The following is a 52,026-nucleotide window of genomic DNA, read 5'->3' on the forward strand; positions in this document are numbered from 1 at the left end:
TGACCGGAGAGGCGTTCGGCATCGTCATGTCAGGCATCGGCGTCATCGCGCTGGCCGGCGTGGTGGTGAACAACAACATCGTGCTGATCGACACCTACGACCGGCTGCGCGAAGAGGGCTGGGACAAGATGGACGCCGTGCTGCAGACTTGCCGCGAACGTGCCCGCCCGGTGGTGCTGACGGCGGTGTCGGCGATCCTCGGCGTGCTGCCGATCGCTTTCGGCCTCGGTCTCGAAATCTTCCATCACGAGACGACGATCAACGCGCCGTCGACGCAATGGTGGATTTCACTGTCCTCGGCGATCGTCTTCGGCCTGTCCTTCGCCACCTTGCTGACTCTGGTGGTGACACCGTCGATGCTGATGGTGTTCACGCGTAGCAAGAACAGCCGCTTCTATGCATTCTTCCGTCGAGTGTTGCGGCGCGGGACGCCAGCCGATGCGACTATGGAGACCTCCGCAGGGCCGGGCTTGCTCGAGGAGCCGGCGATCGACTTCCCGAAGGCCGCCGAATAGGTCGCTCCCTTCAGCCCAGGTAGAAAAGGCTGCCGGGAACAACCCAGCGGCCTTTTGCATTGTCCTGTCATGGAATGCCTCAAAGCGGGGAGTTTCTCATGACGCTCAGCACCATTATCATCATCATTCTGATCCTCATTCTGATCGGCGCGGTGCCGACATGGCCTCATTCGCGTTCCTGGGGTTATGGTCCCTCCGGCATCGTCGGCGTCATCCTGATCGTGCTGCTGGTGTTGCTGCTGATGGGCAGGATTTGACCCGGAGTTTGGTGTGCACGAATGCTACAGCGCTGCGCGGCCTTTTGGACTCACAGCGCTGTAGCAATTGATTTTGCGCATGGTCCTTTCCGAGCCTTCGGTTCGAAACGCACGTTTTCAGGCAGCTTTCGAAACGCCATCAATCGTGGCCCCACCGATATCACCGAGGGCTTCTGCCACCGCCCTATCCAGCGGCGTATGCGGGATCGTGCCGAGGATGCCTTCCAGTCTTGCCGAGACCAACTGGTGTGGCTCGAAGCGGAGATAGGACATCGAGACGAGCTCGCGCCACATCGCCACGAACGGACTGCCGGCGCGCAACACCCACCACGGCATCGACGCCAGTTTCAACGTGCGCCCGAGCGCCTGCTCCGCGGCGGCCTTGATCTCCAGATCGGTAACGGCGTGGCCGGGAAAGTTCAGCGCCTCGTAGGTGCCGAGCTTGTCGAGATTCTCAGTCAGTCCGACGAAAGCCTTGGCCATATCAGGCAGATAGGCCCACTCATGCAGGAGATCGGCCGGCCCGGGGGCGGTATAGACGCCCTTGTCCATCTTGGCGGCCACCATCAGATCGAACCACGATCCGGTGCCGGTGCCGCCGAAGAAATCGCCGGCTCGCAGCAGAATGGTGCGCACTCGGCCTGCTTCGGCCTCGCGGCGAAAGAGGTCTTCCATGGCGACGCGGATGCGGCCCTTTTCCGTCGTCGGGTGGAATGGCGTGTCTTCGGTGATGACCGCCGGCATCGGCGAGCCGTAGTTGTAAACGCTGCCGGGAGCGAGGTGCAATGCGTGGTTCGCCCGGCACGCGGCCATGACGTTCTCGGCCATCGGCAGGCACTTGCCCCAGTCGGTATAGATCGGGTTGAGGCCGTTGAAGATGATGTCGACGCCTTCGGTGGCGCGGATAAGCGCTTCGCGATCGAGCCCGTCGCCGGCGACGGCCGCCGAGCCGATGAGTTCTGCCGTTATCTTGCCGCTGCGGGTGATGGCGCGGACATCATAGCCGGCGTCGATGAAGGCCTTGGCAACCACGCGGCCGAGCCGGCCATTGGTCCCCAGAATTGCGATCTTGGTCATGTTTCGTTTCCGTGTTTGCGTTACGGTCACAATATGATACGCCCGCAAACGAATGGAAATTGACTGAATCTGGCGACATGATATTCAGTTTTGAATGGAAATCGACTGGAATCTGATCAAGAGTTTCGTCACCGTGGCGGAAACCGGCAGCCTGTCCGCTGCCGCGCGCAAGCTGGCTGCAAGCCAGCCGACGCTCGGCCGCCATATCGCCGAGCTGGAGCAGGCGCTCGGCGTCACCCTGTTCCGGCGCGGGCGGCGCGGCTACGCGCTGACGGAAGCCGGCAGCACGCTCTACGAACGCGGCCGGGCGGTGAGCGAGCAGGCAAGCGCCTTTTCGCTATTGGCGCTGGGATCGGTCGAGGCGATCGAGGGCACGGTGCGCATTGCCGCCAGCGAGGTGGTGGCGGCCTATGTCCTGCCAGAGATGACGGCGCGGCTGGGTGCCGAGAAGCCCGGCATCGAGGTCGAGATCGTCGCGTCGAACCAGGTCGAGAATCTTTTGCGCCGCGATGCCGACATCGCTATCCGCATGGTCAAGCCGGCCCAGAACGAGGTGGTGGCGCGCAAGGTGGCAGACATTCCGCTCCGCGCCTGCGCGGCAAAATCCTATCTCGACCGGCGTGGCCGTCCGCGCGAACCCGGCGATCTTGCCGGCCACGACCTGATCGGCTTCGACCGCAGCGATGAGATCATTCGCGGCTTTGCCCAATTCGGTGTCCTGCTCACCCGCAATGCCTTCCGCTTCAGGACCGACAACCAAATCGTGCTGTGGGAGGCGGTGCGGGCGGGAAACGGCATCGGCTTTGGCCAGGAGCCGCTGGCCGACCGCGATCCGCTGGTGGAGACAGTGCTGCCGGGCCTCGGGCTGCCGACGCTGCCGGTATGGCTGGCCATGCACCGCGACGTACGCACCAGCGTGCGCATCCGCCGTGTCGCGGATTTCCTCTATGAGGAGTTGAAGCGCTATTCGGCCGGGGCCGCGTCAGGCGCGAATTCGGCGCGGTGAGCGAGCCCGGCCATCAAGAATACGACGACCAGCAGTCCCGACAAAGCGACGAAGATCGGACCGAAGCTTGAATGCTCGGCGATGAAGCCGATTGCCGACGGCGCCACCAGAATGCCGGAATAGCCCATTGTGGTGACGACGCTCATGCCGGTGCCGGACGACATGCCTTCCTGGTTGCCGCCGGCCGAAAACAGGATCGGCACCATATTGGCGATGCCGAAGCCGCAAAAGGCAAAAGCTGAGATGGCGAGCCAGGGCGAGGGCGCCAGACCCGCCACCAGCATGCCGGCAGCGGCGACAAGCGCCGAAACGCGCAGTGTCGTCACGGCGCCGAAACGGTTGCGGACCCCGTCGCCAACGAAGCGCATGACGGCCATGACGCCGGAGAAAGCGGCGTAGGCCAAACCAGCTACGGCAAGGTCGGTGCCGAGTTCCTGTTGCAGGTAAAGCGCTGCCCAGTCGAGCACCGCACCCTCGGAGATCATCGTCATCAGCGCCATCAGCCCGACCAGATAGACCAGCGGATTTCCAGGCAGCGCAAATTTGCGATGCCCGATTACCCCCGAGGACGCTTGGGGCGGCTTGTCCTCGGCAATCAGGTAGCGGACTGCCACTGCAATCACGGCGAAAGCGAGCGCCGTCACCACCGTCGCATGGGCGAGATGACCGTAATTCTGGATGGCGAGGCCACCGAGAGCGCCGCCGGCGAAACCGCCAAGGCTCCAGAAGCCGTGCGAGGACGACATGATGGCCCGGGACAAGCGCCGTTCCACCGTGACCGCATTGGCGTTCATGGCGACATCCATGCCGCCGATCGAACCGCCAAAGATGAACATGGCGATGGCCGCCAGCGGCACGTTTGGAGCCAGCGCCACAACCAGCAGGCCGAAGCTGCCGATGAGGCCGAACCAACGCAGCACGGTGCGCGACCCATGCCTGGAGATCAGGTCGCCGCACCAGGTCATCGCTGTGACCGCGCCGGCGCCGAACAGCAGGATCAGCAGGCCAAGCGTGAACTTGCTGATATCCAGCCGGGTCAGCACCACAGGGATCTGCGGCGCCCATGCGCCGGTCAGAAAGCCATTGGCCAGGAAGATGGCCGCCACGGCCCATCGTCCACGAATGGCGGCCTGCATGCGGTTTAGCGTGTCCATCGTGTAGAATCCGATGCGAAAAATAGCTTCGCGCGGCAAATTAGATCGATTCAATCCTCAGTCAAGCGCTCGTTCTTGAAAAGTGCTTGGGCCAAACGGCTCGCTTGCACCCAGGTTGATGAAGCCGATCTGGTCGGGCTTTGTTCGACCACGATCTTATCCGAAAACCGGTTTCCACTTTTCGGGATCGTGGTCTTAGTGATCCCTGGGGCGTCTTGCCTCGAACTCGGCCTTCTTGGCATTGGAGGCGTCGGTCTGGTTGAGCGCCTGCCATTCGGCATGGGGCATGCCGTAGATGATCTCGCGCGACTGGTCCTTGCTGAGATCGACACCCTCGGCCTCGGCGGCGTCGCGATACCAGTTGGACAGGCAGTTGCGGCAGAAGCCGGCGAGATTCATCAGGTCGATGTTCTGCACGTCCGTGCGCTCACGCAGATGCGCGACCAGTCGGCGGAAGGCGGCGGCTTCGAAATCGCGTTTCTGCTCGTCGCTGAGTTCGGTCATGTGTTCTTGGCCTCCTTGGGCCTCCTAAGAGCGGCCCGGTGCGCGAGCCGAATCGTTTGACCTGATGTATATCGGGACGGCGGTTGATCGCGTCAACGATCGGCGCCAGCCGTTCGGCCCAGGCGACCGCATCCTGCCGATCGGCGATCAGGTCCTGACGGATTTCGATTAGCGCATGGGCGAAGCCGTTGATGATGGCGTGCTTGAACATGGTGTCGCCGCGCAGCGCGCCGTCATAGGGCTCGTTGTCGCCGACGATAAGGCTTTTGTCCCTCGCAAGCATGTCGATCAGCGGTCGCGCCACCCGGTCGTCGCGATCCCACAAGATGCCAACATGCCAAGGGCGCACGAACCCCTGCATGGACGGGGTGAAGGAATGCACCGAAAGGATAAAGGGGGCGCTTGCGCAAGCCTGCGCGGCCGAGGCGATCATGGCGCCGACCGCATCGTGGTAGGGTCGATAGAAGCGGTCGAGCCGCTTTTCACGTTCTTTCAGAGCAAGTGGATAATTTCCCGAAATGACGGTGCCGTCATAGAGTTGGCGGATCAGCGTCGGATCGTCCTCGCCGCGATTGGGATCGATCAGAAGCCGCGAAAAATTGGCGAGTACCGCCGGCACGCCGAGCAACGCGGCCAGTTCGCGCGTCACCGTCTCGACACCGATGTCGTAGGCGATATGGCGGTCGAATTCCGCCGCCGGCAGGCCGAGGCTGCCATACTCTTCCGGCAGGTCGCGATGGGCGTGATCGGCCAGGAGCACGATGCCTCGCTTGCGATCGCCTTCGACGACGTCGAAAGGCGCGAAAACTGTGGATCGGGTCATCGGCGGGAAATGGTCTGTTCGCTGGCTTCGGGGGAGGATGGTATCGTCATTGCACGAAGGGGAGGATTACGCAATGCCGTCGTTTGGCCACGGTTTCTGCGGAAATCTGGCAGAAGGCGACAGACCGTGCGCCGGAGCCTTTCTAAATCGATTGGAATTGAGCGGAAGGGCGCGTTGACATGCGCCCGGACTTTTCCGAAAAGGGGCGTTGAGAGATGCAAATGTGGTTCTTGAGAGGTTTCAGGATGGGTTCCGCCGGCAGGCCGCGTGTGCGTTATGCCTTCGCCATGCCGCTCCTGACCTTTGCCGTTGGCCTCGCCGCGATGGTTGCTGCCTCGCCGGCGTGCGCCGATTTCCGTGTCTGCAACGCCACGCAGAACCTGGTCGGCGTCGGCATCGGCTATCGCGCCAAGGCCGGCTGGATCACCGAAGGCTGGTGGCACATCGAGGGTTCGAGCTGCAAGACGCTGATCGAGGGCCCGCTGTCATCAAGATTTTACTATCTTTATGCAGAAGACGCCGAGCGCGGCGGGCGCTGGGATGGTCCGATCAACATGTGCGTGGCCGAAAAAGAGTTCAAGATCGCCGGCGTTAGCGATTGCGTCGCCCGGGGCTTCCAGCGCGCCGGATTCCAGGAATATGACACGGGCGAGCAGGCAAGCTGGATGGTCCAGCTGACCGATGACCCCGCAACGGGGGGCGTTCCAGCCGCTCCGGGAACAAACAGTCAATGAGACGCAGCCGCAAGGTCAAGATACTCGCCACCATCGGTCCGGCCTCCTCCTCCGAGGACATGCTGAAGAAGCTTTTCGAAGCCGGCGCCGACGTGTTTCGCATCAATATGAGCCACACCGATCATGAATTGATGCGCACACTTGTCGGTCGCATTCGCACCGTCGAGAAAGCGGTCGGCCGGCCGATCGGCATTCTCGCCGACCTGCAGGGACCCAAGCTTCGGGTCGGCAAGTTTGCCAACGGCAAGGAGACGCTGACACTCGGCCAGACCTTCACGCTCGACGACAATCCCGAGCCCGGCAACTCGACCAGGGTTTATCTGCCCCATCCGGAAATCCTGAGATCGGTCGAGGCCGGTCACCGTCTTTTGATCGACGACGGCAAGCTCGAGCTGAAGGCGGTGGAGAGCGACGGACAGGCGATCGTCTGCACCGTCGTCGCCGGCACCAGCATCTCCGACAAGAAGGGCGTCAGCCTGCCCGACACCGACCTGCCGGTCGGCGCGCTGACCGAAAAGGACCGCAGCGATCTGGATGCTGTGCTGGCCACCGGCGTCGACTGGGTGGCGCTGTCGTTCGTGCAGCGGCCGGAGGATCTGGCGGAAGCGCGCAAGATCGCGCGCGGCCGGGCGCTGATCATGGCCAAGATCGAAAAGCCGCAAGCCGTCGCCAGGCTGGCCGAGATCATCGAACTTTCGGACGCACTGATGGTTGCCCGCGGCGATCTCGGCGTCGAAATGCCGCTCGAAGCCGTGCCCGGCATCCAGAAGCAGATCACCCGCGCCGCGCGCCGCGCCGGCAAGCCGGTGGTGATCGCCACGCAGATGCTGGAATCGATGATCACCGCGCCGGTGCCGACCCGCGCCGAGGTGTCGGACGTCTCGATCGCCGTGTTCGAAGGCGCCGACGCCATCATGCTCTCGGCCGAATCCGCGGCCGGCGCCTACCCGGTCGAGGCGGTGGCGATGATGAACCGCATCGCCAGCAAGGTCGAAACCGACCCGACCTATGCCGGCATCATCAATGCGCAGCGCTCGGAGCCGGAAGCGACCGGCGCCGACGCCATTTCGCTTGCCGCCCGCGAAATCGCCGAGACGCTGAAACTGTCGGCGATCATCAGCTATACGGCGTCCGGCACGACCGGCCTGCGCGCCGCGCGCGAGCGGCCGCAGGTACCGATCGTCGCCCTGTCGCCGATCGTCAACACGGCGCGGCGGCTATCGCTTTTGTGGGGCACGCATTGCGTCGTCTCGCCCGACGCCATCGACCTAGACGACATGGTCGACCGCGCCTGCCGCATCGCTTTGGACGAGGGGTTCGGCAAGCCCGGCGACCGGGTCATCATCACGGCCGGCGTGCCGTTGAGGACGCCCGGCTCCACCAACATGCTGCGCATCGCCTATATCGGATCGGACGTGCAGGCCCGCCGCTAGGCTTGGCCGTCGCTTCGAATGATTTCGGTTGCTCTAAATTGGCGCGAGTTCGGCGTCCGGCGCTTTGATGTCGGCGCATTTGCCGGCGCCGTAGGTGTCGCCGGCGATCCTGACTTCCACGGCCTTCGCCATTGCCTGAAGGTCCACGTCCCTGCCGGCGACCTTTTCGATCGCGCCGACAACGAGATCGGGTGCTATCCAGTCTGGCTTGTGGCCGAGATTGCGGACCCAGACCAGTTCGGCCCCGGCGATATCGCGGACGAGGCCGACCGAATGGATCGTTGCATAGACCACCTTGTCGCGGTCGCCCGAGATGACCACAGTCGGCGCCTTGATATCGCGGTAGTGCGGTGCGGCATCGAGCGTGTAGCGATAAAGCCCGGCGACATCGGTGGCGTTGGCACGAAAGGCGTTCGGCCGAAGCACCAGCGGGATCGCGACCTCGGCGACATAGAAGTTCGGCACCTTGTTGGGGGCAAAGACGCAGGCGGTGGCGGCATTCATCTGCAGCGTTCCCGACGGATAGGTCAGCGTTTCGGAAAAAAGCCGGCCGACGATCGGAATGGTCGTCAAATTGTAGTACCAGGCGGTCGCGCCGCCCGGCCAGGGATGGGTGGCAGGCGCCATGAACACCAGGCCGAGCGTCTTGTCGGGATGCTCGCGGCCGAAGGCGGTGGTCACCGAGCCGCCGAAGGAATGGCCGGCGATGATGGCTTTCCTGATGCCGAGATGGTCCATCAGCGCTGCGATGGTGCTGGCCTGTGCCGATGGGGTCTCGTTGTTGCCGGGGCCGCGCGCCGACCAGCCTGCCCCCGGGCGGTCGAAGAACAGCATCTCGGCACGGCCTTCCAGCAAGGGCCTCAACGGCAGCATCTGATCCCTGAGATTGGCGCTGGCGCCGTGGATAAAGACAATCGGCGGCAGTTCGGCGTTTTCCCGCGCCGGAACGTGAACGTAGTGGATGCGGGCACCGTTTATATCCGCGAAGTCGCCGATCGGCGGATTGCGGCGCTCGATCAGCCATGAACCGGCGCGGGTGACACCTGCAAGGGTGAACACAAGCGCCAGGAGGAAGGCGAGCGCGGCGTAGATCGGGTTCATGGGGAGAGATACGGACCGGAGCGAAATTAGTTCACAGTCCAGCTAAAAAGACTTTCACTCAAGTGGAATTGTCCGCCAACCGGGAATTCAGATCCCTTCGCCGGCAAGTTCTTCCGAAAGCGTACCGACCTGATCCTGGGCGCTGCGCATCATCGGATAGATGCTGAGCACGCGCTGCCAGGCTTCCAGCGCCGACTGCTTGTGGCCGGTTACCGCCATGATCTGCGCCAGGCCGGACAGCGCGCCGAAATGGCGCGGCTCGAGCTGCAGCGTGCGGTCGATGTCCGCCATCGATTTCCCAAAGTTATTCATCATGAAATGCACGGTGGCGCGCCGGTTCCAGCCTTCGGCATAGGCCGGTTGCAACGTCACCACCTGGTCGAGGAAGTCGAGCGCCACGTCGAACTTCTTGTCTTCGGCCGCTTTTTGCGACCATTGCATCATCAGGTCGATCGAGGCACTGCCGGATTGCGACCACTCGTGCGAGATGCGCGCCGCGATGCGCTCGGCGGCTTTTTCATTGCGCTCACGCTTCAGGTCGACAAACAGCTGGTCGAGCCTTTCCTCCCTGGTCGTGGCAACCGGAGGGGTGACCGGGTCTTCCGCTTGAGCCGGAAGCGGGGCGAGACCGAAAAGAAAAAGCGCCGCGAAGAATGCAAAATGTATCCGCATGATCGGAATCTAACCCCGGACAGCGGATCGTCAAACTGAATTTAGCGTGAAAGGGCCGGCAGGCCGGTATTAGAGCGCCACGCGTCCTTTTGGACGCGTAAAGGACGTTCCAGCATTTTGAATTCCTGGCATCGTGCTTTCCGAAAATCGATTCCGATTTTTGGATCGATGCGGTACATCATGCAGGCGCGGAGGCAGGCGCCCCCAACGCGAAAAGACTCAGCCCTGGCGCGCCTTGTAGCGCGGAGCGGTCTTGTTGATGATGTACACGCGGCCCTTGCGGCGAACCAGCTGGTTGTCGCGGTGACGCGCCTTGAGCGCCTTGAGCGAATTCTTGATCTTCATGGTCTTGCCCGTCGGTCTGGGCCCGCTTGGGCCGAATTATTAAGGCGCGCTCGGAAAGCGCGCCTCTCAACTTGTGCGTGGCTCATAAACGAGGAGCCTTGCCCGTGTCAACCAAGCATGTGGCGGAGTTTGAGTTTCTGCCCTATCGACGGCATTGGAGCGGCGCCGTCCAATAGCCTCAACGGTGGCGGCTCATTCGCGTAAAATGGCCCATCTTGCGGCCGGGGCGTGCCTCGGCCTTGCCATAGAGATGCAGCATCAGATCGGGCTCGGCGAGCAGGGCCGGGACGCGCAGGATATCGTCGCCGATCAGGTTTTCCATGACGCAGTCAAAATGGCGGCCGGGGTTTCCCAACGGCAGGCCGGCGACGGCGCGAATGTGCTGCTCGAACTGCGAGACGAGGCAGGCGGCTTCCGTCCAGTGGCCGGAATTGTGAACACGCGGCGCGATCTCATTGGCCAGCAGCGCGCCGTCGGCAAGGACAAAGAACTCGATGCCGATGACGCCGACATAGTCGAGCGCGGCGAGTATTTCTGCTGCCGCCGCCTGCGCTGCAGCGGCGGTTTCGGACCCTATCCTGGCCGGCAGGGTCGAGCTGTGCAGGATGCCGCTGCGGTGGATGTTTTCTGCCGGATCGTAGGCGGCGAGCGAACCGTCCATGCCGCGCGCCGCGATCACCGAGATCTCGCGTTCGAAGGCGACGAAGGATTCGAGGATCAGCGGCACGTTGCCCATCGCCTCGCAGGTGCCGGCAAAGCCGCCTGTTTCCATGTTGCGGAATACGCGCTGGCCCTTGCCGTCATAGCCCATGCGTCGCGTCTTCAATATGCCGCTGCCGTCGAACTTTTTCAGTGCCGCCGTCAATTCGTCGTCATTGTCGACGGGGCAGAAATCCGCGGTGGGAATACCGATGCCGTTGAGGAATTTCTTCTCCACCACCCGGTCCTGCGCTACTTCCAGCGCGCGCGCCGGCGGGTAGACGGGGACCGTGACGGCAAGCGCGCTGGCGGCCATGACCGGAACGTTCTCGAACTCGTAGGTGACGACGGCGCTGACTGCAGCCAGTTCGGCGAGCGCGGCCGTGTCGTCATAAGCGGCAGTGATCTGCCGGTTGGCGACCTGTGCCGCCGGACAATCCGGCTGCGGCTCCAGCACGACCGTGCGGTAGCCGAGGCGCGCCGCGGCCATCGCCAGCATGCGGCCGAGCTGGCCGCCGCCGATGATGCCGATGGTCGATCCGGCGGCCAGGCTCATGGCGTGTCCGTGGGCTCGGCGGCGACCTTGGCGGTCTGGGCGGCGCGCCAGGCATCGAGCCGGGCGGCGAGCTTTTCGTCGGTCAGCGCCAGCACGGCCGCAGCCAGAAGGGCGGCATTGGTGGCGCCCGCCTTGCCGATGGCCAGCGTGCCGACCGGAATGCCGGCCGGCATCTGCACGATGGAGAGCAGCGAATCCTGCCCGGAAAGCGCCTTCGATTCCACCGGCACGCCAAAAACCGGGAGCGGCGTCATCGCCGCCGTCATGCCGGGCAGGTGTGCCGCACCGCCGGCGCCGGCGATGATCACCCGAAAGCCGGCCGCCTTGGCACCCTTGGCGAAGTCATAGAGCCGGTCGGGGGTGCGATGAGCCGAGACGATCAGCCGCTTGTGCGAAATGCCCAGTGCCTCCAGCGTTTCGGCGGCGTGGCGCATCGTCGCCCAGTCGGACTGGCTGCCCATGATGATGGCGACGTCGGCGCGTTGATCGTCCAAGCTTCTGCTCCTGGCGGCAAAGGCGCGCCTTAGCGGAATTCGGGATCGACGGCAAGGATGCTTGCCTCTGCGCAAGCGTTCTGGCGCGAGGCGCCATCATTGCCTAATCCGGCCAGCGCAAGGCGCCGGCGCTATCTTTGCGGGCCGACTTCATCGCATCCGCCGGACGCTCGGCGGCGCTCAACACGGCCCGCAGGCGCTCGGCGACGATTTCCGCCTCGCCAGGATGGAGATTGCACGGATCGAGGAAGAAGTGACCGCGCTCGACCTCGTGGTTGCGCACGATAATGGGAGGCGAACCGGCCGCCAGCGCCGACGCAAGGCCGGCGGCGGTGAATCTGCTTTCGGGCGCAACAAACACCTGCAGGCGGTCGAGCGGATTGCCGGTCGGATCGGGAATGACATGCGGGGCGATGCCGGTCAGGCCCTGCAATGCGTCCTTCCACAGATCGAGCGCCGCTTCTTCCCGCTTGCGGATGCCGGCATGATCGCGCCGCTCCCAGGCCTCCAGTGCGGCCATTGTGCCGGCGATGCTTTCCTTGCCGACCTTCATCGCCCGCGCAACGCCACGGCTCTGCAGATAGGCGGCGCGCACCAGATCCTTGCGCCCGGTGACGATGCCGCTTGTCGGTCCCGAGAGGAATTTGTGCCCGCTATAGACGACGATGTCGGCGCCGCGCGCGAGAAAGCCGCGCAAATCGTATTCGGAGGCGGCGTCAACGATCACCGGGACGCCCTTGGCGTGGCAGATCTCGCAGAACTCCTCGAGCGAGAGCATGCCGTATTGCACCGTGTGATGGGCAACGACATAGAGGCCTGCTGCGGTGCGGTCGCGGATCGCCTCGCGCACATGATAATCCTGAGTCACGCTGACCGTACCGGCCGGTACGGTCCTTGCCCCGGCGAGCCGGATCGACTGGTCGATCGGCGCGCCGTAATTGACGATGTGGCCGAGTTGGACGATGACCTCGGACTTGAGGCCCTCGGTGTCGTCCGGCAGCCGCTCGATCGCCAGAAGGTTGGTGCCGGTCATCATGCCGGCAATGGCCATGGTGATGCCGCTGGCGCAGCACGCGGTGATGAAGCCGGCCTCGCCGCCGGTGAGGCGCGCGACGACCGTGCTTGCAGCGCGCTGCAGATCGTCCATCTCCACCCACTGCGAGGCGATCTCCGACATGGCGGCGATCGCTTCCGGGACGATGATCGAGGCGCCGAGCGCCGTCATCGTGCCGGAGACATTGATGATCGGGCGAAGGCCGAGCCGTTCGCGGATTGTCGTGTTGGAGCCGTTTGCGGAATAGGTTTTCATCTCTGGAGGTCCCATTGGTAGACTTCAGGCGGCGATCTCGACGACCGCCTCGATTTCCACGGTGATGTTGCCCGGCAGGGAGCCGACACCGATCGCCGAACGGGCGTGCCCGCCGATACTATCAAAGACAGCGGCGAAAAGATCGGAACAGCCATTCACCACCTTCGGATGGTCGCTGAAGGTCGGGATCGCGTTGACGAAGCCAAGCAGCTTGACGACGCGCACAATGCGGCCGAGGTCGCCTGCCGCAGCGTGCATGACGGCGAGCAGGTTCAGGCCGGTGAGACGGGCATGCTTATAGGCCTCTTCAACCGTGACGTCCTCGCCGACCTTGCCGGTGCAAAGCGTGCCGTCGGCGCGCAACGGCCCTTGGCCGGAGAGGAAGATCAGCCGTCCGCTTTCGGCGTGCGTGACGAAGTTGGCGATCGGCGTCGGCGGCTCGGGCAGCGTCAGGCCCAATTCGGCGAGCCGGATGTAAGGCGTCATGAAAAGGCTCCTTGCGACAGCTTTCGCCGTCCGATGTCAGAAATGCGAGGCACGAAACCGCGCCAGGAAACTGCGGAGACGCTCATTGTCGATCTCCGCGCCCAGTATCTCGGCGGGCGGGCCTGCGGCGCTGACGCCGCCATCTGCCATGAAGATGATGCGGCTCGAGGCATCGCGGGCAAAGGCCATCTCGTGCGTGACCATCACCATCGTCATGCCGTCCTCGGCCAGGCTGCGCACGACCTCGAGCACCTCGCCGACGAGTTCCGGGTCGAGCGCGGAGGTTATTTCGTCGAGAAGCAGGATCTTCGGCTCCATCGCCACCGCGCGGGCAATGCCGACTCGCTGCTGCTGGCCGCCGGAAAGCTCGGCCGGCAGGCTGTCGGCCTTGTGGGCAAGGCCGACCCGGCCGAGCCAGTGCTCGGCAATGGCGCGGGCCTCGGTACTGCTCTTGCCGCGCACCTTGCGCAGGCCAAGCATGATGTTGCCGGCCGCCGTCAGATGCGGAAACAGATTGAAACTCTGGAACACCATCCCGGTTTCGGCCCGCATCTTCGCCAGGTCGCGCTCGCTGCGGCGCTGGCGTGTTCCCGTGTCGCGGAAGCCGACCTCCTTGCCGTCGATGCGGATGGAGCCGCTGTCGTAGCTCTCCAGGAAGTTGACGCAGCGCAGCAGCGTGGTCTTGCCGCTGCCGGAAGGCCCGATGACAGTCACCACCTCGCCGCGCGTCACCTGCAGGCTGACGGCGCGCAGGACCGCGACGGATCCGAAGGATTTGGAAACCTCGGAGACATCGAGAAGCGCCGGATTGGCGGGCGTGGCGATGGGCATCTTGCTATTCCCGGATGAAGGAGAAACGCCGCTCCAACCGTCGGCTGGCCAGGGAGAGCGCGTAATTGACGGCGAAATAGATGACCGCACCGAGGATGTAGAGCGGCATCGCTTCATAGGTGCGGCCGATGACCTGGTTGATGGCATGCATCAGGTCGGTGATGCCGAGCAGCGAGACCAGCGCGCTGCCCTTCACCGCATCGGTGACGCCATTGATCCATGGCGGCAGGAAACGCCTGAACGCTTGCGGGAAGATGACGTAGGCCAGTCGCTGGCGAAAGGTCAGCCCGATCGCCATCGCCGCTTCGGACTGCCCCTTCGGTATGGAACCGACCGCACCGCGCAGATACTCGATGACCTGCGCCGTCTTGAACAGGGTGAGCGCCAGCACGGCTGCCCAGAAGGATTCCAGATGGAGGCCGACGGCAGGCAGGCCGTAATAGACGAAGAAGATGAGCACCAGGATCGGAATGCCGCGAATGGTATCGCTGAAAATGCGCACCGCCCAGCGCAGCGGAGCCGGGCCATAGACAAGGCCGACGCCCATCATCACGCCGGCGACGAGCGACAACACCACGACCAGCAGTGACACCAATAGCGTCACGGCAAAACCCTGGGCCAGGAAGGGCAAGGCATAGGCGATCTGGCCAAGCATCCTAGTGCGCCGCCCTGAACCGGCGCTCGACAAGCCGAAGTGCAAAAAGAAGCGCGTAGCCCGTCAAGAGATACATCGCCGTCACCACAAGGTAGACCTCGACGATGCGGAAGGTGTTGAAGTTGATCCACTGGGCGCCGTAGGTGAGTTCGGGCACCGAAATGACCGACGCAACGGACGTGTCCTTGAACAGCGACAGGAACGTGTTGGAAAGCGCGGGCAGCGTTATGCGCAGCATCGTCGGCAGGCGCACATGGACCAGCCTTTGCCATGGCGTCAGGCCGATCGCCTTGCCGGCGTCGAGCTGTCCGCGCGGAACCGCTTCGAGCCCCGAGCGGAACACCTCGACCAGATAAGCGCCGCTATAGAGCGACAGCGTGGCGATGAACGAGGTCTGCGCGCTGTAGGCGATGTCGACCACCGTCGGCAGGCCGTAGAAGACGAGATAGACGAGCAGGATCAGCGGCACGTTGCGGATGAACTCGACATAGGCGGCGATGACGGTCCGCACCGCACGCCCGGCCGACACGTACCAGATCGCCAGAAGCAGTCCGATGAGGATGCCGATCGCGATGGAGATCACGGCCAGCTCGAGGCTGAGCAGCAGCCCGCCCCAAAGCTTGTCGAAATGCCGCCAGATCAGGTTGAAGTTCAGGGTATAGCCCATGTGTCCCTGTCATTATCGAGGGCTGTCGATGATAAGCCGCGGAAGGGCGCAAGCCCTTCCGCCTGCTTGCATCAGATGACCGGGAAGCCGGGATGGCGCGCCGGCGGCTCCTGTCCAAAATAGTCCTTGAATGCAGCGTCGTAGAGCGCCGTCTCATGGCCGAACATGGCGGTGGTGAAGGTCGTGTTGACGAAGGTCAGCCAGTCGAGGTCGCCTTGCCGAAGTGCGGCGCCGTAAAGCATCGAGAACCAGCTCTTGCCGGCATCGAAGTATTTGTCCGGATTACGCGAGGCGAGCCAGCGAACCGTCGACAGATCGACGGCGGCGGCGTCGACGCGTTTCGATTCCAGTGCCTGCAGCACGTTGGCCTGCGTGTCTATCTGCATCACCTGCGACTCCGGCAGGACGATGTGCACATTTGCCTCGGCATCGACATTCTGCAGGATGGAAACCCGCGTCGCCGAACCGCCGGCAAGCAGCTTGTCGAAGGTCTTGTTTTCGGCGTTTGGAAGGGTCAGCAAGGCGATGCCTTCGACGTAATAGGGCCGGGAGAAGTGGATCAGCTGCGAGCGCTGGGCGGTCATGGTCATGAACTGGATCGAAATGTCGACCTTGTTGGTGGTCACGTTCGGAATGCGCTGGGCCGGATCCTGCATGACGAACTCGACCTTGGTCGTATCGTCGAAAAGTCCCTTGGCAAGAATGCGCCCCATGGTGATGTCCATGCCGACCAGTTCGCCGGCGTCGTTTTCAAAGTGCCAGGGCGCGTTGGTGCTGCCGGTACCGACGATCACCTTGCCGCGATCGAGAACGGTGCGCATCAGGCTGTCCGGTGCCGCCTGCGCCGCCGCCTTCTGAACATCGACTGTTGTCGCTGCGCCCACCACTCCGGCCGTTGCAAGCCCAGCCAGTTTCAGAAAATCACGTCTTTTGGATGTGTCGTTCACGGCGACCTCCTTTTCGTGTTGTGTTCCCCTTTGCCGATACATGCATCGGTAATCTGCTCGATTGTCTCTTACAAAAGACACATGTATCCTGTACGAGACAGATACTAACATCAGGAATCAGCAATGCAAGATGGCAATGCCTTGGCAGTTCGGCCGGACGCTGGTCCGGACGACGACAGGATTGCGGGCTCCCGCGAGAAGGGTCTCAACCGCGTGCTCCATATCCTGGAGTTTCTTCATGCGAACCAGCGAGCGATCGGGATTGGCGATCTCGCCAAGGGAGTGAATGCGCCGCGCTCGACGATCTACACGCTCGTGCGCTCGCTCGTGGATGCGGGCCTGCTGGAAATGGCCGGCGACGGCAATCGCGTCTATTTCGGGAAGAAGCTTTATCTCTACGGAATGGACTATGTGCGCGGCAACGACCTGCTCAGGCGAGGGCGTCAGGAAGTCGACAATCTTTCGCGCGAGACAGGCGAGACCTCCGAATTGTGCATGCTGCAAAACGGCCGCTACACGATTGTCCATTCAAGCCCGGGCACCAGGCCGTTCCGGATCAGTTCGGCCACGGGTCTGCAGATACCGCTTCCCTGGACCGCTTCCGGGCGGTTGCTTCTCGCCGGTTTCGAACGGGCGGTGATCGAAGACATGGTGTCCGAAGACGATCTCGTCCTGCCGGATGGCCGCAGATTGCTGCTGGACGACTTCATAGAAGATATCGCTACGGCCGGGGCTGCCGGCTACTGTGTGACCTCCGGTCTTGTCGACGCCTATACAAAGTGCCTTGCCGCGCCGGTCTTTTCAGCTGCCGGCAAGGTCGAGGCGACGATATGCCTGGTGGTTCCCATCGACACTTCCGAGGAAAAGACCGGCGATCTCATCGCCCTGCTGCGCGAACGCGCCGCGAGGCTTTCGATCACGGGATGAGCAGGATTTGTCGCGACCGTAAGTGGGATTCGCTCACGCGATGATGTCGGGGATGATCCGGTCTTCCAGCGCCATCAGCCGGTCTTTCAGGAAGAGCTTTTTCTTCTTCATGCGCTGGATCTGCAGAGGGTCGCAGCCCATGGCGATCATCGCGTTGATCGCCGCGTCGAAATCGGCGTGTTCTTGCTTTAGCCGAGAATATTCGAGGCGGATATCGGCCTGTTCCTGTTCGGACATTATTTACCGTCTGCACGTCTGCGGCGCCCAAAAATGGGCCTGATTGGGCGAGGCCGGAGGTATCTTGCACCGGCGCGCAGCCAATACCACATTTCGTATTGTCGTGGAATGCTACTACGCAGCATTCGACATCGGTGCCCGATAGTGGCACACTGTCATTATGCCGTCACAGAAGCGAAATTGCGGTGGGACGCGCCTTGACGGCTGCAATCGAGGAAACCATGAAAGGGAGAACCAATCATGTCTCTTGCATCCCATCTTGATGAGCTGCAGCGGAAACACGGCGACATCGAACGCGAAATCGATGATGCGATGAACCATCCATCGGTCGACGACCTCGAAATCGTGAATCTCAAGCGGCGCAAGCTGGCGCTCAAGGACGAGATTGAGAAATTGAAGGCGAAACCGAAACCCACCACGCACTGACGCTCATCTACGGCGCTGCGCGTCCTTTGGACGCGCAAAGGGCGCGTCGTGCTTCTGATTTCAGCGCATGGTCCTTTCCGAAAATCCTTTCGGTTTCGGGGTCATGCAGGGAACAGTGCGCGCTTTTCCCGACCATCTTCTCCGGTGGCAACCAATGCCGCCGGAGCGTTTCCCTGTTTGTCCGGCGGTTCGATTTGACAGGTTTGCCTGCCTGTCGCCATTGACAAGCCATCTTTGCTCCTCCACCTCATGCCGGGACCTTCTATAGCGCCGCGCCTCCTTTCGGACGCGCAATGGACGCTGTATTTTGATTTTTGCGCAGATTGTTTCCGGAAACCGATTCCGGAATTCGGCGCTAACAAAGGGCAGCCGGCCATGACCGGATATTTTTCTTCACCCTTCTCGCGCCGCACGTCTGTCGGTGTCGACGTCGGCGGCGTGATGGTCGGCGGGGGCGCCCCTGTCGTCGTTCAGTCGATGACCAACACCGACACCGCCGATGTCGACCAGACAGTCGCTCAAGTTGCCGCGCTGCATCGCGCCGGCTCCGAGATCGTGCGCATCACCGTCGACCGCGACGAGAGTGCCGCCGCCGTGCCCGCCATCCGCGAGCGGCTCGAACGGCTCGGCATCAATGTGCCGCTGGTCGGCGATTTCCACTATATCGGCCACAAGCTGCTCGCCGACCACCCGGCTTGCGCCGAGGCGCTGGCCAAATACCGCATCAATCCCGGCAATGTCGGCTTCAAGGACAAGAAGGACCGGCAGTTCGCGGCGATCGTCGAGATGGCGATCCGGTACGACAAGCCGGTGCGCATCGGCGTCAACTGGGGGTCGCTCGACCAAGAGCTTTTGACCAGGCTGATGGACGACAACCAGCGCCAGGGCTTTCCGCTGACCGCGCAGGAGGTAACGCGCGAGGCGATCGTGCAGTCGGCGATCCTGTCGGCCGAAATGGCCGAGGAGATCGGCCTTGGCCGCGAGAAGATCATCCTGTCGGCCAAGGTCAGCGGAGTGCAGGATCTGATCGCGGTCTACACCGAGCTTGCCACCCGCTCCAACCACGCGCTGCATCTCGGCCTCACAGAGGCCGGCATGGGTTCGAAAGGCATCGTCGCCTCATCCGCGGCGATGGGCATTCTTCTCCAGCAAGGCATTGGCGACACGATCCGCATCTCGCTGACGCCGGAGCCGAACGGCGACCGCACCCGCGAGGTGCAAGTGTCGCAGGAACTCCTGCAGACCATGGGGTTTCGGCAGTTCGTACCGATCGTCGCCGCCTGCCCCGGCTGCGGCCGCACCACCTCTACCGTGTTCCAGGAACTCGCGCAGGACATCCAGGCGGATCTGCGCAAGAACATGCCGGTGTGGCGTGAAAAATACCCCGGCGTCGAAAACCTCAAAGTCGCGGTGATGGGCTGCATCGTCAACGGTCCGGGTGAATCCAAACATGCCGATATCGGCATTTCGCTGCCCGGCACCGGCGAGACGCCGACGGCGCCGGTGTTCGTCGACGGCAGGAAGGCGGCGACGCTGCGCGGCCCTTCGATCGCCGCCGACTTCGAGAAAATGGTCGCCGACTATATCGAGCAGCGGTTTGGGCAACCTGGCAAGGCTGCGGCGGAGTAGGTCGATGCGGCGCTTCCCCTGGGTGACGCCGATTTTGCTTGGTGGATTGGTTTTGCTTGGTGGGCTGGGCTGGGCGACGGCCGTCCACGCCGATCCGCCGCGTCCCGCCAAGCAGCGGCTGCTCGACCGTGTTTGCAATCTGATCGAGGCGCATGCCGATCGAAACGGCCTGCCCAAGGACTTCTTTGCACGGCTGATCTGGAAGGAAAGCCGCTTCGATCCCAATGCGGTCAGTCCGGTCGGCGCCGAAGGCATTGCCCAGTTCATGCCGGGCACCGCCAAGATACGCGGCCTCGCCAATTCATTCGATATCGAGCAGGCCATTCCGGCCTCGGCAAGATATCTCGCCGAGATGAAAACCGGCTTTGGCAATCTGGGCCTGGCCGCCGCCGCCTACAATGCCGGCGAAAGCCGGGTGTCGCGCTGGCTGAGTTCCGGTGGCTTCCTGCCGATGGAAACCGAAAACTACGTCCTGGATATCATGGGCGAGCCGGCCGACAGGTTCACCGACACCGCCTATGCCGGCAGCATCCAGCCGCTCGACAAGAAAGCAAGCTTTGCGGTCGCCTGCCGCAAGCTGCCGATCATCAAGTCCCAAACCGTGGCGATGGCGTCGATCAACATCAAGCCGTGGGGCGTGCAGGTGGCCGGCAATTTCCGCCGCGCCGCGGCGCTCAATCAATGGACTGGTGTAAAGCGCCGGTTTCCGGCCTTGCTTAAGGGCCATGATCCGGTCGTCAGCCGGGTGCGCTCGCCGATCGGCAGGCGCGGCATCTATGCTGTCCGGATCGGCGCCGACTCCAAAGCCAAGGCCGACAACATCTGCCGGAAACTGCAAAGCGTCGGCGGTGCATGCATTGTGGTGCGGAATCGGTGATGGGTGCCGACTGATTTTCCCGACAAACCATCGAAGCTGCGCTTTTATTCCACGAATTCTGCTGGTCCACGGCTTCAGCTATAGGCTTACCATGACCGACCGTCTCTACAACGATCCCGGCCTCGTCCAGTTCTATGATATGGGAGAACGAAGGCGGCGTGGACTTCGAACGATTTCCGCCACAATCCCGCTACCGGTGTCGTCACTTACTCCACCCGTTACGAAATGCCCGGCAGCGGACGCGTGCTCAGCGCCGAATCGAAAATCGCCGTGCCGACAAAGGAAAGCCTTGCGCAGATGCTGGACCAGACCGGGCTGGTCGTCGAAGAATGGCTCGGCAACTGGCGTGGCGAGCCATACGCTCCAACATCGCCAGAAATCATTCCGATCGGCCGGCTGCGCTAGCCCGGACGTTGCTTCGCCTTGAGCGTTTTCCCATTCCTTGACGTGACCGATTGAGCGTACGGATAAGCCAAAGACACCACCGCCCAATTGCGGCGCTGCGCTGACGACGTGCCCACCGATGCACGTCGTGAGCATCTCGCAGGTTTACGTGTTCTGAACTCATGGCACCTCCTTGCCAGCATTTTGCATGCTGAAGAGGAAAACATATTATGGTTCGCATCTGCTGATAATCGGTGATAGTTTCCGTTCATCTGTGACGAATTGGAATAGATATCATCGACCGGCAAGAGACGATGGGTGTGTACCTGGCAGTTGTCGAGGAAGGCGACTTCTCGGCAGCGGCACGCCGGCTGCGGATGACACCTTCGGCCGTCAGCAAAATCATCGGTCGGCTTGAGTCCCGCCTTGGCGTGCGCTTGCTGCAGCGCTCGACGCGGCGCATCAGCTTGACGGCGGAAGGCAGCACCTATGCCGAAAGCGCTCGCCGCATCCTGAACGACATCAAAGAGGCTGAAATCGCGGTTCAACCCGGAGCAGAACCGCGCGGCCGGCTGCGCGTCAGTCTTCCGAGCGCCTTCGGCCATCGCTTGATCGTGCCGATGTTGCCAGCCTTCATCGATCGCTACCCGGCCGTCGAGCTCGAGCTGATGTTCACAGATGCCATTGTCGACCTGTTGGCTGAGGAAACCGACGTCGCCGTGCGCGTTGCCGCACACAGCGATTCCAGGCTGGTGGTGCGGCGGCTGGCGCCCAATCGCCGTGTCATTTGCGCATCACCTCGATATCTCGAAAGACATGGCATGCCGACAACGCCAGACGACCTTCAAGGTCATGTCTGTCTTGGCGTCACAGCACGCGGCGGTCTCAATATCTGGGAGTTCGATGGCCCGGACGGTCTGCAAAGCATGCGTATCCGCAGCCCGATAGAGGCCAACAGCACCGAAGCGCTACGCCGGCTTGCGCTCGCCGGTATAGGCATCATCCGCATGTCGGAGATATTGGTCGGGCCGGATATCAAGGCAGGCAGACTGACCGCGCTGCTCACCGGATACAATCATCCTGACGGAGCGCCAATCTGCGCTGTCTATCCGCCTGGCCGAATTCTGTCGCCGCGCGTGCGCGTGTTCGTGGATTTCCTGGCCGAACAGTTCGCCAACCCTCCTTGGCTACACGGCGCGCCATAGGACGGGAGTACAGCTTGGAACAGCGTCAGCTGTTGCGGGCCGCCACGAATTCCGCTGCCTGCTTCAGAAGCACGGCGTCTTCGCCATAGGGACAAAGCAAGACGTGGGCCTGGTCGACGAGGCCTTGAAGCTGGTCCCGCGCCCAGTTGGCGCCGTGCAGCGCCACCAGCGTCGCCTTGCCGGCGGCTGCGTCCTTGCCGGTCGCCTTGCCCATCTGGCGCGCATCCGCAGTCAGATCGAGCAGGTCGTCGGCAAGTTGAAAGGCAAGCCCGATCGCCGAGCCGAATTCCGCCAGTCTTTCACGGTCGGCCGCCGGCGCGCCGGCAACAATTGCGCCCGCCTCGCAGGCGAAGCGGATCAGCGCGCCGGTCTTCATCGCCTGAAGCCGGATTATGCCGGCTTCCTCCGGCCGTATACGCTCGGCTTCGAGATCGAGCATCTGGCCGCCGACCATGCCACCGGCTCCGGCGGCGCGGGCCAGCGCCAGCACCAGCGCCGCCCGCCGTTCGGCCGGCAGCATCGTCGCTTCGTCGGCAATGATATCGAAGGCGAGCGCCAGCAAGGCGTCGCCGGCGAGGATGGCGGTCGCCTCGTCGAAGGCCTTGTGAACGGTCGGCTGGCCTCGGCGCAGATCGTCGTCGTCCATGGCCGGCAGATCGTCATGGATCAGCGAATAGCAATGCACGCATTCGAGCGCCGCCGCCACGCGCAGCGCCGCCTCGCCGTCGGCGGAAAACAGCGCAGCGCTTTCCATGACCAGGAAAGGGCGCAGGCGCTTGCCGCCATTCAGCACGCCGTGGCGCATCGCCTCCATCAAACGCTGCGGCCGCGCGATCTCGCCTGAAAGCGGGCGGTCATCGAGCAGCCGCCTGAGCAGCGCCTCGATCGGCCCTGTGCGTGCGAGAAGCGCTGCCTCGAACGGTATTTGATCGTCTTTCGCCATGCCGGGGACCGGTAGCCGACACTCAGACGTTGCGCAAGAAGCCAAGCGCCATTATGCCGGGGGCAGGGAGCAGCATGGATTGAGCGGCTTGGCGGAACCGATCGTCGATCACGAAACCGAAGGGCTGGACATGGTGAGGCCGAAACGCGGCAATCGCATCGGTCTCAAACGTTGGCCTCGGCACTGGGTCCGGCGCGGTATCTCCGTCGCCGTGGTGCTGGCGCTGATGCCGGTGGTGTTGACCTTTCTGTATCTGCCGCCGTTCGTGCATCCGGTATCGACACTGATGCTGAAGGATCTGGCGACGTTTTCCGGCTATGACCGGCGCTGGGTCTCGATCGACGATGTGGCGCCGGCGTTGGCGCATTCGGTCATCATGTCGGAGGACGGGCAGTTCTGTTTCCATCGCGGGATCGACCTCGGCGAGTTGAGGGGCGTCGTCGACGACGCGCTGGCCGGCGAGATGACGCGCGGCGCCTCGACCATCACCATGCAGAGCGTCAAGAACCTCTATCTGTGGTCGCGGCCGCTGGGCTCGGTCCGAAAAGTCGTCGAGCTGCCGCTGGCTGTCTATGTCGACATGGTGATGTCGAAACGGCGCATCATGGAAATCTATCTCAATATCGCCGAATGGGGACCGGGCATCTATGGCATCGAGGCTGCCGCCCAGCACCATTTCGGGGTTTCGGCAAAACGATTGTCGCGTCGCCAGGCGGCGCTGCTTGCCGTCACCCTGCCGAACCCGATCGCCCGCAACCCGGCGAAGCCCGGGCCGGGGTTGAGACGGCTGGCCTCGCTGATCGAGCGGCGCGCGGGTCGGTCCGGCGCCTATGTCGGCTGTCTGCGATAGCTTAAAAAAATTCGCGACGGCGCTGGCCAAAACGGCGCAGGGCGTGTATAGGCACCCGACTTTCTCAGATTCCGGCCCTGACGCGGCCCTTTCACGAGGGCAGCCGGGGCATTTTGACCATGTAGTGGAGCATATCCATGGCCGTACCGAAACGAAAAACCTCCCCGTCGAAGCGCGGCATGCGCCGCTCGGCCGATGCGCTGAAGGCTCCGACCTATGTCGAGGACAAGAATTCCGGCGAGATGCGCCGCCCGCACCATATCGACCTGAAGACCGGCATGTATCGCGGTCGCCAGGTTCTGGAGCCGAAGGAAAGCTGAGAACGCTTTCGACGGTTTGGGACTATCGAAGGACCGGCCATCGCGCCGGTCTTTCTGCGTTTTGCGCAGATGATCGCCCCTCGAATTGTTGTCAAATATGCCAGCAGCCATGCCTATGGCAGCCGTACCGGCTGGTACTGTTATTTCGCACGGTCTTTGTCCGTGTTCGCGGTCGCATGCGAAAATTCTTGACGGCGAACGCCGAGCGCATACTAGAGAAGGCTGTCCAACCGGAGCCTTCTGATGTTCGGTGCCATCCCGCTGCTGATCGTACCCTTCGTCCTCTATAATCTTGGGCTTCTGGGAATATTCGGCGGCGGCGACGATCCTTGGGCAATCCAAATGTTCTCGATCCGCATGATGTCGGGCGGAGTGTTCTCGATGACGTTCGGCGATCTGATCGTGCTGATCGGGCTGCTTCTCTTCTTCGTCGAAATCTTGAAATCGACGCGCACGACGAGCGCCTCGATCATGGACCACCTGTTGTCGACCTTCGTCTTCGTGGCGTTCCTGGTCGAGTTCCTGCTGGTGAAGGGCGCGGCGCACTCGGTTTTCTTCATTTTGATGGTCATCGCACTGGTCGACGTCCTGGCCGGCTTCTCAGTATCGATGCGAGCAGCCAGCCGCGACATAACCATGAGCTAATGCATGTCGCGCAAAGCATGCCTCGGGCTTGAACGAGGGTGCGCAGCGGTTTTGCTGTAACGACATGCATAAAGGCGGTGAAGCAGCCGCCTCGTTGTCAGCACCTGCCGACGGCAGGACAGGCCCGCCCGACACGCCGGACCGCTATTTTTTCTTGGCGCGTGTCGGCTTCTTCACCGGAGCAGCCGGCGCATTGGCGAGGTCTTCCGCTTCCTTGGCAAGGCGGAGCGCCCTCAGCTTGTTGGTCTTTATCTGGCGGGCATCGCTCTCGGCGACATATTCCGCCATCGCCTTCTGACGAACCGTGGCTGCCTCTTCCTGCTTCTTGAAACGCAAATCGGCCCGCGCGCGGGCAGTATCCTTAGAGTTCTCAACCAAGGGCTTTTCCAATCCCGTAATTATAGTTTTCAATGGCTTTAATAGCAGAGCCGCCCTGCGATGGGGGAAATAAGTTGGTCAGGCGCCGGCATCGCACCCGGCGCCCGGCGCCTTTCGGGCGACAACCGCCTCGTATCCGGCCTGCAACGTCGCACGCACGGTGGCATCCGGCGGCGTGTCGGAAGGCGTGCCCAGATGTTCGTGGCGCAGTTCGTCCATGAACTCTTCCCACATCGGCGGGCCGCCCTTTTCGAGAAGTTCGGCGCGGATCGAGAGCTCCTCGCTGACCGGCAGCCAGACGCGACCCCAGGCGCCGAGATGCGCCAGGATCGGCACCAGCGTTATCGCCATTTCGGTCAGGCTGTAGATCGCCTTCTGCTTGTGGGTGGGATCGTCGGCCCTGGTCAGCATGCCGAGTTCCATCAGCCGCTTCAGCCGATCGGCGAGGATGTTGGAAGCGATGCGTTCCAATGACCCGTTGAGCAGGTCGCGAAAGTGGCGTTTGCCGCCGAAAATCATGTCGCGGAGGATGATCAGGCTCCACCGGTCGCCGAACACTTCAAGCGACAGGTTGATCGGGCACCCAGACCGATGATCGATGCTCATGCGATTCTCCGATAGAAACCGGTTGCATTATCATATCAGTTTTATTATCGTGCAACTGATTGCGAAATGCAATCGGTTTTGCAGAGAGGAGACGGCGACCATGACCAAGGCAGCGGAACCGGAAATCGTGTCACAGACGTTTGGCGATCCCGCGCATCCGCCGATGCTGCTGATCATGGGCGCGATGGCTTCGATGCTCTGGTGGCCTGAGGCGTTCTGCCGGAAACTGGGCGGCAACGGCCTGTTCGTGATCCGCTATGACAATCGCGATACCGGCCGTTCGACCAAATATGCGCCGGGCGAACCGCCTTACACTTTCGACGACATGGTGGATGACGCCATTCACATCCTCGACAATCATGGCATCGCGAAAGCGCATGTCGTCGGCATGTCGATGGGCGGCATGATCGCGCAGCTCGTGGCGTTGAAATATCCATCGCGGATCATCTCGCTAACGGCGATCAGCACTTCGCCAATCGGGATCGACACCTCGCATCTGCCAGGGACGAGCGAAGCCTATATGAAGCATTCGGCCGAAGGCGCCAAGGTCGACTGGTCGGACCGAGCCCAGGTGGTCGACTACATCGTCAAGGACGCGCACGCGATCGCCGGCACTACGCATCCCTTCGACGAGAGGCGAACGAGAGCCTTCGTCGAACAGGACTACGACCGGTCCGGCGGTTTTCTAAGCGCGACCAATCATTTCATGCTCAAGACCGGTGAAGATCGGGGCGGCGAGGATCGGGGCAGCGAGGATCGGAAGGGTCGAACGCACGATTTGAAGGTTCCGCTCCTCGTCATCCACGGCACCGCGGATCCGATCTTTCCGGTCGAGCATGGCGCCGCTCTGGCCGAAGCAGTTGCCGGCGCGAGGCTTGTCCGCATTGAAGGCGGCGGCCACGAACTCCATCCCGACGATTGGGCCGCGATCGTTGATGCCATCGTCGCCCATAGCCAAGCCAGGTAAGCGCGGAGTCGGACCTTGACACACCATCGGCAATAGTTAAGTAGTCGCTTCAGTGTTTAGCTCCGTAAACCATGCAGCGGCGAACCACTAAGGGAACGAGCAAAGCAGTGTCCTTGACGATGCATCTCCATCCGCTCGCCTCCTTCTGCTGGAAGCCGCTGATCGCACTATGAAAACGGAACGCCGTTCACATCTGTCGGCAATGAACAGTCGCGCGCTACCACGACCGGCTGCTGCTGCGGCCGTCTGTCGCCCGAGTGATCGAGGAAGCGCAGCCCTATTTGAAACTTTCCCCTACAACAACGGTTAAGCCCGATGCTGCACGATACCGCCCAGCTCGACCTGATGTTCCAAGCGCTCGCCGACCCGGCGCGGCGGCACATGGTGGAGAGGCTGTCGTGCGGCCCCGCATCGGTCAGCCAGTTGGCCGAGCCGCTGGCGATGTCGCTGTCGGCGGTCGTCCAGCACCTGAACGTGCTCGAGGCGAGCGGTCTCGTCCGCACCGAAAAGCTCGGCCGGGTGCGCACCTGCCAGCTCGAGCCGAGGGCGCTGAGGACCGCCGAACACTGGATCAACGAACGGCGCCTGAGTTGGGAACAGCGGCTCGACCGGCTCGGCGGCTTTCTTGCGGAAACCAAAGACGAAACCGAAGGAAACTGAGGAGGCCAACATGAGCGAACGCTCCGTCATCCATTCGACCATAGTGCTCGAACGCAGCTACGACGCTTCGCCGGCGCTGGTGTTCGCCGCTTGGTCCGATCCCGCCGCATTGCAGCGCTGGGGCTCGCCCGGCGAGGGTTGGGAAAGCAGCATTGAATGCTTCGAGTTCCAAGTGGGCGGCATTGCGCTCAGCCGTTTCGGACCCAAGGATGGCGAGAGTTATGTGAACGAGACGCGCTACCTCGACATCGTGCGCGACCAGCGCATCGTCTCGGCTGGTGGCATGACCAGCAGCGGCCAGCGATTGTTTGTCGGCCTGCTGACGGTTGAATTCAGTCCAGAAGGCACAGGCTGCCGGCTGCTGATGACCGAGCAAGGCGCCTTTCTTGACGGCCATGATCAGCCCAAAAACCATCAGGCTGGCTGGAGCCAGATGCTCGACAACCTGCGGGTGGAATGCGCGCGAGCGCCCCAGCCTGAGCCAAAGACCAGCAGAATCGGGAGAATATGATGAAACTCTACTGCGGCATCGGTCCGAATTCCTACCGCGTCCGCATCTTCATGGCTGAGAAAGGCATCGACGTTCCGCGGGTTGATGTCGATCTGACAAAAGGCGAGCACAAAACCCCGCAATTCCTTGAGCTCAACTCACTCGGCCAGATTCCCGTGCTCGTGCTCGATGACGGGACGGTGATCACCGAAAGCATCGCCATCTGCCGCTATCTGGAGGCGCTTCATCCAACGCCGGCACTGTTCGGCTCGGACGCGGTCAGCCAAGGCAAGGTCGAGATGTGGAACCGCCGCGCCGAGATCGAGATCTTCGGAACGATCGGCAGCATTGCGCTGCATTCCGATCCTATGTTTGCGGAGCGGCTTGTGCAGTTCCCGGCTTTCGCCGAAACCCAGCGCGAAGCCGTTCCGGCAAAGTGGGCGTGGCTTGACCGCGAGATCGCCGATGGCCGCCCGTTCATCGCGGGCGATCAGTACTCCGTCGCCGACATCACCGCCGCCGTCGCAGCGTGGCTTGGCGCCTTCTTCGGAGCCGACATCCCGGACTCGCTCGTCAATGTCCATCATTGGCTCGACCGCGTTCAGAAACGTCCAAGCTGGAACGCTTAGGCCGGTGTCTGACATTGTTTCAATGAGATGTGCGGCTCAGCGCCAGCACCTGGATCCAGAGGAGCTTCGCCATGCCTGTCTACTGGCAAAGATGCGACGGCGCACCTCAGCTTCCGGGCGAGCCAAGCTGCTCGGCTTCCCAGAACTGGTCGAGCCAGATGTTGAGCTTCAGGAAGCCGGCACTGCTGACCGTATAGACGCGCCTTGTCCCTTCCGGCTTGGCGTTGACCAGCCCGGCGTCGAGCAGCACTTTCAGATGCTGCGAAACCGCCGGGCGCGAGACCGGCAACCCGGCGGCCAGTTCGTTGACGGTCTTCGGGCCGCGCCGAAGCTCTTCCAAGAGATAGCGCCGGTTGGGGTCGGCAATCGCCATGAAGGCGTCGGAAAACATCATGCCTTATTTGTGAGGCAAAGTTTTCCAAATCTCAACCGTTGGTTTCAGGCTTTCTGCGCGGATCGAGCCGCAAGGCTTCCGGCGTGATCGAGCGCTCGGCCGGTTGCGTCTTGAAGGCGTCGCGGTCTTCGATTGGCACCGGCGCGCGTCGGCTGATGCGCAGCAGCGTATAGCCTGCCAGGCAAAGATGCGCGAGGGCCGTTGCAAGGAACAGGCTTTCCGGCCGCATCCAGCCCATCAGGCCGGCGGCCAGCAGCGGCCCGATCATCGTGCCGAAACCATAGAGCAGCAGCAGGCCGCCGGACACTTTGACGAAATCCTCCGCCCGGGCGTGGTCGTTGGCATGGGCCACGGCGATCGAATAGAGCGTGTAGGCAAAGGCCCCGTAGGCGGCGGTGCAGACGATGACGAAGACGCCGGAGCGCGGCTCGAACAGGAACAGCGCGAGGGCGAACAGCGCCGCGCCGAAGGCCAGGCCCGCCAGCACGAAGCGGCGGTCAGTCTTGTCGGAGAGACGCCCGGCCGGAAGTTGCATGGCGGCGCCAGCGACGACCACCAGGCTCATCATCAGCGCGATCTCGGCCGTGGAAATGCCGATGCGGGCGCCATAGACGGCGCCAAGCGTGCCCCAGGCGCCGTTGGCGACGCCGATCAGAACGCAGGCGATCGCCGACACCGGCGAATTGACATAGAGCCCCTTGACGTCGAGCGAGACGTCCTGCAGCGGCTTGGGATGCGAAGCGGTCGACACTGCGGTCGGAATGAGCGACAGGCAGAACAGGATACCGGTGATCATGAACAGCGAGGCCGACTTCACATCACCGCCGGCAACGATCATCTGGCCGCCCATGATCGAGGCATAGGTGACCATCATGTAAAGGCCGAAGACGGCGCCGCGGTTCTCGTTGGTGGACTTCTCGTTGAGCCAGCTTTCGATGATCATGAAGGCGCCGGCCATGGTGAAGCCGGTGAAGGCGCGCAGCAGGATCCAGATATATTCGTCGATGATCAGGCCGGTGAGCAGTGCGACGATGGCTCCCGATGCCGCAAAGGCGCCAAAAGCGCGTACGTGACCGGCGCGGCGCACCAGGCGCGGCGCAAAGAAGCAGCCGGTGACGAAGCCGCCGGCCCAGGCCGTGCCCATCAGGCCGAGCGATGCGGTCGAGAAACCCTCCAACTGGCCGCGCAGCGGCAACAACAGCCCGTGCAGTCCGGTTGCCGCAAGCAGGAAAGCGGTGCCGCGAAGCAGCGAAAGGATCGGTCGGTAGCTTGCAAACATTTAGCTGATCCGGCTGGAATTTGGGGAGGGTCTGAAGACAGTCGCATTCGAGCTTTTCGCCGGCGGGCGCTTCGGCTCTGGAAACTATCCGCGGCGAAACAACGCCTCGGCCGCTGATTTGGTGGTGCTCTTGGTCTTGAGTTCGGCTTCGAGCCGGGCGATCTCGTCGCGCAAGATGCCGATCCGCTCGGACAGTTCATCGACGGAAAGCAGCGACAGATCCTGCCCGATCTCATGCGGGCGCGCTTTCTTTTTGGGTTCGTCGTCGAAGATCGCCATCGTCGCTCCTCGCTCATGCGTCAAAATTAAACGGCTACAGCGTCCTTGGCGCGTCCAATCGCACGCCCGGCGCTGCAGTGGCCATTTGCCTGATTTGGCAATCAGCATACATAGGGCAAGGGCATGGATGCAAACAGTCGGCAAGAAAACCGAGAGCTGGCAAGAAACTGGCGAAGCGAGACGGGAAAAAATTCATGGCGAGCGGACAGGACAGAATTCCGGCGAAGATGACGGCCATCGCGATCTCGGAACCCGGCGGACCGCGGGTGCTGAAACCGGAAACGCGTGACGTGCCGGTGCCCGGTCCCGGCGAAATCCTGATCCGGGTGCGCGCCGCCGGTATCAACCGGCCGGATGTGCAGCAACGCAAGGGCGTCTACCCGCCGCCGCCTGGTGCGTCGGACCTGCCGGGCCTCGAAGCGTCAGGCGAAGTTGCAGCTCTTGGCGACGAGATATCGCGCTGGCGCGTCGGCGACCGCGTCTGCGCGCTGACGCCCGGCGGCGGCTATGCCGAATACGCCAAGGTGCATGCCGGCAGCGTGCTGCCGCTGCCGGCCGGCTTTACCCACACCGAAGCGGCGGCGGTACCGGAAAACTACTTCACCGTCTGGCATAATGTCTTCGAACGCGGCGCCCTGAAGAGCGGCGAGACGCTGCTCGTGCATGGCGGCTCGTCCGGGATCGGCACCACGGCGATCCAGCTCGCCTCGGCCTTCGGCGCCCATGTCGTTACCACTGCCGGCAGCCAGGAGAAGTGTGACGCCTGTCTGAAGCTCGGCGCCGACCGGGCGATCAACTACCGCGAGGAGGACTTCGTCGCGGCGGTCAAGGACGCGACCGGCGGCAAGGGCGCCAACGTCATCCTCGACATGGTCGGCGGCGACTATGTGGCGCGAAACTACGAGGCCGCGGCGGTGGAAGGCCGCATCGTCCAGATCGCCACGCAGAGCGGGGCGGTGGCAAGCACCGACTTCTCGAAGATGATGGCCAAGCGGCTCACCCACACCGGCTCGATGCTGCGGCCGCGCACCGTCGAATTCAAGGCGGCGATCGCCGCAGCGCTGGAGGCGCAGGTGTGGCCGCTGCTCGGCACCCGCAAGGTAGCACCGGTCATGGACATGATCTTTCCGCTCAAGGAAGCGTGGCGGGCGCATGAGCGGATGGAGGACGGCGACCACATCGGCAAGATCGTGCTCGATGTCGGCTGACGGTCGGCAAGCAAGCTGAACAAAACCTTAATTGCGCAATGCAACAAACGCATTGCCGCCATGCAAAAGCGTCTGTTCAACTTTTCATCAACGGTGCCTATTTGAGCGGCATCGAAACGATGGAGGACTACCATGAACCCGATCCGTGCTTTCCGTAACTGGCGCATGTACAATGAAACCGTGCGCGAACTGAACCGCCTGAACGCCCGTGAGCTCAACGACCTCGGCATCAACCGTGCTGACATCGAGAGGATCGCCCGCAAGACGCTTTGATCCGCCAAGCAAGAGCCGAGGCAGGCGGTTTTCCCGTCGCCGGTTCCGAGCCCGCTGGACCCTGTCCGGCGGGTTTTGTCGTTTTGAAGTCCGAGGCTACAGCGGCGGCTGCTATGATGGCCACTATCCAGAACCGAATACAACTCGACCGCAATCTGCGGTTGACTCCGGTTTCAGCGTGGGCATTTTGATCGCGCGGGACTAGGTCAGTGGCTGCGGGCGCCGATCCGGGCCAGTAGCGTGCTGACTCTGAAACAGGCTTGCGCCCATGTTCGACGATCTGACGGACAAGATCTACGAGGCGGCTTTCGTGCCGGAACTTTGGGGCGATGCGCTCGAAGCTGCCGGCAGTCTTTCTGGTTCGGCCACCGGCGCCATCTTCCTGTTCAGTGGCGATTCTCCGGTCCGCGGCAGATTGAGTGACGTTTCTCCGGTTCACGGCAACTCGCTGCGATCCGTGTTTGACGAATTTGTCGCCAGCGACACCTGGAAATTCTCTGACGCCGTACAGCGTATGTGCAGCATGCAGCCGGCGAGCTTCGTTCAGGTCGAAGATTTCTTGACAGCTGAAGAGGTCGAACGTGATCCGGTGCGGATACAGCTGAGAGCGGCCGGTATCGGCGCACACGCTTGTTCGGCAGTCGCCATGCCGAGTGGCGAGCTCGTCACTTTCGTATTTCAACGGTGGATGAAGGATGGCACCTACGATCGGGCGTCGGTCGATCGGCTGGACCAGCTTCGCCCGCATTTCGCGCGTGCCGGCATGGTCTCGGCGCGACTGGGGTTGGAACGGGCCAGGGCGACCGTCTCGGCACTCGAGACCATCGGGCTGCCGGCCGCGGTCATGACTGCATCGGGACGCGTGCTGACGGCCAACGGCCTGCTGGAAGAAATGACCGAGATGTTTCTGCCAACCGCCTATGGCGGCATGGCGATCGCCAATGCCTCCGCCAATGCGCTTTTCCAGCAGGCCATTCTCGAGAACCGCAACGATTTCGCGGTCCGATCCATTCCTGTTGCCGCGAACGAAAGCCGGCCGGCTCTGGTCATCCATCTTTTGCCGCTGCGCCGCGCCGCACACGACATTTTCACCGGCGCGGACATCCTGATTGCTGCAACGGAAGTAAGGGCCAGTGCCGTCGTGCCTTCACCAGCCCTCCTCGCGGGCCTGTTCGACCTGACGCCCTCCGAGGCACGTCTGGCCGCCGTGCTTTCGCAGGGACGACCCTTGAAAGATGCCGCATCCGACTTGACGATCACGGTAAAGACCGGCCGGACCTATCTCGAACGGATTTTCGCCAAGACCGGGACAAGTCAGCAAAGCCAACTCGTCGCCTTGCTCAAGAGCACAGAACCGCTCAATCGCAGATGACGATCGGCCAAATCGGTGGAAGACCGCCTATTTGTTGCTTCAATGGCTAAGCGCGGCAAAACCAATCGCTATCAAGGCGCCTCCCAGCACGATGTCCACGTGCCTGCGGAAACGGTTGTAGAATTCGCGCATGGCTGGCTGGGAAATAGCCAGGCCGACAAGGCCAAACCAGGCGATTGCAATGGCAAAAACCAGCGCTACCACGGATATCTGGATTGGCCCGCGCGTATTCAAGCTCAGCGCAGAGGATGCAAAAAACAATGCGGTGGCCGGATTTGCCGCCGCCGTGACAAACCCCAGCCGGAAGTACCGAACGATGGGAATCGGCTTCGGCTCGTCGGCGCCGATCGTGATCGACAGCGCCCGCCGCATCGAATTCCAGCCGATGAAGACCAGCATTGCGCCGTAAAGGCTGGCGGCTATCTGGTGCGCAATGCCCCCCGGCGGCAGCGCTGCAGCGCCCGTCGCGACGACCATCGCCAGCGAACTCGCGTCCAGGGCAATGCCGGCGGCTGCCGAAAGCGCTGTAGTACGCGAAGCGGTTAGCCCGGCCTGCGCGACGACAGCAAAATTGGCGCCCGGCAGCATTGCCAGAAGCGCATAGGAAATGGCGAACGGAAACAACCCCGCCGCGACAGCGTGCCCGGTTTCCAACATCGATCAGCCCACATCGGCGGCGGCTTGCTCTCCCAAAGCAGCTCGCCGCTACCGAAGCGAAATGTGGATGAAACATGTTCCCACCAACAGTCGGCAAATGCCGACAGAAGGACGTTTTGTTGCCGGGCTAGCGGCCGCGGCCGCTGAGCGGCTCACCGAAGGCGCGATGCTGAAGCCGACAAGGCTGCCTTGACAGGTTCGATATCTCCCGCCATCTCGCGACTACCTTCCAAAAACGTTGCGGAACGGCAACGGAGCGGCTATATAAACCGCGATTTTCCCATTTTGGTGGCTCTAAAACCACCGCCCGCGCGGGAACGCGGGCGAACGAGAAGGATATTTGCAATGGCCAATACGCTGCTGATGCCCAAGGCGACCGCCGTCTGGCTGGTCGACAACACCGCGCTGTCCTTCGAGCAGATCGCGCAGTTCTGCGGACTGCATCCGCTCGAGGTCAAGGCGATCGCCGACGGCGAATCGGCGCAAGGCATCAAGGGCATGGACCCGATCATGACTGGCCAGCTGAGCCGCGACGAGATCGCACGCGCCGAGAAGGATCCGAACCATCGGCTGAAGCTGTCCGACCCCAAGGTGCGGGTGCCGGAATCCAAGCGCAAGGGTCCGCGCTACACGCCGCTGTCAAAGCGCCAGGACCGGCCAAACGCCATCCTCTGGCTGGTCCGCAACCATCCCGAGTTGAAGGACGCGCAGATCGCGCGCCTCGTCGGCACCACCAAGTCGACGATCGACCAGATCCGCGACAGAAAGCACTGGAACTCAGCCAACCTGCAGCCGATGGATCCGGTGACGCTGGGTCTCGCCTCGCAGATCGACCTCGACATGGAAGTCAACCGCGCCTCGCGTGGCCGCGAGCAGGCACAGCCGGCCGGCGACACGCTGCTGCCGGCGGCATTGACCGAGCGCCTCGTGCCGGCGCCGGAGAAGCCAAGGGACGAGGATGCGGAACTCGACGCCAACGCCGTCTTCGCCAAGCTCTCGGCGCTGAAGTCGAAGGACGAGGACAAGGACGACGAGGAGTAAGAAGCGGCGCCCTTTCCTTCTCCCCTTGTGGGAGAAGGTGGCCGCGAAGCGGCCGGATGAGGGTGCTCCAGCTCGAACCGACGCACTCCGTCCAACACCCCTCTTCCGTCTTGGCGCTGCGCGCCAATCCACCTTCTCCCACAACAAGGGGAGAAGGTAAGAGCGCCTAGGTTCGCGCGGCCCGGTCCGGCGCCATGCCGTAGTCGTCGCTGCGCTCCACCGCACGGTAAAAATCGGCGAGCTGCTTGCCGCGCTCCGGCTTGAAGACGCGGCCGGCTATGACCACCGAAGCGATGCGGTCGATGCGGAAAGCGCGAAAGTCGTCGCGCATCTCGCACCAGGCGACCAGCGTCCACACCTTGCCCCAGAACCACAGGCCCAATGGCCTGATGTCGCGCACGGTGCTGCGGCCTGCTTCGTCGGAGTAGTCGATGGTCAGCACCTGGCGTTTTTCCACCGCGCGCTCGATCAGGTCGATTGCTTCGCGGGCGGCGTCGCTCACCACCCACATCGGCGTGTGGATCTCAGTGCGGGCGATGCGGTCTTTTTCGGCATCGGGCAGCACGGCGCCGATCTTGACCAGCGCCTCGTCGGCGGCCCGCGCCATGGCAGCACCGCCAAATGCGCGCACCATGCGGGCGCCGGCGACCAGCGCGACGATCTCGTCACGCGTGAACATCAGCGGCGGAAGGTCGAAACCCTCCCTCATCATGTAGCCGACGCCGGCCTCGCCGTCGATCGGCACGCCCGTGGACTGCAGGTCGGCGATGTCGCGGTAGATGGTTCGCTCGGAAACCTCGAGCCACGTGCCCAGCTTCTGGGCGGTGACCAGACGGCCACCGCGCAGATGCTGCACGATCTGGAAGAGCCTGTCGGCGCGGCGCATCGTGTGGTCCCTCGATGTTGTTTTTAGCCTGTCGTTGTCCCCAAACCGGTTCCAACTTTCGGGCGATGCATTATGGCTCAAGCCCTTCGCGCTTGCGCTGCGCGGCGACGAATGCCGCGCCGAAGGACAACTTCCCTGTTGTCGGCGTCTTTGCATCCAGCACCCGCCAGAACGGCGCGATGTCGCTCAGCGTCATGCCGCGTTCCAGATCCTCGTTGGCGGCCTCGGCGACAGTGCGCAGATGATAGCCGATGGTGACCGGACATGTCACTTCGGCGCCGTGCTCAATGGCGAGCGCGGTGCGCAACGCGCGGACATCCATGGCCACGCCCTCTGGAATGGAGCGGATGAAATCATCGACCTGCCGTGCCGTCGGCACCAGCATCGGCTGGCCCTCGACGACGTCGCCAACAGTGCGCGGCGTCGGCTTGATGCCGTTGATGCCCGGCGTGTTCAGCCTGTCGTTCCAGCTCTTTACCATGCGTCACCTAGACGAAGAGCCCAAAGCTGTTGCCGTCGGGGTCGAGGCAATAGGCGAATGTGCCGGCCGGGATGGAGATTGCCGGCGAGACGACCTGCCCGCCGTTCTGCCTCACCCGTTCCATCGCGTCCTCGATCGGTGCGGCAACCGACAGATGGATGGTCGGGCCGGTTCCCGGTGCCGCGGGTTTCCCGGGGTAAACGTGCCCGGAGGCGGTTCGGTCCTGCGCGGCGAACATGGCCATCGGGTTCGGGCCGCTCTCCTCCAGAATGAGATCGTTCTCAAGCACCGACCCGTAAAAGGCGCGCGCCCGATCCATGTCGGTGACGGGAATCTCGAACCATGCCGAAGCTTTTGCAGGGATGAAGGCCATGTCTGTCTCCTGGTACTTTCGAATTATTGCACGCCGCTCCTGACACCATACTGTCAGGAGGCTTCAGCATATTCCCCTTCGGCATACTCCTTGGCGAACAGCGTACGCATCTCAGCGAGATCGCTGCTTCTCTGGGGATAGAGCGTCTTCAAACAGGCAAGAGCGAAGGTGCCGGGAGCTGAACCCGGCGCGGACACGATGCGACCGTCGGCGACCGCATAGGGCACGTCCTGATAGTTCTGGGCGCCCGGATAGCCCGGCTCCTTTTCGTTGATCCAGTCACGACCATTGCTGGTGTGTTTGGCGTTGCCGAACAGGCCGGCACGCGCCAGTGCCAGCGTGCCCGCGCAGATGCCGCCGACCACACCGCCGCGCGCTGCGACCGCTGTCAGCAGTGCGGAGATGTCAGGCGGAGCATCGACCCACTGGTCGGAGCCGATGACCGCGACGGCGTCAAGATCGGTGTTTTCATCAACCGCGGTGGAGCGGTCGGGCGTCAGCATAAATCCGCTGGCCGAAGTCACCGGCTCGCCGTTCGGCGCCAGCGAAACCGCGCGTGCGCCGAACCATTCGACCGCCGAAGCCGCCAGCAGCCCGTATTCCCAATCGGCGAAGCGATCGATGAAAAGAACGCCGATAGTTTTCTGTTCCGACATTTGCTGCTCCGTCTTTCGGTCCGCCGGACCTGTTTATCTGGGCGCATGGCGTCGGCATGCAACCGCTGCCGCAAAAAATCGCCTCAATGGCCGCGGCCGTGGCGGCCTTCATAATTATCCGGCCAACCGATGTCCTTGCGGATGCTCTGCGGCAACCCGTTCATGAAACGCCGGGTGCGGATCTCGTTGCGCATCGTCCGGATCTTGCCGACATAGTGCTGCACGCTACGCAGAATGGTAAAACCGTTCATGGCTGGTCTCCTCTCTTTCGATGGAGACACTATCGCACACCCCTCCTGACAGCAGTCTGTCAGGAGGCTGAGCGGTCTTTGGCGAGCGTGCAAGTTTTGCCGGTTCCGATCCGTTTGCGCGTGTGAAGCAGGCTTCTCGTCGCCGGGACCAAGTCTTTCATCTGCCAATGACGGACCGTCGGAATCCGCAGCAGCGACAGGGCCGGGGTTCTGATATCTAGGGAGAAAAATTTTCCAGAGATCAGGGAGATGACAATGAGCTGCAACTGACAGGAATTCACCATCTGACCGCAATGACGGCCAATGCACCCGGAAACCTTCGTTTTTACACCAGGACCCTGGGCCTGCGACTGGTCAAGAAGACGGTCAATCAGGACGACACGTCGGCCTATCACCTTTTCTATGCCGACGCCGAGGCGACGCCTGGCACCGATCTTACCTTCTTCGATTGGCCGGTCGGACGCGAGCGGCGCGGCACCAACAGCATCGTGCGGACCAGCCTGAGGGTCGCCAGCCCTGAAAGCCTTGCCTGGTGGAAGCAGCACTTGTCCGGCGAGACCGTCGCGACGGGAGAGATCGGCGATATCGGCGGCTACCCGTCGCTGGACTTCGAAGACCCGGAAGGCCAGCGCCTGCGTCTCGTCAGCGATGGCGGCAAGGGCGACAGTCACCCCTGGGATCAAAGCCCGGTCCCAATCGAGCACCAGATACGCGGGCTCGGGCCTATCGTCATCAGCGTTCCCAACATCACCAACACTGAAACCGTGCTGACCAGGGTGATGAACATGCGCAAGGCGCGGGACTATCCCTCGCCGGATGGTCAGGGCCAGGTTCACGTCTTCGAGATGCGAGCTGGTGGCCCGGCGGCGGAGCTTCATGTCGCTGTGCAGCCGGGCCTTGCGCCGGCACGGCAGGGCGCCGGTGCGGTCCACCACGTGGCATTCAGGGCGCCGGACCAGGAGATTTTGCATCAATGGACGGCGCGGCTGGCCGAATTCCGCCTGCCGTCAAGCGGTGAGGTCGAGCGATATTACTTCCGTTCGCTCTATTTCCGCGAGCCGAACGGCATATTGTTCGAGATTGCCACCGACGGCCCAGGGTTCACGGCCGACGAGCCGCTGGAAACGCTGGGCGAAAGGCTGGCCTTGCCACCGTTCCTCGAACCGAAACGGGCTGCGATCGAGGCCGGCCTCAAGCCGCTGGCATAGCGCTCTCGTGAGTGAGCGAAAGGAGTACTTCGACAGCCGACCGTGATGCTGGAGCGCCGCGCGCCCTTTGGAGGCGCAAAGGATGCTCCAGCAGCATTAAGTCTACGCATCGCGCTTTCCGAAAATCGATTTCGATTTGCGGGCCGATGCGCTAGTCAAAAGCGGCATGTCGAAACTCCTCGCGCTCGTTATCATTGCCATGATGGTCATCCAGCTGATCAAGCCGCTCGGCTGGCCGGGGCTGAAGCGGCGCAGCGATTTTTGGAAGCTGGCGGTGCTGGCAATGGCGGCAATTTCGATAACAGCGGCGCTGGGCCATTGGACCTAAAGCGCGTCGCGTTCGACCGACCTCACGCGACGCTTTAGGTTGTTGTTTTATGCATGTCGATATCGCAAAACCGCTGCACACCCTCGGTTCAAGCCCGAGGGCATGCTTTTGCGCGACATGCATTAGGGCTGGCGGCCCGCTACGCGAGGCGTGGTTCGTTGGCCAGCACCAAATCGACCAGATGTTCCGCCCAGGCCCGGTAGCCGGCTTCCGAGGCATGAAATCCGTCGGAGGCAAAACCGGCTTCGGCATCGGTGATCGGCAGGCGCGGCGCCGGCACAGCGCCGCGTTCGAGGCAAAGGCGCTCGCCCATCCGGTTCATCTCGGCGGCGCGGATTTCCAGGATCTTTCCGAGCAGCGGCGGCATTGCCGGTGCGCGGGTGAATTCCAGCACCGGCGACCACACCACGCGCGCCTCCGGCCATTTGGCGCGCAGCGCGTAGAGCAGGCCGCCAAAATCGCTTTTGAAGCGTGGCACCGAGTGAAAGTTCTTGGTGTCGTTGGTGCCGATGGCGAGCACGATATGCGTCCAGGGATCGGCCGACAGATTGGGCAGCACATGGTCGCGGATCTGGCCTGAGGTCGCCGAGTTGAAGCCGGCTGCCCGCCAGCGCACGGCGCGGCCGGTGCGTTTCGAGATCAGCTCGCCCAGTTGCGCGGCCAGCCCGTATTCGGAATTGCCGATGCCGACCGAGGCGGCGGAAGAATCGCCAAGCATCAGCAGCGAGATCGCCGGTATCTGGCCCGAAATCTCGTGCATGACCGGACCTTGCGCCGGCACCATGCGGCTGGTGCGGCGGCGCACGCCAAGCCCCTGCCAGACATAGACCGGAAAGGCGAGCCAGGTGAGGAGGGCAAGAAAGCGCTGCATCGCAAACCGTTAATGGGGCCAACCGCTAATGGGGTAAGTCCGTCAAAGGGCATAGCAAGCAGCACTTAGCGCATATCAGGCCAGAGGCGAAAGACCTTGCGTCGACGGTCCGTCGTCAATGGCAACAGGCGCCCTCCATTTCGTGCCTGCCCGCATATTCGTCGTGCAGCCGCACCCAGTCCATCAGGCTGTGGTAGGGACCGGTCTCGTTGCGGCCCTTCGGCGTCAGGTCGAGATAGTGATAGGCGCCGATCAGCGGATCGCCGCCCCTGGAGCGCGACATGAAGGTCAGGAAGATGTCGCCGTTCTCATCCCTGTAGAACACGCTGATGCCGGGAAGGTCCTTCGATCTCAGCGCGCGCTGCTCGAAATTGTAGGTCGTGTCGCCGGATGCGATCTGCTTGTCGGTGAAGGAAACCTGCATGTCGAAGTTGAAGTCCGAGGCGTAGGACGACACCCAGTCGAATTTCCAGCCCATGCGCTGTTTGTAGGGCAGAAATTCGGCCAGCGGCGCCCGCGAGATCACGATCAGCGACACATCATGGTGCTTGAGGTGCTGGTTGGCGCCGTCGATGTGATCGGCAAGAAAGGAACAGCCTTCGCAACGGTAGTCGGCGCCCGGCCCGAACATGAAGTGGTAGACGATCAGCTGGCTCGCGCCTCCGAACAGGTCGGCCAGTTTCTTCGGGCCCTGTTCGGTCTCGAAGACATAGTCCTTCCGCATCTTCAGCCAAGGCAATTGCCGCCGTTCGGCAGCGATGCGGTCGCGAAAACGCGTCAATTCCTTTTCACGGGCCAGATGCGCCTTGTGCGCCTGGAACCAGTCTTGCTGTGAAACGATCCTGTTGTTTGGCATCAGCCTGCTCCTCGTTGAGCCCCAAGGACGTTCGGGCTCAACGCAAGCCGACACGGCGCCGCATTTTTTTGGAGCATTTTGGAGCAGATGGAACCCGGGCACATGGCCCGGGTTCGGACGAAGATAAAAAACCGGTCAGGCGGCCTGTTCCAATTCCGGCTGCCATTTGCCAAGCGCTGCCAGGTGGTTCATGTGGGCGCGGTGGGCGAAGGCTGCCTGGGCAGCGGCGACGTTGGCCGCCTTGCCGCTCCATGCCTTCTGCGGCGCCGCCTGCAAGGCGCGGCCATAGGAGAAGGTCAGCTTCCATGGATGCGGGCCGATGGCGTTGATGGCGTTGAGGTTGGCGGTCGCCTCCTCATCCGATTGCCCACCCGAGAGAAAGGCGATGCCGCCAATCGCTGCCGGCACCGTCTCGCGGAACAGTTTTATGGTCTTTTCGGCGACTTCCTCGGGGCTGCTGGTGTTGCCGGATTTTTTGCCGGCGAGAACCATGTTCGGCTTCAGAATGGTGCCTTCAAGGACGACGCGGGCGGCGTAGAGCTCGGTGTAGAGTTTCGTCAGCGTTGCCTTGCTGATCTCGTAGCAGGTGCCGATGTCGTGGGCGCCGTCCATCAGCACCTCCGGCTCGACGATCGGCACGATGCCGGCCTCCTGACAGAGCGCCGCATAGCGGGCGAGCGCATGGGCGTTCGAGTCGATCGACGTGGCGGAGGGCACGCCCCTGGCGACGTCGATGTCGATCACCGCACGCCATTTGGCGAAACGGGCGCCGAGCTTGTAATAGTCGGCGAGCCGCTCGCGCAGGCCGTCGAGGCCTTCGGTGATGGTGTCGCCGGGGTACCCGGCCAGAGGCTTGGCGCCGGCATCGACCTTGATGCCTGGAATGGCGCCGGTCGCCTTGATGATGTCGACCAGCGGCGTGCCATCGGCGGCTTTCTGGCGAATGGTCTCGTCATAGAGGATGACGCCGGAGATGTATCTGGTCATCGCTTCCCTGGCGCGGAACATCATCTCGCGATAGTCGCGGCGGCTGTCGGCGGTCGATTCGACGCCGATGACGTCGAAGCGCTTCTTGATGGTGCCGGAACTCTCGTCGGCGGCCAAAAGACCCTTGCCGTCGGCCACCATCGCAGCGGCAATATCCTCGAGACGTTCGCTCATTGTGCATCCTCCTGAACCGGTTGTTCCAAACAGTGTGAAAATCCGGGCTAGCAGACCACCAGAGCAAGGCAGGTTCAAGTCGAACCATTCCAAGCGGAAAGCTCGAATCGATTGAAATGCGCAAACGCCCTCGTTCGCCTGTCGCCCAGGGCCTCAGAGCCTCAGCGCTTCAGCACATCGACACCGGGCAGCGGCTTGCCCTCCATCCATTCCAGGAAGGCGCCGCCGGCGGTCGAGACATAGGTGAAGTCGTCGGCGACGCCGGCATGGTTGAGGGCGGCCACCGTGTCGCCGCCACCTGCCACCGAGATCAATTTGCCGGCCTTGGTGCGGGCCGCGGCGTGCTTGGCCGCCGCCACTGTCGCCCGGTCGAACGGCTCGATCTCGAAGGCGCCGAGCGGGCCGTTCCAGACCAGCGTCGCGGCGCGGTCGATCCAGTCGGCAACGGTCTTCACGGTCTTTTCGCCGACATCGAGGATCATGGCGTCGGCCGGCACCTCTGATATGGCGACGGTTTCGCTGGCGGCGCCCGCCTTGAATTCCCTGGCGACGACACCGTCGACCGGCAGGATGACGGCGCAGCCGGCTTCGGCCGCCTCGATCATGATCTGCTTGGCGGTGTTGGCGAGATCATGCTCGCACAGCGATTTTCCGACGGCGGTGCCGCGCGCGGCGAGGAAGGTGTTGGCCATGCCGCCGCCGATGACCAGCGCGTCGACCTTCTTCACCAGATTCATCAGCAGGTCGATCTTGCTCGAGACCTTGGCGCCGCCGACGACGGCGACGACAGGGCGGACGGGATTGCCGAGGCCCTTTTCCAGCGCGTCGAGCTCGGCTTGCATGGTACGGCCGGCGAAGGCCGGCAGCAGGTGCGCAAGCCCTTCCGTCGACGAATGGGCGCGGTGGGCGGCGGAAAAGGCGTCGTTGACGAAGATGTCGCCATTGGCGGCCAGCTTTTCGGTGAAGGCCGGGTCGTTCTTCTCCTCGGCCTTGTAGAAGCGGGTGTTTTCGAGCAGCAGCACGTCGCCGTTGTTCATGGCGGCGACGGCGCTCGCGGCCTTGTTGCCGATGCAATCCGCCGCGAAGCCGACAGGGCGGCCAAGCACCTCCGCGGCCGCCCTGGCGATCGGCTCAAGCGAGAATTCGGGCGAAGGTCCATCCTTGGGCCGGCCGAAATGGGCAAGCAGGATGACCTTGGCGCCCTTGCCGGAAAGCTCGGCGATGGTCGGCGCGATGCGCTCGATGCGGGTGGCGTCGGTGACCTTGCCGTCGGCGACGGGAACGTTGAGGTCGACGCGCACCAGCACGCGCTTGCCGTCGATATTGCCGATGTCGTCCAGTGTCTTAAAGCCGGCCATGCTGTTCCCTTTCGCGAAAAATCGCGGGGACCTTACCCCGCATCAACGACGATGCAAGACCTGCATGGGAGTTCACGGAAAATATGATCCACGCCTCGGGTCGCAAGCAGTCAGCCCTCGCCGGTTGCTTTTCCCACCACTGGCTGTGGAGCCGGTTCCGCGTCGTCCGGCGCCTCGGCAGCCGGCTTTTTGGTCCGCTTGCGCCAATTGCGAACAAAGCCAACGATGCGGTCGGCGATTTCGCCGGCACTCAGGAACACCGGCACCCGTGCCACCGGCGCGGTCGGCTCCAGGGAAAGACCGAGGCCAGTGATCCTGCCCTTGTCGTCGACATCGCGGACGATCAGCTCGATCGGACCAATCAGCACGCGGTCGGCATATTCGGCATGGCCGCCGAGCCGCGCCGTCACCAGGTCGCCGACGGTCAGCTTGCGTTCCTCCTCGGTCAGGCCCGGCGCGTAAGCGGCTTCCAGTTCTGCGGCGGAGCGTGCCGGATCGACGGCGAAGGCGCCGAAGAAGTCGGCATCCTCGGGATCGACCACGGCGCGGCTGGCGAACAGCTTGTCGAGCAGGGCCGGATAGCGATCCGGCACGAAGATGTAGACATGGTCGCCGGCGGCGAGCCTGCCCATGTCCTGGAAGCGCATCGAGCGCCCGTCGCGCAGCACCAGCGACGGCCGCGCCCAGCGCGGAATGCGCTCGCCGCGCGCCACCGGGCTGCCCGGTGCTACGCGGTAGGCGAGCAGCTCGTGATGGGCGGAGCCAGGCAATTCGAGCTCGACCTTGTCCAACGGACCCAGGCGGGCGGGCACGATCAGGCCGAGGCGGCGCGCCAGCGGTCCAACGGTCCATCCCTGGATGACCAGCGATACCAACACCACGATGAAGGCGGTGTTGAAGATGAGGCGGCCATTCTCAAGACCCCCAAGCAGCGGCGTGATGGCGAGCAGGATCGACACGGCGCCACGCAGACCCACCCATGAGACGAAGGCGACTTCCGGGCGCGGCAGACGAAACGGCATCAGGCAAAGCCAGACGGCGATCGGCCGCGCCACGAATATCAGGAACAGACCCAGCAGCACCGCCGGCAGCAGGATCGCCGGAAATTGCGAGGGCGTCGCGAACAGGCCGAGGATCAGGAACATGATGATCTGCGCCAGCCACGACATGCCGTCCTGGAAGCGCTTGAGGATGGTGACGGCGCGGATGTCGGAATTGCCGGCAATGAGGCCGGCGAGATAGACCGCCAGAAAGCCGGAGCCGCCAATGGCGCCGGCGGCGGCGAACACCATCAGCGACAGCGTCAGCACGAAGATCGGCAGCAGCCCGTGGTCGAGATTGAGCCGGTCGACGAGGCGAACGATGGCGAGGCCGCCGAAAATGCCGACGACGGCGCCAAGCCCCATGTTGAGAAGGAAGCCGAGGACGAGGTCGGTAACCAGCACCCTGGCCTCGGGGCTGGCGTTGGCGGCGATGATCTCGACCAGGCTTATGGTCAGGAAGATGGCGATCGGGTCATTGGTGCCGGATTCCACCTCGAGCGTGGAACGCACGCGTTCGCGCAAATTGATCTCGCCGGCGCGCAACAGGAAGAACACCGCTGCCGCGTCGGTCGAGGCGACAGCGGCCCCGAGCAGGAAGGATTCCAGCCAGCTGAGATCGAGCAGATACTGGGCGACGGCGCCGAACAGGCCGGTGGTCAAAAGGACGCCGACGGTCGCCAGCGACAGCGCCGGTCCGGCCGCCTGCCGCAGGGCGTTGAGCGGTGTGCCGAAGCCGGAATCGAACAGGATCACCGCCAACGCCAGTGAGCCGGCAAAATAAGCCAGCCGCGCATTGTCGAACTGGATGCCGAGGCCGTCGGTTCCAGTGGCCAGGCCAATGCAGAGAAACAGCAGCAAGAGAGGGGCGCCGAAGCGGAAGGCGATCAGGCTCGAAAACGCGGCGGCGACGACGAGCGCGGCACCGACCAGCGTCACGAGATAGATCGCATGCTCCATCCGCCAATTGCCCCTCGAATTCGTGTCCCTCTCGCTTTACGGGAGAGTGAGGCGAAGACATGACCGGTGCAAGGCGTGAGGGTGGTTTTTTGCCCTATGCCGCTGATTTTCGAGTGTTTTGGCGCTCAAGGCGCGGGTCTTGCCAAACAAACCCTTAGAGCGTCGTTGCGCATTCACAAGGGCGCTGGGCGCTCTCATGAAAACGCCCGGACAGGCCGGGCGTTTTATATCGCGAGAGGATGGTTCCGCGATCAGGCGATGGTCTTGCCGAAGGCGACGGCGGTGTCGGCCATGCGGTTGGAAAAACCCCATTCATTGTCGTACCAGGACAGCACCGAAACGAAGTTGCCGTCCATGACCTTGGTCTGGTCGAGCGCCATGATCGAGGAATGCGGATCGTGGTTGAAGTCGATCGACACGTTCGGGTGACTGGTGACGGCGAGAACGCCCTTCAACTTGCCGTTGGAGGCGGCGATCACCGCCTCGTTGATTTCCTGCACCGTGGTCGAACGCTTGGCGATGAACTTGAAGTCGACAACCGAGACGTTCGGGGTCGGCACGCGAATGGAGATCCCATCGAGCTTGCCCTTGAGATCGGGCAGCACCAGGCCGATCGCCTTGGCCGCGCCGGTCGAGGTCGGGATCTGCGACAGCGCCGCGGCGCGGGCGCGGTAGAGATCCTTGTGCATGGTGTCCAATGTCGGCTGGTCGCCGGTGTAGGAGTGGATCGTCGTCATCATGCCCTTCTCGATGCCGACGGCCTCATGCAGCACGGCTGCCAGCGGTGCCAGGCAGTTGGTGGTGCAGGAGGCATTCGAGATGACAATGTGGTCCTTGGTCAGCTTGTCATGGTTGATGCCATAGACGACGGTGAGGTCGGCGCCCTCGGCCGGCGCCGAGACGAGGACGCGCTTGGCACCGGCGGCGAGGTGCGCGGCGGCCTTGTCGCGTGCGGTGAAGATGCCGGTGCATTCGAGCGCAATATCGATGCCGAGTTCCTTCCACGGCAGCTGCGTCGGGTCCTTGATCGCGGTGACCTTGAATTTTTCGCTGCCGACGGTGATCTGGTCACCGTCGACCGTCACTTCATGCGGGAAGCGGCCATGCACGCTGTCGTAGCGCAGCAGATGCGCATTGGTCTCGACCGGGCCGAGGTCGTTGACGGCGACGACATCGATGTCCTTGCGGCCGGATTCGTGGATGGCGCGCAGGATGTTGCGGCCGATGCGGCCGAATCCGTTGATGGCAACTCTGACGGTCATTTTTCTCTCCCTGGGAGTTGGAGGCCGAAGATCAAGTCCGCAGCTTCATAACGGCGGGCTGGCAAAGAATCCAGCCGTCGATGGGTTGGATTTAAGTCCATTAGGTCGCGGCTGCCGGCGAAACCGCCATGTGCGGCTTCGCCGGAGACCAGCACATTCACTCGCCGTGCAGGCGGGCTTCCGCCGCCTTCACCGTCGCTTCGGCGGTGATGCCGAAATGCGGATAGAGTTGCTCGATCGTGCCAGAGGCGCCGAAGCCGGTCATGCCGATGAAGATGCCGTCGGTGCCGATGAAATGATCCCAGCCCTGGCGGATGCCGGCTTCGATGGCGATCTTGACCGGCGCGTTGCCGATCGTCTTCTTGCGGTAATCAGCACTTTGCTTGTCGAACAATTCGAAGCAGGGCACAGAGACGACGCGGGTAGGATGGCCGTGCTTCTCCAATGCCTCGCGCGCCGCCAGCGCAATCTCGACCTCGGAGCCCGAAGCGAAGATCGTCACCGCTGCATCGCCACTGGCGGCGGCCAGCTCATAGGCGCCCTGGCGACAAAGGTTTTCCGCAACGAAGTCGTTGCGCACCGCCGCCAGGTTCTGCCGGGTCAGCGCCAGCGTCGAAGGCGTCTTTTCCTGCTCGAGGGCCAACTGCCAGCATTCGGCGGTCTCGACCGCGTCGGCCGGGCGGAAGACACTATGGTTCGGAATGGCGCGCAGTGCGGCCAGATGCTCGACCGGCTGATGGGTGGGGCCGTCTTCGCCGAGACCGATGGAATCGTGGGTCATGACGAAGATCGAGCGGATGCCCATCAGCGAGGCGAGCCGCATCGACGGACGGGCATAGTCGGAAAAGCACATGAACGTGCCGCCATAGGCGATGAGGCCGCCATGCAGCGTCAGTCCGTTGAGCGCGGCGGCCATGCCGTGCTCGCGGATGCCGTAGTGAACGTAGCGCTGGCCGTAGTCGTCCGAGGTGATGTTCTTGGTCTGGCTGGTCTTGGTGTTGTTGGAGCCGGTCAGGTCGGCCGAGCCGCCGATGGTTTCCGGCACGGCGCCGTTGATGACTTCGAGCGCCATTTCCGACGATTTTCGGGTGGCGACCTTCGGTTTGTCCGCGGCGAGCTTCTTCTTGTAGTCGGTGATTACGGCGTCGAAATTCGCCGGCAGCATGCCACTGATGCGGCGCTCGAATTCGCTGCGCAATTGGGCGTCGGCGCTGGCAAGGCGGCCTTCCCAGTCGGTGCGTGCCTTGATGCCGGTGTTGCCGGCGTCGCGCCAGGCATCGAGGATATCGGCAGGAAGCTCGAAAGGCGGATAATCCCAACCGAAGAATTTTCTCGCACCGGCGATTTCCTCGGCGCCGAGCGGCGAACCGTGTGCCTTGTTGGTGCCAGCCTTGGTCGGCGCGCCGAAGCCGATCGTCGTCTTGCAGGCGATCATCGTCGGTTTGTCGGAATGGCGCGCCGCCTCGATGGCATAGGCGATCGCTTCCGGATCCTGGCCGTCGATGTGGCTGGCGTTCCAGCCGGACGCCTGGAAGCGGGCGACCTGATCGGTGTTGTCGGCCAGCGAAACCGGGCCGTCGATCGAGATGTTGTTGTTGTCCCAAAAGACGATCAGCTTGTTCAGCTTGAGATGTCCGGCAAGCGCGATGACTTCCTGGGAAACGCCCTCCATCAGGCAGCCGTCACCGGCCAGCACATAGGTGTAGTGGTCGACGAGGTCGTTGCCGAAGGCGGCATTCATGATGCGCTCGCCGAGCGCGAAACCGACCGAATTGGCAAGCCCCTGGCCGAGCGGGCCGGTCGTCGTCTCGATGCCGGCGGCATGGCCATATTCGGGATGGCCTGCCGTCCTCGACCCCACCTGGCGGAAATGCTTGATCTGGTCGAGGGTGATATCCTCATAGCCGGTCAGATAGAGCAGCGAATAAAGCAGCATCGAACCGTGGCCGGCCGACAGGATGAAACGGTCGCGATCGGGCCAATGCGGGTTCTTCGCATCGTATTTCAGGAAACGCGTGAACAGCACCGTGGCGATGTCGGCGCAGCCCATCGGCAGGCCGGGGTGGCCGGACTGGGCCTTCTCGACGGCGTCCATGGAAAGAAAACGGATCGCATTGGCCATCCGGTCATGTTGTTCGCGCGAGGTCATGCTTCCTCCAGTGTGGGGGGTCGGGGCCTTGGAAGAGCCCTGGAAAGGGGTGCGCGACACATAGCAGGCGCGGCTTTTTAGTCAACAAACCGGCGCACTTTTGCCGATCTTGTTGGTCAGTAAACCGGCGCTTTTGCCGGTCTTGCGATGCGCCAGGAGGGCTTTGGTGGCCTAAATTAGCGTTAGCAGGGGACAGTCGCGAGAGCTTTATTGACGTTGGCTTCACACGGCGCGTAATGTTTCAGACATAACGCGTTCTGAACGTGGATGATTCGGTGATGGGCAGGGCGCAGGACGAAAGCCATGACCGGGGAAACGACACTCAAGGAAGTCATCGCCAGGCTGGGTAAGGCCATCGAGGGGCTGGAAAACGCCGTCGCGGCCAAGCTCGAGCACGAGCGCGACTATACGGAAGCCGAGGCGGAGGTGCAGCGCATGAACGCCGACCGCTCGCGGCTGGCGCAGGAACTCGACAATTCCGAAGCGCGCGCCGAACGGCTGGAAGACGCCAACAAGGAAGTGTCGCGTCGGCTGGTGACCGCCATGGAAACCATCCGCGCCGTGTTGGATAGATAGGGGCTGGCCCAATGGCACAAGTCACGGTTTCCATCGATGGCAAGCAGTATCGCATGGCTTGCGACGAGGGCCAGGAAGAGCATCTGATCGACCTTGCCGAGCGCTTCGACCGCTATGTCTCGCATCTGAAAGATTCATTCGGCGAAATCGGCGACCAGCGGCTGACGGTGATGGCCGGCATCATGGTCATGGACGAGCTTTCGGAACTGCAAAAACGCGTCAAGGGCATGGAAAGCGAAGTGCTGACGCTGCGCAAGACGCGTGACGATGCGCTGACCAAGGCCGACAAGAACGATTCCGTGCTGACCCAAGCGCTTGGCGCGCTCGCCCAGCGCATGGAAGATCTGGCCACGACGCTGGCGGTGAACAAGGCCTAGATTTCCACTACTGTCGCGCCCAACGCCCTATTGCGCCGGCATCAATGGGCGGGAAATGCTGCTGTTTACGACAAAAGGCGAAAAAGTTGTCGTCGCCGGCCCCGGTACCGGTGCAACAGGCGTATGAAGGATGACGCCGCAGTGGTAAAAAGGCGGAAGCAGGGCCGGTGGATGGTCCATGCCGGCTGCAAATCACAGGGTAGGGACGCATCATGAGCCTTCGTATCAACGACACCGCGCCGGATTTCACGGCCGAAACCACGCAAGGGACGATTAACTTCCACGAATGGATCGGTGACGGCTGGGCGGTGCTTTTCAGCCATCCGAAGAATTTCACGCCGGTCTGCACGACCGAGCTCGGCACGATGGCCGGGCTGGAAGGCGAGTTCAAGAAGCGCAACGTCAAGATCATCGGCATTTCCGTCGATCCGGTCGAGAGCCATGGCAAATGGCAGGAAGATATCAAGAAGGCGACCGGCCAATCGGTGAACTACCCGTTGATCGGCGACAAGGACCTCAAGGTCGCCAAGCTCTACGAGATGCTGCCGGCGGGAGCCGGCGAAACCTCGGAAGGCCGCACGCCCGCCGACAACGCTACGGTGCGTTCAGTTTATGTCATCGGCCCAGACAAGAAGATCAAGCTGGTTCTCACCTATCCGATGACCACCGGCCGTAACTTCGATGAGATCCTGCGTGCGATCGATTCCATACAGTTGACCGCCAAGCACCAGGTGGCGACGCCGGCGAACTGGAAGCAGGGCGAGGACGTCATCATCACCGCCGCCGTTTCCAACGAGGATGCGGTCAAGCGTTTCGGCGCCTTCGAGACGATCCTGCCGTATCTCCGCAAGACCAAGCAGCCCTCCGCCTGAGAAGGCGGCACGGAAGGATTTTTGGCCTTTTTGCCTCGGCGAAGCATGCGGTGCTTGACGGCGTAGCGCTGACGAATGACCATGCTCTTCTTTTACTCCGGCAGGGAAAACCATTCCTGCCGGGTGGGAGTTGAGGGAGCCGGGATTGGACGCATCATCGGCCAAGCTGCAGGTGGCAGGCTTTTACGACAAGCCGAGCGGGTCCATCCAGTATGTCGTTGCCGACCCGCAGACGCGACGATGCGCAATCATCGATCCGGTCCTGGATTTCGACGAGAAGTCCGGCAGCACTGCCACGAAAAATGCCGACGCCCTGCTCGACTTCATTAGAGATCAACGGCTGGTTGTCGAATGGATCCTCGACACCCACCCGCATGCCGACCATTTCTCGGCGGCACACTATCTCAGCACGAAGACAGGAGCGCCGACGGCGATCGGCGAGAAGGTCGTCGACGTCCAGAAACTGTGGAAGGCAATCTACAACTGGCCGGGGTTTCCTGCCGACGGATCCCAGTGGAACAGGCTGTTTGCCGACGGCGAGACCTTTTCGGTCGGCGGCGTTCCGGCAAAGGTGCTTTTTTCGCCGGGCCACACGCTGGCCTCGATCACCTATGTGATCGGCGACGCCGCTTTCATCCATGATACGCTGTTCATGCCGGACAGCGGCACGGCGAGAGCGGACTTTCCCGGCGGCAGTGCCGCGCAACTCTGGCGCTCGATCCAAAATATCCTCGCGCTGCCGGACGAGACACGTCTGTTCGTCGGTCATGATTACCAGGCGGAGGGGCGCGAGCCCTTGTGGGAGAGCACGGTCGCGGAACAAAAATCCAAGAACACCCATGTTGCCGCTTGCATGACAGAGGCCGATTTCGTTGCGTTGCGCGAGGCGCGCGACAGGACGCTGCCGATGCCGAGGCTGATCCTGCACGCGCTGCAGGTCAACATGAATGGCGGGCGCTTGCCGGAACCGGAATCCAACGGCCGCCGCTATTTGAAATTTCCGCTCGATTGCCTTTGAGGAGTCGTTGGCAGACGGATCTTCGCATTCCGGAAGCCAGCGCCGCCCCTCATTGTCCTGACCGTCCTCCCCAGCAGCTGCGCTGCAGCTGCGGAGGGTGGACCGTGTCCAGTTGATAGATGGGTAACACTTTGAACCGGATACATGGGTTACAGTTTTCCCCCTGTCGTGTCCGCCGCAGCGCCATGCGGTTTGATTGGCGCGGCGCTGCGGCGGACAAGCTTCATGCGCCTGGTGTCGAGGATGCCGAGCGGGTGGGCATGGAAGCTGAGCGCCCATTGACCATCCTCGGTTTCGGTGGCGGCGACCGCTTCGCCGGCCAGCGCCTTGGAAACGTAGACGAAACCACCGTTCCATCTGATCTCGCCATTGTGGCGCACGCTGCGCACCGCCGCCTCGGCC

Annotated in this window: 63 protein-coding genes and 1 pseudogene (1 of these 64 running past the window's edge); 28 read left to right on the top strand and 36 right to left on the bottom strand. The window is 62.8% G+C overall.

Features of this window, described 5'->3' with window-relative positions; all coding sequences use genetic code 11:
* Together M727_RS0112350 and M727_RS39905 are read left to right on the top strand one after the other, a co-directional pair.
* A protein-coding gene (locus tag M727_RS0112350; protein ID WP_027152948.1) for an efflux RND transporter permease subunit crosses the window boundary here: on the top strand, positions 1-515 show its 3' end. The gene continues 2,662 nt to the left of window position 1, outside the view; only the last 515 of its 3,177 coding nucleotides appear in the window; the start codon falls outside the window, past its left edge; it ends in the stop codon at positions 513-515.
* Between the two features lie 98 nt (positions 516-613).
* Positions 614-772: a DUF3309 family protein gene (locus M727_RS39905; RefSeq protein ID WP_036262152.1), complete on the top strand. Its 159-nt coding sequence runs from the start codon at positions 614-616 to the stop codon at positions 770-772.
* A 117-nt stretch (positions 773-889) separates the two neighbouring features.
* Here the strand turns inward: M727_RS39905 and M727_RS0112360 are convergent, their stop codons facing one another.
* On the bottom strand, positions 890-1,849 hold the full coding sequence (locus tag M727_RS0112360; RefSeq protein ID WP_027152949.1) for an NAD-dependent epimerase/dehydratase family protein: 960 nt from the start codon (positions 1,847-1,849) through the stop codon (positions 890-892).
* 94 nt (positions 1,850-1,943) lie between these two features.
* Between M727_RS0112360 and M727_RS0112365 the strand changes: the two genes are divergently transcribed.
* Positions 1,944-2,855: a LysR family transcriptional regulator gene (locus M727_RS0112365; protein ID WP_027152950.1), complete on the top strand. Its 912-nt coding sequence runs from the start codon at positions 1,944-1,946 to the stop codon at positions 2,853-2,855.
* Here the strand turns inward: M727_RS0112365 and M727_RS0112370 are convergent.
* The 3 genes from M727_RS0112370 to M727_RS36320 form a co-directional block, all read right to left on the bottom strand.
* The gene (locus M727_RS0112370) at positions 2,813-4,009 is read right to left on the bottom strand and encodes an MFS transporter (protein ID WP_027152951.1); all 1,197 of its coding nucleotides are present in this window, start codon (positions 4,007-4,009) and stop codon (positions 2,813-2,815) included. The genes M727_RS0112365 and M727_RS0112370 overlap by 43 nt on opposite strands.
* 195 nt (positions 4,010-4,204) lie before the next feature.
* Positions 4,205-4,513, bottom strand: a complete 309-nt coding sequence (locus tag M727_RS0112375) for a DUF1244 domain-containing protein (protein WP_027152952.1) — start codon at positions 4,511-4,513, stop codon at positions 4,205-4,207.
* Positions 4,437-5,336, bottom strand: coding sequence for an N-formylglutamate amidohydrolase (locus tag M727_RS36320; protein ID WP_084646711.1), 900 nt, complete (start codon positions 5,334-5,336; stop codon positions 4,437-4,439). The genes M727_RS0112375 and M727_RS36320 overlap by 77 nt, the downstream gene beginning before the upstream one ends.
* A gap of 287 nt (positions 5,337-5,623) precedes the next feature.
* On the opposite strand from M727_RS36320, the gene M727_RS0112385 reads away from it, so the two are divergent.
* Both M727_RS0112385 and pyk read left to right on the top strand, forming a co-directional pair.
* Positions 5,624-6,070: a DUF1036 domain-containing protein gene (locus M727_RS0112385; protein WP_236385304.1), complete on the top strand. Its 447-nt coding sequence runs from the start codon at positions 5,624-5,626 to the stop codon at positions 6,068-6,070.
* Positions 6,067-7,503: a pyruvate kinase gene (gene pyk / locus M727_RS0112390; RefSeq protein ID WP_027152954.1), complete on the top strand. Its 1,437-nt coding sequence runs from the start codon at positions 6,067-6,069 to the stop codon at positions 7,501-7,503. The genes M727_RS0112385 and pyk overlap by 4 nt, the downstream gene beginning before the upstream one ends.
* A 33-nt stretch (positions 7,504-7,536) precedes the next feature.
* On the opposite strand, the gene M727_RS0112395 is transcribed toward pyk, so the two are convergent.
* The 11 genes from M727_RS0112395 to M727_RS0112445 all read right to left on the bottom strand — a co-directional run bounded on the left by M727_RS0112395 (position 7,537) and on the right by M727_RS0112445 (position 16,265).
* Positions 7,537-8,604, bottom strand: coding sequence for an alpha/beta hydrolase (locus M727_RS0112395; RefSeq protein WP_027152955.1), 1,068 nt, complete (start codon positions 8,602-8,604; stop codon positions 7,537-7,539).
* Between the two features lie 87 nt (positions 8,605-8,691).
* Positions 8,692-9,276 carry a hypothetical protein gene (locus M727_RS0112400; protein ID WP_027152956.1) on the bottom strand — a complete coding sequence of 195 codons (585 nt, stop codon included), beginning with the start codon at positions 9,274-9,276 and terminating at the stop codon, positions 8,692-8,694.
* A 219-nt stretch (positions 9,277-9,495) separates the two neighbouring features.
* A complete protein-coding gene (gene ykgO, locus M727_RS0112405) occupies positions 9,496-9,621 on the bottom strand; it encodes a type B 50S ribosomal protein L36 (protein WP_006327841.1) in 126 nt (41 codons plus the stop codon).
* A gap of 178 nt (positions 9,622-9,799) precedes the next feature.
* Complete coding sequence (locus M727_RS0112410) at positions 9,800-10,876, bottom strand: 5-(carboxyamino)imidazole ribonucleotide synthase (RefSeq protein WP_027152957.1); 1,077 nt, start codon at positions 10,874-10,876, stop codon at positions 9,800-9,802.
* Positions 10,873-11,370, bottom strand: a complete 498-nt coding sequence (purE, locus tag M727_RS0112415; protein WP_027152958.1) for a 5-(carboxyamino)imidazole ribonucleotide mutase — start codon at positions 11,368-11,370, stop codon at positions 10,873-10,875. The genes M727_RS0112410 and purE overlap by 4 nt, the downstream gene beginning before the upstream one ends.
* Before the next feature lie 103 nt (positions 11,371-11,473).
* Entirely contained in the window at positions 11,474-12,679 is a 1,206-nt protein-coding gene (locus M727_RS0112420) for an aminotransferase class V-fold PLP-dependent enzyme (protein WP_027152959.1), read from the bottom strand.
* A gap of 24 nt (positions 12,680-12,703) precedes the next feature.
* Positions 12,704-13,165 (bottom strand): RidA family protein, encoded by a 462-nt coding sequence (locus M727_RS0112425; RefSeq protein ID WP_027152960.1) that lies wholly within the window; start codon positions 13,163-13,165, stop codon positions 12,704-12,706.
* A gap of 36 nt (positions 13,166-13,201) precedes the next feature.
* Positions 13,202-13,996, bottom strand: a complete 795-nt coding sequence (locus tag M727_RS0112430; RefSeq protein ID WP_027152961.1) for an amino acid ABC transporter ATP-binding protein — start codon at positions 13,994-13,996, stop codon at positions 13,202-13,204.
* A 4-nt stretch (positions 13,997-14,000) separates the two neighbouring features.
* A complete protein-coding gene (locus M727_RS0112435) occupies positions 14,001-14,651 on the bottom strand; it encodes an amino acid ABC transporter permease (protein ID WP_027152962.1) in 651 nt (216 codons plus the stop codon).
* Between the two features lies 1 nt (position 14,652).
* Positions 14,653-15,318 carry an amino acid ABC transporter permease gene (locus tag M727_RS0112440; protein ID WP_027152963.1) on the bottom strand — a complete coding sequence of 222 codons (666 nt, stop codon included), beginning with the start codon at positions 15,316-15,318 and terminating at the stop codon, positions 14,653-14,655.
* A gap of 71 nt (positions 15,319-15,389) precedes the next feature.
* A complete protein-coding gene (locus tag M727_RS0112445; RefSeq protein WP_027152964.1) occupies positions 15,390-16,265 on the bottom strand; it encodes a transporter substrate-binding domain-containing protein in 876 nt (291 codons plus the stop codon).
* A 123-nt stretch (positions 16,266-16,388) separates the two neighbouring features.
* On the opposite strand from M727_RS0112445, the gene M727_RS0112450 reads away from it, so the two are divergent.
* A complete protein-coding gene (locus M727_RS0112450) occupies positions 16,389-17,192 on the top strand; it encodes an IclR family transcriptional regulator (RefSeq protein WP_027152965.1) in 804 nt (267 codons plus the stop codon).
* 33 nt (positions 17,193-17,225) lie between these two features.
* Here the strand turns inward: M727_RS0112450 and M727_RS0112455 are convergent, their stop codons facing one another.
* Positions 17,226-17,429 carry a YdcH family protein gene (locus M727_RS0112455; protein WP_023797035.1) on the bottom strand — a complete coding sequence of 68 codons (204 nt, stop codon included), beginning with the start codon at positions 17,427-17,429 and terminating at the stop codon, positions 17,226-17,228.
* Positions 17,430-17,669: 240 nt separating this feature from the next.
* Here M727_RS0112455 and M727_RS0112460 point away from each other — a divergent pair, with 240 nt between their 5' ends.
* From M727_RS0112460 to M727_RS36330, 5 genes are all read left to right on the top strand, one after another.
* Positions 17,670-17,855 carry a YdcH family protein gene (locus M727_RS0112460; protein WP_023797036.1) on the top strand — a complete coding sequence of 62 codons (186 nt, stop codon included), beginning with the start codon at positions 17,670-17,672 and terminating at the stop codon, positions 17,853-17,855.
* A 375-nt stretch (positions 17,856-18,230) separates the two neighbouring features.
* Positions 18,231-19,484: a flavodoxin-dependent (E)-4-hydroxy-3-methylbut-2-enyl-diphosphate synthase gene (ispG, locus tag M727_RS0112465; RefSeq protein WP_027152966.1), complete on the top strand. Its 1,254-nt coding sequence runs from the start codon at positions 18,231-18,233 to the stop codon at positions 19,482-19,484.
* 4 nt (positions 19,485-19,488) lie between these two features.
* Positions 19,489-20,361, top strand: a complete 873-nt coding sequence (locus M727_RS0112470; protein ID WP_027152967.1) for a lytic transglycosylase domain-containing protein — start codon at positions 19,489-19,491, stop codon at positions 20,359-20,361.
* 243 nt (positions 20,362-20,604) lie between these two features.
* A complete protein-coding gene (locus tag M727_RS36325; RefSeq protein ID WP_198032638.1) occupies positions 20,605-20,766 on the top strand; it encodes a hypothetical protein in 162 nt (53 codons plus the stop codon).
* 293 nt (positions 20,767-21,059) lie between these two features.
* The gene (locus M727_RS36330) at positions 21,060-21,950 is read left to right on the top strand and encodes a LysR family transcriptional regulator (protein WP_036262160.1); all 891 of its coding nucleotides are present in this window, start codon (positions 21,060-21,062) and stop codon (positions 21,948-21,950) included.
* A gap of 25 nt (positions 21,951-21,975) precedes the next feature.
* Here M727_RS36330 and M727_RS0112485 read toward each other — a convergent pair whose 3' ends face one another.
* Positions 21,976-22,893, bottom strand: coding sequence for a polyprenyl synthetase family protein (locus M727_RS0112485; RefSeq protein ID WP_027152968.1), 918 nt, complete (start codon positions 22,891-22,893; stop codon positions 21,976-21,978).
* A 79-nt stretch (positions 22,894-22,972) separates the two neighbouring features.
* On the opposite strand from M727_RS0112485, the gene M727_RS0112490 reads away from it, so the two are divergent.
* From M727_RS0112490 to M727_RS0112500, 3 genes are all read left to right on the top strand, one after another.
* Positions 22,973-23,743 (top strand): transglycosylase domain-containing protein, encoded by a 771-nt coding sequence (locus tag M727_RS0112490; RefSeq protein ID WP_027152969.1) that lies wholly within the window; start codon positions 22,973-22,975, stop codon positions 23,741-23,743.
* A 137-nt stretch (positions 23,744-23,880) separates the two neighbouring features.
* Positions 23,881-24,063, top strand: a complete 183-nt coding sequence (rpmF, locus tag M727_RS0112495; RefSeq protein ID WP_006203806.1) for a 50S ribosomal protein L32 — start codon at positions 23,881-23,883, stop codon at positions 24,061-24,063.
* Positions 24,064-24,306: 243 nt separating this feature from the next.
* Positions 24,307-24,708: a hypothetical protein gene (locus tag M727_RS0112500; protein WP_027152970.1), complete on the top strand. Its 402-nt coding sequence runs from the start codon at positions 24,307-24,309 to the stop codon at positions 24,706-24,708.
* Positions 24,709-24,852: 144 nt separating this feature from the next.
* Here the strand turns inward: M727_RS0112500 and M727_RS0112505 are convergent, their stop codons facing one another.
* Both M727_RS0112505 and M727_RS0112510 read right to left on the bottom strand, forming a co-directional pair.
* A complete protein-coding gene (locus M727_RS0112505; protein WP_023797044.1) occupies positions 24,853-25,086 on the bottom strand; it encodes a hypothetical protein in 234 nt (77 codons plus the stop codon).
* Positions 25,087-25,164: 78 nt separating this feature from the next.
* Positions 25,165-25,692 (bottom strand): helix-turn-helix domain-containing protein, encoded by a 528-nt coding sequence (locus M727_RS0112510; RefSeq protein ID WP_027152971.1) that lies wholly within the window; start codon positions 25,690-25,692, stop codon positions 25,165-25,167.
* Between the two features lie 100 nt (positions 25,693-25,792).
* Between M727_RS0112510 and M727_RS0112515 the strand changes: the two genes are divergently transcribed.
* From M727_RS0112515 to M727_RS0112530, 4 genes are all read left to right on the top strand, one after another.
* Positions 25,793-26,659, top strand: coding sequence for an alpha/beta hydrolase (locus tag M727_RS0112515; RefSeq protein WP_027152972.1), 867 nt, complete (start codon positions 25,793-25,795; stop codon positions 26,657-26,659).
* A gap of 315 nt (positions 26,660-26,974) precedes the next feature.
* Complete coding sequence (locus tag M727_RS0112520) at positions 26,975-27,319, top strand: metalloregulator ArsR/SmtB family transcription factor (RefSeq protein WP_027152973.1); 345 nt, start codon at positions 26,975-26,977, stop codon at positions 27,317-27,319.
* Between the two features lie 10 nt (positions 27,320-27,329).
* Entirely contained in the window at positions 27,330-27,830 is a 501-nt protein-coding gene (locus tag M727_RS36335) for an SRPBCC family protein (RefSeq protein WP_051505599.1), read from the top strand.
* Entirely contained in the window at positions 27,830-28,438 is a 609-nt protein-coding gene (locus M727_RS0112530) for a glutathione S-transferase family protein (RefSeq protein ID WP_027152974.1), read from the top strand. The genes M727_RS36335 and M727_RS0112530 overlap by 1 nt, the downstream gene beginning before the upstream one ends.
* A gap of 106 nt (positions 28,439-28,544) precedes the next feature.
* Here the strand turns inward: M727_RS0112530 and M727_RS0112535 are convergent, their stop codons facing one another.
* From M727_RS0112535 to M727_RS0112545, 3 genes are all read right to left on the bottom strand, one after another.
* Entirely contained in the window at positions 28,545-28,832 is a 288-nt protein-coding gene (locus M727_RS0112535) for a metalloregulator ArsR/SmtB family transcription factor (protein ID WP_027152975.1), read from the bottom strand.
* A 31-nt stretch (positions 28,833-28,863) separates the two neighbouring features.
* Positions 28,864-30,111: an MFS transporter gene (locus M727_RS0112540; RefSeq protein ID WP_027152976.1), complete on the bottom strand. Its 1,248-nt coding sequence runs from the start codon at positions 30,109-30,111 to the stop codon at positions 28,864-28,866.
* An 84-nt stretch (positions 30,112-30,195) separates the two neighbouring features.
* The gene (locus M727_RS0112545; RefSeq protein ID WP_023797052.1) at positions 30,196-30,390 is read right to left on the bottom strand and encodes a DUF1192 domain-containing protein; all 195 of its coding nucleotides are present in this window, start codon (positions 30,388-30,390) and stop codon (positions 30,196-30,198) included.
* Positions 30,391-30,584: 194 nt separating this feature from the next.
* Here M727_RS0112545 and M727_RS0112550 point away from each other — a divergent pair, with 194 nt between their 5' ends.
* The 3 genes from M727_RS0112550 to M727_RS0112560 all read left to right on the top strand — a co-directional run bounded on the left by M727_RS0112550 (position 30,585) and on the right by M727_RS0112560 (position 33,243).
* Positions 30,585-31,598: an NAD(P)H-quinone oxidoreductase gene (locus M727_RS0112550; protein WP_027152977.1), complete on the top strand. Its 1,014-nt coding sequence runs from the start codon at positions 30,585-30,587 to the stop codon at positions 31,596-31,598.
* Between the two features lie 132 nt (positions 31,599-31,730).
* Positions 31,731-31,871 carry a DUF1127 domain-containing protein gene (locus M727_RS39910; protein ID WP_084646712.1) on the top strand — a complete coding sequence of 47 codons (141 nt, stop codon included), beginning with the start codon at positions 31,731-31,733 and terminating at the stop codon, positions 31,869-31,871.
* Between the two features lie 268 nt (positions 31,872-32,139).
* Positions 32,140-33,243 (top strand): LuxR family transcriptional regulator, encoded by a 1,104-nt coding sequence (locus M727_RS0112560; RefSeq protein ID WP_027152978.1) that lies wholly within the window; start codon positions 32,140-32,142, stop codon positions 33,241-33,243.
* A gap of 39 nt (positions 33,244-33,282) precedes the next feature.
* On the opposite strand, the gene M727_RS0112565 is transcribed toward M727_RS0112560, so the two are convergent.
* On the bottom strand, positions 33,283-33,831 hold the full coding sequence (locus M727_RS0112565) for a LysE family transporter (protein ID WP_245268545.1): 549 nt from the start codon (positions 33,829-33,831) through the stop codon (positions 33,283-33,285).
* A gap of 414 nt (positions 33,832-34,245) precedes the next feature.
* Here M727_RS0112565 and M727_RS0112570 point away from each other — a divergent pair, with 414 nt between their 5' ends.
* Entirely contained in the window at positions 34,246-34,941 is a 696-nt protein-coding gene (locus M727_RS0112570; RefSeq protein ID WP_027152980.1) for a DUF1013 domain-containing protein, read from the top strand.
* Positions 34,942-35,107: 166 nt separating this feature from the next.
* Here M727_RS0112570 and M727_RS0112575 read toward each other — a convergent pair whose 3' ends face one another.
* The 5 genes from M727_RS0112575 to M727_RS39915 form a co-directional block, all read right to left on the bottom strand.
* On the bottom strand, positions 35,108-35,827 hold the full coding sequence (locus M727_RS0112575; protein WP_027152981.1) for a YafY family protein: 720 nt from the start codon (positions 35,825-35,827) through the stop codon (positions 35,108-35,110).
* Between the two features lie 70 nt (positions 35,828-35,897).
* A complete protein-coding gene (locus M727_RS0112580) occupies positions 35,898-36,308 on the bottom strand; it encodes a hypothetical protein (protein WP_027152982.1) in 411 nt (136 codons plus the stop codon).
* A gap of 7 nt (positions 36,309-36,315) precedes the next feature.
* Positions 36,316-36,681, bottom strand: a complete 366-nt coding sequence (locus M727_RS0112585; protein WP_027152983.1) for a VOC family protein — start codon at positions 36,679-36,681, stop codon at positions 36,316-36,318.
* Positions 36,682-36,734: 53 nt separating this feature from the next.
* A complete protein-coding gene (locus M727_RS0112590; RefSeq protein WP_027152984.1) occupies positions 36,735-37,337 on the bottom strand; it encodes a DJ-1/PfpI family protein in 603 nt (200 codons plus the stop codon).
* Between the two features lie 83 nt (positions 37,338-37,420).
* Positions 37,421-37,588: a hypothetical protein gene (locus M727_RS39915; RefSeq protein ID WP_082982284.1), complete on the bottom strand. Its 168-nt coding sequence runs from the start codon at positions 37,586-37,588 to the stop codon at positions 37,421-37,423.
* A 260-nt stretch (positions 37,589-37,848) separates the two neighbouring features.
* Between M727_RS39915 and M727_RS0112605 the strand changes: the two genes are divergently transcribed.
* Together M727_RS0112605 and M727_RS39920 are read left to right on the top strand one after the other, a co-directional pair.
* On the top strand, positions 37,849-38,796 hold the full coding sequence (locus M727_RS0112605) for a ring-cleaving dioxygenase (RefSeq protein ID WP_027152986.1): 948 nt from the start codon (positions 37,849-37,851) through the stop codon (positions 38,794-38,796).
* A gap of 166 nt (positions 38,797-38,962) precedes the next feature.
* Positions 38,963-39,124 (top strand): hypothetical protein, encoded by a 162-nt coding sequence (locus tag M727_RS39920; protein WP_077380491.1) that lies wholly within the window; start codon positions 38,963-38,965, stop codon positions 39,122-39,124.
* A 139-nt stretch (positions 39,125-39,263) separates the two neighbouring features.
* On the opposite strand, the gene M727_RS0112615 is transcribed toward M727_RS39920, so the two are convergent.
* From M727_RS0112615 to tkt, 7 genes are all read right to left on the bottom strand, one after another.
* On the bottom strand, positions 39,264-39,995 hold the full coding sequence (locus tag M727_RS0112615; protein WP_027152987.1) for an SGNH/GDSL hydrolase family protein: 732 nt from the start codon (positions 39,993-39,995) through the stop codon (positions 39,264-39,266).
* A 115-nt stretch (positions 39,996-40,110) separates the two neighbouring features.
* The gene (locus M727_RS0112620) at positions 40,111-40,851 is read right to left on the bottom strand and encodes a thioredoxin family protein (protein WP_027152988.1); all 741 of its coding nucleotides are present in this window, start codon (positions 40,849-40,851) and stop codon (positions 40,111-40,113) included.
* Between the two features lie 135 nt (positions 40,852-40,986).
* On the bottom strand, positions 40,987-42,012 hold the full coding sequence (locus M727_RS0112625) for a class I fructose-bisphosphate aldolase (protein ID WP_027152989.1): 1,026 nt from the start codon (positions 42,010-42,012) through the stop codon (positions 40,987-40,989).
* Positions 42,013-42,173: 161 nt separating this feature from the next.
* Positions 42,174-43,370: a phosphoglycerate kinase gene (locus M727_RS0112630; protein ID WP_027152990.1), complete on the bottom strand. Its 1,197-nt coding sequence runs from the start codon at positions 43,368-43,370 to the stop codon at positions 42,174-42,176.
* 110 nt (positions 43,371-43,480) lie between these two features.
* The gene (locus M727_RS0112635; RefSeq protein WP_027152991.1) at positions 43,481-45,370 is read right to left on the bottom strand and encodes a potassium/proton antiporter; all 1,890 of its coding nucleotides are present in this window, start codon (positions 45,368-45,370) and stop codon (positions 43,481-43,483) included.
* A gap of 251 nt (positions 45,371-45,621) precedes the next feature.
* Complete coding sequence (gap, locus tag M727_RS0112640; RefSeq protein WP_027152992.1) at positions 45,622-46,632, bottom strand: type I glyceraldehyde-3-phosphate dehydrogenase; 1,011 nt, start codon at positions 46,630-46,632, stop codon at positions 45,622-45,624.
* A gap of 157 nt (positions 46,633-46,789) precedes the next feature.
* Positions 46,790-48,781 (bottom strand): transketolase, encoded by a 1,992-nt coding sequence (gene tkt / locus M727_RS0112645; RefSeq protein WP_027152993.1) that lies wholly within the window; start codon positions 48,779-48,781, stop codon positions 46,790-46,792.
* A 303-nt stretch (positions 48,782-49,084) separates the two neighbouring features.
* On the opposite strand from tkt, the gene M727_RS0112650 reads away from it, so the two are divergent.
* From M727_RS0112650 to M727_RS0112665, 4 genes are all read left to right on the top strand, one after another.
* A complete protein-coding gene (locus M727_RS0112650) occupies positions 49,085-49,357 on the top strand; it encodes a DUF4164 domain-containing protein (RefSeq protein ID WP_023797069.1) in 273 nt (90 codons plus the stop codon).
* 11 nt (positions 49,358-49,368) lie between these two features.
* Positions 49,369-49,734: a cell division protein ZapA gene (locus M727_RS0112655; protein WP_023797070.1), complete on the top strand. Its 366-nt coding sequence runs from the start codon at positions 49,369-49,371 to the stop codon at positions 49,732-49,734.
* A 212-nt stretch (positions 49,735-49,946) separates the two neighbouring features.
* Positions 49,947-50,606 carry a peroxiredoxin gene (locus M727_RS0112660; RefSeq protein ID WP_027152994.1) on the top strand — a complete coding sequence of 220 codons (660 nt, stop codon included), beginning with the start codon at positions 49,947-49,949 and terminating at the stop codon, positions 50,604-50,606.
* Positions 50,607-50,751: 145 nt separating this feature from the next.
* Positions 50,752-51,624, top strand: coding sequence for an MBL fold metallo-hydrolase (locus tag M727_RS0112665; protein WP_027152995.1), 873 nt, complete (start codon positions 50,752-50,754; stop codon positions 51,622-51,624).
* Positions 51,625-51,773: 149 nt separating this feature from the next.
* On the opposite strand, the pseudogene M727_RS0112670 reads toward M727_RS0112665, so the two are convergent.
* Positions 51,774-52,026 (bottom strand): annotated as a pseudogene (locus M727_RS0112670) (integrase); the annotation flags it as partial.

Origin of the sequence: Mesorhizobium sp. WSM2561 (assembly GCF_000513915.1) — a bacterium.
Taxonomy (GTDB): Bacteria; Pseudomonadota; Alphaproteobacteria; order Rhizobiales; family Rhizobiaceae; genus Mesorhizobium; species Mesorhizobium muleiense.

Excerpts from the sequence above, each read along its gene's own strand:
- M727_RS0112635 (WP_027152991.1), bottom strand. The coding sequence starts at position 45,370 with ATGGAGCATGCGATCTATCTCGTGACGCTGGTCGGTGCCGCGCTCGTC.
- M727_RS0112650 (WP_023797069.1), top strand. The coding sequence starts at position 49,085 with ATGACCGGGGAAACGACACTCAAGGAAGTCATCGCCAGGCTGGGTAAG.
- ispG (WP_027152966.1), top strand. The coding sequence starts at position 18,231 with ATGACCGGATATTTTTCTTCACCCTTCTCGCGCCGCACGTCTGTCGGT.
- M727_RS0112370 (WP_027152951.1), bottom strand. The coding sequence starts at position 4,009 with ATGGACACGCTAAACCGCATGCAGGCCGCCATTCGTGGACGATGGGCC.
- M727_RS0112535 (WP_027152975.1), bottom strand. The coding sequence starts at position 28,832 with ATGATGTTTTCCGACGCCTTCATGGCGATTGCCGACCCCAACCGGCGC.
- tkt (WP_027152993.1), bottom strand. The coding sequence starts at position 48,781 with ATGACCTCGCGCGAACAACATGACCGGATGGCCAATGCGATCCGTTTT.
- M727_RS0112560 (WP_027152978.1), top strand. The coding sequence starts at position 32,140 with ATGTTCGACGATCTGACGGACAAGATCTACGAGGCGGCTTTCGTGCCG.
- M727_RS0112570 (WP_027152980.1), top strand. The coding sequence starts at position 34,246 with ATGGCCAATACGCTGCTGATGCCCAAGGCGACCGCCGTCTGGCTGGTC.
- M727_RS0112550 (WP_027152977.1), top strand. The coding sequence starts at position 30,585 with ATGGCGAGCGGACAGGACAGAATTCCGGCGAAGATGACGGCCATCGCG.
- M727_RS0112470 (WP_027152967.1), top strand. The coding sequence starts at position 19,489 with ATGCGGCGCTTCCCCTGGGTGACGCCGATTTTGCTTGGTGGATTGGTT.
- M727_RS0112375 (WP_027152952.1), bottom strand. The coding sequence starts at position 4,513 with ATGACCGAACTCAGCGACGAGCAGAAACGCGATTTCGAAGCCGCCGCC.
- M727_RS0112625 (WP_027152989.1), bottom strand. The coding sequence starts at position 42,012 with ATGAGCGAACGTCTCGAGGATATTGCCGCTGCGATGGTGGCCGACGGC.
- ykgO (WP_006327841.1), bottom strand. The coding sequence starts at position 9,621 with ATGAAGATCAAGAATTCGCTCAAGGCGCTCAAGGCGCGTCACCGCGAC.
- M727_RS0112440 (WP_027152963.1), bottom strand. The coding sequence starts at position 15,318 with ATGGGCTATACCCTGAACTTCAACCTGATCTGGCGGCATTTCGACAAG.
- M727_RS0112655 (WP_023797070.1), top strand. The coding sequence starts at position 49,369 with ATGGCACAAGTCACGGTTTCCATCGATGGCAAGCAGTATCGCATGGCT.
- M727_RS0112615 (WP_027152987.1), bottom strand. The coding sequence starts at position 39,995 with ATGCAGCGCTTTCTTGCCCTCCTCACCTGGCTCGCCTTTCCGGTCTAT.
- gap (WP_027152992.1), bottom strand. The coding sequence starts at position 46,632 with ATGACCGTCAGAGTTGCCATCAACGGATTCGGCCGCATCGGCCGCAAC.
- M727_RS0112510 (WP_027152971.1), bottom strand. The coding sequence starts at position 25,692 with ATGAGCATCGATCATCGGTCTGGGTGCCCGATCAACCTGTCGCTTGAA.
- M727_RS0112660 (WP_027152994.1), top strand. The coding sequence starts at position 49,947 with ATGAGCCTTCGTATCAACGACACCGCGCCGGATTTCACGGCCGAAACC.
- M727_RS0112520 (WP_027152973.1), top strand. The coding sequence starts at position 26,975 with ATGCTGCACGATACCGCCCAGCTCGACCTGATGTTCCAAGCGCTCGCC.
- M727_RS36330 (WP_036262160.1), top strand. The coding sequence starts at position 21,060 with ATGGGTGTGTACCTGGCAGTTGTCGAGGAAGGCGACTTCTCGGCAGCG.
- M727_RS0112580 (WP_027152982.1), bottom strand. The coding sequence starts at position 36,308 with ATGGTAAAGAGCTGGAACGACAGGCTGAACACGCCGGGCATCAACGGC.
- M727_RS0112360 (WP_027152949.1), bottom strand. The coding sequence starts at position 1,849 with ATGACCAAGATCGCAATTCTGGGGACCAATGGCCGGCTCGGCCGCGTG.
- M727_RS0112585 (WP_027152983.1), bottom strand. The coding sequence starts at position 36,681 with ATGGCCTTCATCCCTGCAAAAGCTTCGGCATGGTTCGAGATTCCCGTC.
- M727_RS0112435 (WP_027152962.1), bottom strand. The coding sequence starts at position 14,651 with ATGCTTGGCCAGATCGCCTATGCCTTGCCCTTCCTGGCCCAGGGTTTT.
- M727_RS0112575 (WP_027152981.1), bottom strand. The coding sequence starts at position 35,827 with ATGCGCCGCGCCGACAGGCTCTTCCAGATCGTGCAGCATCTGCGCGGT.
- M727_RS0112460 (WP_023797036.1), top strand. The coding sequence starts at position 17,670 with ATGTCTCTTGCATCCCATCTTGATGAGCTGCAGCGGAAACACGGCGAC.
- M727_RS39905 (WP_036262152.1), top strand. The coding sequence starts at position 614 with ATGACGCTCAGCACCATTATCATCATCATTCTGATCCTCATTCTGATC.
- M727_RS0112395 (WP_027152955.1), bottom strand. The coding sequence starts at position 8,604 with ATGAACCCGATCTACGCCGCGCTCGCCTTCCTCCTGGCGCTTGTGTTC.
- M727_RS0112450 (WP_027152965.1), top strand. The coding sequence starts at position 16,389 with ATGCAAGATGGCAATGCCTTGGCAGTTCGGCCGGACGCTGGTCCGGAC.
- M727_RS0112385 (WP_236385304.1), top strand. The coding sequence starts at position 5,624 with ATGCCGCTCCTGACCTTTGCCGTTGGCCTCGCCGCGATGGTTGCTGCC.
- M727_RS39910 (WP_084646712.1), top strand. The coding sequence starts at position 31,731 with ATGAACCCGATCCGTGCTTTCCGTAACTGGCGCATGTACAATGAAACC.
- M727_RS0112485 (WP_027152968.1), bottom strand. The coding sequence starts at position 22,893 with ATGGCGAAAGACGATCAAATACCGTTCGAGGCAGCGCTTCTCGCACGC.
- M727_RS0112430 (WP_027152961.1), bottom strand. The coding sequence starts at position 13,996 with ATGCCCATCGCCACGCCCGCCAATCCGGCGCTTCTCGATGTCTCCGAG.
- M727_RS0112500 (WP_027152970.1), top strand. The coding sequence starts at position 24,307 with ATGTTCGGTGCCATCCCGCTGCTGATCGTACCCTTCGTCCTCTATAAT.
- M727_RS0112455 (WP_023797035.1), bottom strand. The coding sequence starts at position 17,429 with ATGTCCGAACAGGAACAGGCCGATATCCGCCTCGAATATTCTCGGCTA.
- M727_RS39915 (WP_082982284.1), bottom strand. The coding sequence starts at position 37,588 with ATGAACGGTTTTACCATTCTGCGTAGCGTGCAGCACTATGTCGGCAAG.
- M727_RS39920 (WP_077380491.1), top strand. The coding sequence starts at position 38,963 with ATGTCGAAACTCCTCGCGCTCGTTATCATTGCCATGATGGTCATCCAG.
- M727_RS0112425 (WP_027152960.1), bottom strand. The coding sequence starts at position 13,165 with ATGACGCCTTACATCCGGCTCGCCGAATTGGGCCTGACGCTGCCCGAG.
- M727_RS36320 (WP_084646711.1), bottom strand. The coding sequence starts at position 5,336 with ATGACCCGATCCACAGTTTTCGCGCCTTTCGACGTCGTCGAAGGCGAT.
- M727_RS0112515 (WP_027152972.1), top strand. The coding sequence starts at position 25,793 with ATGACCAAGGCAGCGGAACCGGAAATCGTGTCACAGACGTTTGGCGAT.
- M727_RS36335 (WP_051505599.1), top strand. The coding sequence starts at position 27,330 with ATGAGCGAACGCTCCGTCATCCATTCGACCATAGTGCTCGAACGCAGC.
- M727_RS0112420 (WP_027152959.1), bottom strand. The coding sequence starts at position 12,679 with ATGAAAACCTATTCCGCAAACGGCTCCAACACGACAATCCGCGAACGG.
- M727_RS0112545 (WP_023797052.1), bottom strand. The coding sequence starts at position 30,390 with ATGGCGATCTTCGACGACGAACCCAAAAAGAAAGCGCGCCCGCATGAG.
- M727_RS0112620 (WP_027152988.1), bottom strand. The coding sequence starts at position 40,851 with ATGCCAAACAACAGGATCGTTTCACAGCAAGACTGGTTCCAGGCGCAC.
- M727_RS0112410 (WP_027152957.1), bottom strand. The coding sequence starts at position 10,876 with ATGAGCCTGGCCGCCGGATCGACCATCGGCATCATCGGCGGCGGCCAG.
- pyk (WP_027152954.1), top strand. The coding sequence starts at position 6,067 with ATGAGACGCAGCCGCAAGGTCAAGATACTCGCCACCATCGGTCCGGCC.
- M727_RS0112590 (WP_027152984.1), bottom strand. The coding sequence starts at position 37,337 with ATGTCGGAACAGAAAACTATCGGCGTTCTTTTCATCGATCGCTTCGCC.
- M727_RS0112630 (WP_027152990.1), bottom strand. The coding sequence starts at position 43,370 with ATGGCCGGCTTTAAGACACTGGACGACATCGGCAATATCGACGGCAAG.
- rpmF (WP_006203806.1), top strand. The coding sequence starts at position 23,881 with ATGGCCGTACCGAAACGAAAAACCTCCCCGTCGAAGCGCGGCATGCGC.
- M727_RS0112365 (WP_027152950.1), top strand. The coding sequence starts at position 1,944 with ATGGAAATCGACTGGAATCTGATCAAGAGTTTCGTCACCGTGGCGGAA.
- M727_RS0112565 (WP_245268545.1), bottom strand. The coding sequence starts at position 33,831 with ATGCTGCCGGGCGCCAATTTTGCTGTCGTCGCGCAGGCCGGGCTAACC.
- M727_RS0112540 (WP_027152976.1), bottom strand. The coding sequence starts at position 30,111 with ATGTTTGCAAGCTACCGACCGATCCTTTCGCTGCTTCGCGGCACCGCT.
- M727_RS0112400 (WP_027152956.1), bottom strand. The coding sequence starts at position 9,276 with ATGCGGATACATTTTGCATTCTTCGCGGCGCTTTTTCTTTTCGGTCTC.
- M727_RS0112530 (WP_027152974.1), top strand. The coding sequence starts at position 27,830 with ATGAAACTCTACTGCGGCATCGGTCCGAATTCCTACCGCGTCCGCATC.